Source organism: Streptomyces daliensis (assembly GCF_054782395.1).
On the sequence record NZ_BAAGSO010000098.1, the window covers coordinates 1 to 55,271 of the forward strand.

Below are 55,271 nucleotides of genomic sequence, written 5' to 3' on the forward strand. Positions count from 1 at the left end.
CCCGGAAGCTAAGCCTTTCAGCGCCGATGGTACTGCATGCGGGAGCGTGTGGGAGAGTAGGACGCCGCCGAACAATTTTTAGAGGCCCCTGGTCTCAGTGTTCAGACACTGAGGCCAGGGGCTTTTTGCATGCCCGAAAACAATGGCTCCCATTCCAGGGCACGTAGGCTGGCCGAATGCGTTATGACGTGGTCATCTTCGACAACGACGGAGTCCTGGTCGACAGCGAGCCGCTGTCCAACCGCATTCTCGCGGGCTACCTCACCGAACTGGGGCACCCCACCTCGTACGAGGACTCCCTCCGCGACTACATGGGCGCGGCCGTGCACCGCGTCCACGACCTCGTCAGGGAACGCTCCGGAAAGCAGCTCCCCGAGGACTTCGACGAGGTCTTCCACAGCCGGGTCTTCGACGCGTTCCGACGCGAGCTGGCACCCGTGCCGGGCATCGGCGACATCCTCGTAGAGCTGGCGTCCCAGGGCGTGCCGTACTGCGTCGCGTCGTCGGGGAGTCACGAGCGGATCCGCGTCGCGCTGCACACGACCGGGCTCTACGACCACTTCGGCGAGGAGCGCATCTTCAGCTCCCAGGACGTCGGCCGCGGCAAGCCGGCGCCCGATCTGTTCCTGCATGCCGCCGCGCGGATGGGAGTGCCGCCAGCGCGCTGCGCCGTCGTCGAGGACAGCGTGCTCGGGGTACGGGCCGCCGTCGCGGCCGGGATGGACGTGTACGGGTACGCGGCGATGACGCCGAAGGAGAAGCTGGCCGAGGCGACCGCGCTCTTCACGGATCCCGCGCAGTTGCCGGGGCTCATGGGGCTGCTGCCGCGCTGATCGAGGCCGGTACGGTGGCCTGCATGAGCGGCGGCGCACAGTTGATGTGGGACGAGGCAGTCACCGGCTACGACTTCGGTTCCGGGCATCCGATGGACCCGGTCCGGCTCGCGTTGACGATGCGGCTGGTGGAGGCCCTGGGCCTGGAGCGCGAGGCCGGGCTGAAGGTGGTCTCGGCGCGGGCCGCGGGCGACTCGACGCTGCGGCTCGTGCACCGGCAGGACTACATCGACGCCGTACGCCGCGTATCCGCCGACCCCGGCTCCGCCGACGGTTCCTACGGGCTCGGCACCACGGACGACCCCGCGTTCGCCGGGATGCACGAGGCGTCGGCGCTGATCGTCGGCCAGTCCGTCGGTGGCGCGGAAGCCGTGTGGCGGGGGGACGTGGCGCACGCGGTGAACTTCACCGGTGGGCTGCATCACGCGATGCCCGGCGCCGCCTCCGGTTTCTGCGTCTACAACGACGCGTCCCTCGCCATCGCGCGGCTCCTGGAGCTGGGCGTCGAGCGCGTCGCGTACGTCGACGTGGACGTGCACCACGGGGACGGCGTGCAGGCGGCGTTCTGGGACGACCCGCGCGTGCTGACGATCTCGCTGCACGAGCACCCCCGCGTCCTCTTCCCCGGCACGGGCTGGTCGGAGGAGACCGGGGGCGACGGCGCCGAGGGGAGCGCCGTCAACGTCGCGCTGCCGCCCGGCACCGGGGACGGGGGCTGGCTGCGGGCGCTGCACGCGGTCGTGCCCGAGCTGCTCGACGCGTTCGCGCCGCAGGTCCTGGTCACCCAGCACGGCGCCGACACCCACTTCGAGGACCCCCTCGCGCACCTCGCCGTCAGCGTCGACGCCCAGCGCGTCGCCGCCGCGGCCTGCCACGACTGGGCGCACCGGTACGCGGCCGGCCGGTGGGTGGCGCTGGGCGGCGGCGGTTACGCGGTGGTCGACGTCGTGCCGCGCACCTGGACCCATCTGGTGTCGATCGCGGCGGGCGCGCCCGTGGCACCGGAGACGGAGGTGCCGGAGGCGTGGCGGCGGATGGTGTACGCGCGGACGGGGAGCAACGTCGCGCCGATGCGGATGACGGACGGGCGGGAGCCCGAGTGGCGGGGCTGGGAGCGGGGGTACGACCCGGCCGACGCGCTGGACCAGGCCGTAAGGGCGGCCCGGAACGCGGTCTTTCCGGCACACGGGCTGCTGCCGTAGGCCCGGAACGGGCGCGGAGCAGGCGGGGAACGGGGCGGGGGCGGGTCCCGGACCGGCCTCGGGCAGGCGCGTCGGCCCGGCCGTGAGCCGTGGGTGTGCTTCCATGCGCCTCGAGCTGGCCGGTACCGTACGGCGTTTCTGTACAACGCCGCCGCGCGACGGTGCCGTTCGGCGGTTCCCGAGGGGCGGTCCCGACAAGGGTTCGGGGAGTGACAGCCGCCGCGTTGGCGCCGTCGCGGGGGCGTGCGGGGGCAACCATGGGCGGCGTGTTGAGTGTTGGCGCCCTGCGCGCGCATCTGCTGGCCGCGCGTCTCGCGGGGCCGATCGCGACGACCCGTGAGAAGAGCCTCCAGCGGTACCGGATGTTCGCGGCCCGGGACCCTCGTGCCCTGATCGGCCTGGAGCCCGAAGGGGAGTGGAGCGTCCCCGAGTTGGTCGCGCTCATGGCAAGTCAGTGCGGGGTCTCGGGTGATCCCGCTACTGTTTCCGGGCAGGACAGAATCGACCCCAACCGCACCATCGCGGCCCTCGACGCCTTCGCGGAACGGGTCAGGTGCGCTGCTGAGCGGCGGGTTCCGGTGCTGTTCGGGACCGGGCACCCTGATCGACTCCTGGGCTTCTACGCCACATTGGCCTCAGCGCTCTCGGCGGCGGGCTGTCCTGTTCTAGGACCCGCGCAGGGGCAACGTATCGACATAACGACCCGATTCGGGGTACGCGCGTACAACCTCTCTTACGTACGGGGAGTCGCGTTGGTCCACGAGGAGGGCGCTCGCCCGGACCTCGGTGCGCCGGGCGCACACACCCACTCCCCCCTCCCTCTTCGGGCGGCTCTGGCGGCTGCCGTAGTGGAGGGCAAGCCCCTGCCGGAGCTGGTCATCGGGGACCACGGTTGGGTCTGCGCGGCAGGTCAGCTCGGTATCGAGGCGATGGGGCTCGCGGATACGGACGATCCGGCGCTCTTCGTCGGACAGGCGGAGGGGCGGGTGTCCGTGGCCGTTCCGCTTGATGACGCTGTGCGGTCCGATTACTACCGCCCGCTTACTCGCTATGTACTCAATCGAGCGTGTCTGTCACAGTAGGAGGCCGATCGCTACTCCTCTTCCCCACTTGCATCACCCGCCCCTAATCTGGGGAGGAGCGCGCATGCGAGCAGGAGTCACCGGAGGGGAAGCCGGTGCCCGACATGTGCGGAAGGTTCAGGTGTGACATGGCTGCTGGCAAGGGACCTCTGAATGAGGTCAACTTTCTGACCGTGGCGGAAGTCGCCTCGGTGATGCGAGTGTCCAAGATGACCGTGTACCGGCTGGTGCACAGCGGTCATCTGCCGGCGATCCGGGTGGGGAGGTCCTTCCGGGTCCCAGAGCAGGCCGTCCATGAATATCTCCAAGAGTCCTATGTGGGGGTAGAGACCGCCTGATCGACCAGCACTCCGGTACTGGTCGTGCACGGTCCGACCGAGTATGAGCCCCGCGGCGACCCTCGGATTACGAGCTTCACCCGGTGACAGGTAGGCTGAACCCATGTAGGTCGTGTGGGCTCGGACGCCCCGCACCGAGTGATTCGAAATGAGTTCTCCCCGCGCCAGTGGGGTTGATCCGTTAGCGAGGGTTGTCGTGGGCTCTGTTATCAAGAAGCGGCGTAAGCGGATGGCTAAGAAGAAGCACCGTAAGCTCCTCAAGCGCACGCGAGTTCAGCGTCGCAACAAGAAGTGAGCGAGCGCCTCACACGCTGCTGACCGCCGCCTTTTCTCCGTATCGCGCACACCGCGCGGGCCGGGGGAAGGGCGGCGGTTCTGTTTGTGTGCGGCTTTTTGCGGGTGTGCGGCGACATCGCGAGTTGGGCAGTCGTCACAGCCCGCAGCGCGTGGTCATCACAGCGCAATCTCCACCGGATACGGTGACCCTGGGAACACGTGTTCCGGGGGCGGTCGCGGGCGTTCCCGGTTCGGACCCCGAGGGTGCATCCGTCAGGGAGGGATCTTGGGCAAGGTCGTGCTCGTCACCGGAGTGGCCCGGCAACTGGGCGGCCGTTTCGTGCGCCGTATCCAGCGGGAGCCCGACGTCGACCGGGTCATCGGCGTCGACGCGCTGCCGCCCGCGCACCATCTCGGCGGGGCCGACTTCGTCCGGGCCGACATCCGGCAGCCCGCCATCGCCAAGGTCCTCGGCGAGTACGCGGTGGACACCGTCGTCCATATGGACATCCACGGCACCCCGCTGGCGGCGCGGGGCGGCAGCCGTACGTCGGTCAAGGAGACCAACGTCATCGGCACGATGCAGTTGCTCGGCGCCTGCCAGAAGTCGCCCTCGGTGAGCCGCCTCGTGGTGCAGTCCACGACGAGCGTGTACGGCGGCGCGCCACGCGATCCGGCGATCTTCGACGAGAACACCCCGCCCAAGTCGCTGCCCAGCGGCGGTTTCGCGAAGGACGCGGTGGAGGCCGAGGGATATGTGCGGGGCTTCGCCCGGCGCCGCCCTGACGTGTCGGTGACGGTGCTGCGCTTTGCGCACATCCTGGGGTCCTCGGTTGACTCGCCCCTCGCGGGGTACTTCGCACTGCCCGTCCTGCCGACGGTGCTCGGCTACGACCCCCGGTTGCAGTTCGTCCACGAGGACGACGCGATCGAGGTGCTGCGGCTGGCGGCGGCGGAGCCGAGGCAGGGAACGCTGAACGCGGGTACCTTCAATGTCGCGGGGGACGGGGTGCTGCTGCTGTCCCAGTGTGCGCGCCGGCTGGGTCGGCCGACGCTGCCGCTGCTGTTGCCCGCGATCAGGTGGGGGAGGTCCGCTTTGCGTTCCGTGGGAGCTACGGATTTCTCGCCCGAGCAGATACGGCTGCTGACCCATGGCAGGGTCGTGCGGACGACACTGATGCGCGAAAGCCTGGGCTTCGAGCCGCGGTACACCACGGCGGAGACGCTCGCGGCCTTCGCCCAGAGCAGAGGAGCGGGGCTGCTGCCGCCCGCAGTGCTCGCCCGTACCGTCGACCGGTTCGCCTCGGCGCTGCCGCGGGCCGGTGGCGCGGAGCCGCACGAGAAGCCCGAGGAGGTCCGCCAGCATGGCTGATGCGAAGGTCATCCCCTTCGACGACGACCGGGACCGTGGTGAACGCGGCGACCGCCCGCGCGGCGGGCGGGGCAGCGGCAGCGGCAGGGCGACCGCTTCCCGCCGTCGCAAGGCCGCCGCTGCCAACGCCGCCGCTTCCGCAGCCGAGCAGTCGGCGCCGCTCGCCCCGCCCCTGTCGGCGGTGCCGGGGCAGCAGCAGGCGGAGGACCGGGTGGGGGACAACGGGCAGGCGGGCCACGCGGGTCGCGGCGGCCGGGAAGCGGCCGGGGGCGACGGGGGCGAAGAGGGCCATCCGCACCCGGCCGAGGACACGGGGACCGGCCCGTCCGGTTCCGGGTCCGCTTCCGCCGCGGACGACGCGCGGGAGGCGGCCGGGCCGCCGGGCCCCGGGCTCGTCGACAGGGTCCTCGGCGCAGGCTGGGACCGTAAGGCGGCGCAGGGGCTCGCGTTCCTGCGGCGGCGGATCACGGGCGAGTACGAGGTCGACGATTTCGGCTACGACCAGGATCTGACCGACCAGGTGCTGATGTCGGTGCTGCGGCCCGTCTACGAGAAATACTTCCGCGTCGAGGTCAGGGGCGTCGAGAACATACCCGACGAGGGCGGGGCGCTGATCGTCTCCAACCACTCGGGGACGCTGCCCCTCGACGGGCTGATGCTCCAGGTCGCCGTGCACGACAACCATCTGGCGAACCGGCATCTGCGGCTGCTGGCCGCGGATCTGGTGTTCATGCTGCCGGTGGTGAACGAGCTGGCCAGGAAGGCGGGCCACACGCTGGCCTGTGCCGAGGACGCGGAGAAGCTGCTGGAGCGGGGCGAGGTCGTGGGGGTGATGCCCGAGGGGTTCAAGGGCATCGGCAAGCCCTTCGCCGACCGCTACAAGCTCCAGCGCTTCGGGCGGGGCGGGTTCGTCTCGACGGCGCTGCGGACGAAGGCGCCGATCGTGCCGTGCTCGATCGTCGGGGCCGAGGAGATCTACCCCATGATCGGCAACGCGGGCACGCTGGCGCGGGTGCTGGGCTTCCCGTACTTCCCGATCACGCCGACCTTCCCGTGGCTGGGGCCGCTGGGCGCGCTGCCGCTGCCGACGAAGTGGACGATCCAGTTCGGCGAACCGATCGCGACGGACGACTATCCGCCGGGGTCTGCCGACGATCCGATGCTGATGTTCAACCTCACGGACCAGGTGAGAGAAACCATTCAGCACACGCTCTACAAGCTGCTGGTGCAGCGCCGCTCGGTCTTCTTCTGACGGGCCCGTATCCACGGCAGACGCGAAACGGCCGCGCGGCGGGTGCCGCGCGGCCGTTTCCCGTGTTCCGTGTTCCGTCGTGTGCGGGCTGCTGGGCTACTCCCCGCCCTTCGACAGGTCGTTGAGCCCGGGAAGCACCTCGGGAACGATGGGCGGGAGCGTGATGTCCGTGTCCGGGAGGCTGGGCTCCGAGGAGTCCTTCTTACCCGGCCGGGACGGCTCGTCCCGCTGCTGCGGCTTCTTCGACGGATCGAGGATGCCGCCTCCGCCGAGGAGCCCGTCGTCCCGCGACTCCGAGCCGGAGGGGGAGGGCTTCTCCTGGCCGCCGCCCGTGCGCCCGTCCGTGCCCTCCGAGGCGGAGGGGGTGGGGCGGGGCGAGGACCCGCCGTCCTCCGTGCGTTCCGGCGCTTCCGAGCGGCGCTCCTGGGGGGCGCCTTCGGGGGAGCCGCGGAACAGCCGCTCCAGCGGGCCGACGTCGCTGTCTATGGCGTCGAAGACCGAACTCACCTCATCGCCCACGTCCCTGAGCTGCACGGGGAGCCGGTCCCTGAGCTGGGACCACGTCGCGCGGTGGCTCTTGGAGAACGAGGAGAGCGACTGCATGGGGCCGATGTCGCCGTCCCGTTCGTACACGGCGCTGAGCAGCTTGTGGCCCTCCGTCGCGTCGTGCCGCATGCCCGCGAGGGCCTTGCGCACTTCGCCGAGCGATTCGTGGTCCAGCTCGCCCGAGCGGCCGCGCTCCAGGAGGCGCCGCGCCTCCTGCAACCGGGTCGAGGCGTGGTCCAGATAGACCTTGCCCCGGTCCGTGTCGCCGCCGGTGACATCGGTGACATCGAGCTTGAGGTCCTCCATGCCCCGTTTGAGGCCGTAGAGGGAATCACCGGGGAGGGCGTCCGAACTCGCCGCCGCGACCCCGCCGAGGGCGCCGGCCGCCACCCCGACTCCCAGGCCGCCCGCCGTGAGGCCCTTGGCGAGCCGTGACCTGGGGCGGAGCTTGCCCAGTGGACCGAGCCCCGTGGCACGGTGCGTGCCTTTTCCCGAGCGCGGTCCGCGCTGCTCGGGGAGCCGGCCGCTGCCCGCGGCCGAGCCGCCTTCGGCGAAGGCGGTCTCCATGGCGGCGATGAGCCGCGCACGCTGGACGGTCTTGACCTCTGGGTCCAACTCGGGTTGGGGCAGGGCCCCGAGCCCGTCCGCCAGGGCGAGCAGCAGCATGTCCTCGGGACTGCCGCCCGCCATGGCAACGCGCTCGGGCGGACGCTCGGGCGGAGCGGCCCCCGTGACTCCGTCGCCCGCCGTCTGGTCGGCCGCCGTGGCCTCGTCGAGCAACTGCTCGTCCAGGGCCTGGGCGAAGGCGTTTGCCCGTCGGCTCGCCGATACGGATCCGATCACGGGCGGCACCTCCTCTCGTCAGCACGGTCGACTCCCCACCGCACAGGAAAGGTTGCGTGACACACCCGGGTCCACCCGATCGAGTGAAGGAGACGGTGCGCGTCACGCCTGTGGGAAGTCTGCAATCCCCACAACGAGCGGAAAGCCAGTCGGGTTACGGAGTCACGATGATGTGACCGCGGGCGCACGTGCCGTCACCTGCGGTTATCGTGCGTCGTCCGGCAGAAGGCGGGCCAGGGTGCGCACGGCGCGGTACTGGAGGGTCTTGATCGCGCCCTCGTTCTTGCCCATCACGCGGGCCGTCTCCGCGACCGAGAGGCCCTGGAGAAATCGGAGCGTGACGCACTCCTGCTGTTGGGGGTTGAGTTTGCGTACGGCCTCCAGCAGGGCGGCGTTGGAGAGGGACTCCAGGACGGAGTCCTCGGGGCTGCGTTCGACCTCGTTCGCGTCGAGCATCTCCCCGGTGGTCACTTCGAGGCGGAAGCGGCTCGACTTGAAGTGGTCGGCGACGAGGTTGCGCGCGATGGTGACCAGCCAGGCGCCGAAATCGCGGCCCTGCCAGGTGAACGTGCCGATCCTGCGCAGGGCGCGCAGGAAGGTCTCGCTGGTGAGGTCCTCGGCGGTCGCCCGGCCGCCGACGCGGTAGTAGATGTAGCGGTAGACGGTGTCGCTGTACTGGTCGTAGAGGCGCCCGAAGGCTTCGGACTCGCCGTCCTGGGCGCGTTCGACGAGGTCCATCATGCGGCGGCTGTCGGTGTCCGAAGCCGCGGGACGGCGCGCTGTGGAGGTGCCGGAGGCTCCGCCGCGTGACCGTCTCCTGACGGTCGCGGTGGTGGTGGTCGCGGTGGAGTTCGCGGCGCCCGTGGCGGCGTTGGTGGCGCGGTCGGCCAAGGCGTAGCAGGGGGGTGCGGGGACAGGTGCGGCTGCGGCGAGGGCAGGGACGGCGTACGCGGTGGGGACGAATGTGCGCAACTGGCCGACGGCTGTGTCGACCGTGTTGCGCAGCGTAGCCAGGCCCGAGGCGTCAACCCCGACGTGTGGGTACACGGGACTCCCAGAGGCAGAGCTTCCATCACGTGCAGTGCGGGACCGTTCGCCCGGTGTAGGGACGTGAGGGTTCCGGATTGCGTCTGAGGAGAATAACGCTTCGTACAGGCAGCACTACACCTAGTTGCTGAAATCGTCGATTCGGTTTGGTCTGGTCCGTATTGGCAGTCGAGCGCAAATCGAACGAGAGCCTGGTTTTGATCGGTACTGAGCCCGGGCTTGTCGCCCGGCTGATCTTTTGTGCCCGAGCGGGCACCGGGCGACTGGCAGGCCCTGCGCGGGGGTAAGACTGCTGAATTGCCCGCTCGCGCAGGCGTGGCCCGGGTCGTGGCGGGGCCGCGAGGGGCTGTGCGGGGGCGCGGGAGCGCTGTCGCCGAGGGCGTCGGGCAGGTCGGGCCGACGGGCGCCGCGAGGGCGCGTCAAGGCCCACTCGTAAGCCGGTATGTGCGGCCGGTTACGGCACGGCGGGATCACGGGCGGTCACGGGGGATCAGCGACGGTCAGGAGGGAAACGGCCGTGGCTGGGGAGAGAGGGCGCGCGGCGCCGGGTCACGTGAGTCGAGCCGGTGACCCTCCCGCCGTGTCGCGGCCCCGGCTCAGCGGCCCCGGCTCAGCGGCCCCGGCTCAGCGGCGGCGGCGCTGGATCGCCACCGCCGCTGCGGCGCCGCCCGCCACCGCGCCGACCCCCGCGGCCGCGGGGATGCCGACCTTGGCCGCCTTGCGCCCCGTGCGGTAGTCGCGCAGCCGCCAGCCCTGCTCGCGGGCGTGCTCGTGCAGACGGCTGTCCGGGTTGATCGCGTACGGGTGGCCGACGAGCGAGAGCATCGGGATGTCGTTCGCCGAGTCGCTGTAGGCGGCGCAGCGCGTCAGGTCCAGGCCCTCGCCCGCCGCGAGGGCGCGTACGGCCTCCGCCTTGGCCGGGCCGTGCAGGGGTTCGCCGACGAGCCTGCCGGTGTAGACGCCGCCCACGGACTCGGCCACGGTACCGAGGGCTCCGGTGAGGCCGAGGCGGCGGGCGATGATCGTCGCGGTCTCGACGGGGGCCGCCGTGACGAGCCAGACCTTCTGGCCCGCGTCGAGGTGGGCCTGCGCGAGGGCGCGGGTGCCGGGCCAGATGCGGCTGGCCATGTACTCGTCGTAGATCTCCTCGCCGATGGCCATCAGCTCGGAGACGCGGTGGCCCTTGACGATGGAGAGGGCGCTGGAGCGGACGTCCTCCATGTGTCCCGCGTTCTCGGTGCCCGCCATCCGGAAGTACGCCTGCTGCCAGGCGAAGCGTGCGAGTTCGCGTTTGCGGAAGAATTTCCGCTTGTAGAGGCCGCGGCCGAAGTGGAAGAGCGCGGCGCCCTGCATGACGGTGTTGTCGAGGTCGAAGAAGGCCGCGGCGCGGGTGTCGCCCGCGACGGGGAACTCCGGCTCCGCCGGGCCTTCCGCCGTGCCCTCGTCCGCGCTGCGTACCGCCGCCTCGCGGGCCAGTTCCTTCTGCTGCTCCAGCTCCTGCTGGCGGGCCGCCTCGGCGGCGGCCTCGCCCGCGAGCACGCTCCGTGCGGTGGCGGCGCGACGGCGCCGGGTGAGCCAGGAGGGCAGGGGAAGGGACATGCGATCGAGCATAGTCAGTCCGCGCGTGGGGTCCGTTACGGGCGGATGTCCGGGACGTGCCGGGCGGCAGAATGGCCGTATGAAGACTGTCACGCTGATCGGAAAGCCCGGCTGCCATCTGTGCGACGTCGCGCGGGACGTCGTCGTGCGCGTCTGTGCGGAGACCGGGGCCTCCTGGGAAGAGAGGGACATCAACCAGGACCAGGAGCTGTACAGGAAGTATTGGGAGCAGATCCCGGTTGTCCTCGTGGACGGCGCGCAGCACGACTTCTGGCGGGTGGACCCCCAGCGGCTGCGGAAGGCGATCGAGGGCTGACCGAGGGTCGCGGCGACGGCTCCCGCGGGGCCCTTCGGGCGCCTGACGTGGCACGACGTGGTGGTGCGGGGCGTCGTCCGTGCGTTCAGGGCCCGGTCCGGATTCGACTACCATCGAGGTCGTTTTGCCGTCCGGGGGCGTATACGTGAGGAGTGTGGCCGCGTGTCCCCCTTGGTGCGTGTGGCGCCGGTCACGTTGACCGGACAAAGCGGACACCATCTTTGTGCACGCGTTCACAAAGGCATAGCCTGGGCGCGACGGAGCGGTCCGGGCGCGCGCCTCGCGCATGACCGCTCACCGCTTCGCGCAACCGGCAGGAGCACCGTGGCAACTGGCCGAAATCACCGACCGGCGACGACGAGTCGCAGCCGAGGCATCCCCGAGGCCACCGTCGCCCGTCTTCCGCTGTACCTGCGGGCGCTCACGGCGCTCTCCGAGCGTTCGGTGCCCACGGTCTCGTCCGAGGAACTGGCGACGGCGGCGGGGGTCAATTCGGCGAAGTTGCGCAAGGACTTCTCGTACCTGGGCTCCTACGGGACGCGTGGTGTCGGCTACGACGTCGAGTACCTCGTCTACCAGATCTCACGCGAGCTGGGCCTGACCCAGGACTGGCCCGTCGTCATCGTCGGTATCGGCAACCTCGGCGCAGCGCTGGCCAACTACGGGGGCTTCGCCTCCCGCGGGTTCCGGGTGGCCGCGCTGATAGACGCCGACCCCGGGCTGGCGGGCAAGCCGGTCGCGGGCATCGCGGTCCAGCACACGGACGAGCTGGAAAAGATCATCTCGGACAACGGCGTCTCCATCGGAGTGATCGCCACCCCGGCCGGTGCGGCCCAGCAGGTGTGCGACCGTCTCGTCGCAGCCGGGATCACCTCCATCCTCAACTTCGCGCCCACCGTGCTCTCCGTGCCCGAGGGCGTGGACGTGCGCAAGGTGGACCTCTCCATAGAGCTTCAGATCCTCGCCTTCCACGAGCAGCGCAAGGCGGGCGAGGAGGCCCCCGAGGAGGAGGAGACGGCGCCCCCCGCGGCACCGCCCGCCGCGGCCGTCACCAAGCGCGCCGAGAAGCGCGCCGAGGCCGCCGACGCAGACAAGCGTGCCGACAAGCGCACCGAGTCCGGTCCTGACGGGGACGTCCCCGCCGTGATGCCGGCATGAGCGAGCGGAGCGAGCGAATCGTGGAAGGGCGCGCCCCTGCCTCGGGCGAGGGCTGTCCCGCGCCGATCGGAGGCCGGGCATGAGTCTGCTCGTCGTCGGACTGAGCCACCGCAGCGCTCCCGTCAGCGTGCTGGAACGTGCCGCCTTGGCGCCGCAGACGCGCGGCAAGCTGCTCCAGGACGCCGTGAGCGCCGAGCCGGCGGCCGAGGCCGTCGTGCTGTCCACGTGCAACCGCATCGAGCTGTACGCCGACGTGGACAAGTTCCACGCCGGTGTCGCCGAGCTGTCCACGCTGCTGGCGCAGCACAGCGGCGTCGGCCTGGAGGAACTGACCCCGTACCTCTACGTCCACTACGAGGACCGGGCCGTCCACCACCTGTTCTCGGTGGCCTGCGGCCTGGACTCGATGGTCGTCGGCGAGGGGCAGATCCTCGGCCAGATCAAGGACGCGCTCGCCGTCGGCCAGGGCCGGCACACGGCGGGGCGGCTGCTCAACGAGCTGTTCCAGCAGGCGCTGCGCGTCGGGAAGCGCGCGCACGCCGAGACGGGCATCGACAAGGCGGGCCAGTCGCTGGTCACCTTCGGCCTGGAGCAGCTGGCAGCCGGGGCGCCCGTCGAGCAGTGGGTGCGCGGCAAGCGCGCGCTGGTCATCGGCGCGGGCTCCATGTCCTCCCTCGCGGCCACCACGCTCGCGCGGGCCGGTGTCGCCGAACTGGTGATCGCCAACCGGACCCTGGACAGGGCCCAGCGCCTCGCCGCGAGCCTCGGCGCCGGCGGCACGGGCGCGCTGTCGGAGTCGCGGGCCCTGCCGATCGACGGGGTCCTCGCCGAGCTGCCGCGCGCCGACATCGTCGTGTCCTGCACGGGCGCGACGGGCCTGGTGCTGACGGCCGACGACATCGGGACGGCGCTCGCCCAGCGGCAGCCGGACCCCGCGAAGGCCAGCGCCGGAGCCGGCGCCGGTACCGAGCGGATCGCGCTGCTCGACCTCGCGATGCCCCGGGACATCGACGCCGCGACGCACCGCGTCGAGGGCGCCCGGCTCGTCGACATCGAGTCGCTCGCCGAGGCGTCGGCCGACGCGCCCATGGCCGCCGACGTCGACGCGGTGCGCGGCATCGTCAGCGAGGAGGTCGCCGCCTTCGGCGCGGCCCAGCGTGCCGCGACGATCACCCCCACCGTGGTCGCCCTGCGCACAATGGCCGCCGATGTCGTCGCCAGCGAGATGGCCCGCCTGGAGGGGCGGCTCCACGGGCTGGACGACAAGCAGCGCGCCGAGATCACGCAGACCGTGCGCCGCGTCGTCGACAAGCTCCTCCACGCGCCGACCGTGCGCGTCAAGCAGCTCGCGGGGGAGCCCGGCGGCGCCGGGTACGCGGACGCGCTGCGCGAACTCTTCGACCTCGACCCGCAGGCGGTCGCCGCTGTCAGCAAGCCGGAACAGGAGCGGCAATGAGCAATACGCAAGTCCAGTCACTGAGGCTGGGCACCCGCCGCAGCAAACTCGCCATGGCCCAGTCGGGAATCGTGGCCGAGCAGGTGCGCCAGCTCACCGGGCGCCCCGTCGAGCTGGTCGAGATCACCACGTACGGGGACACCAGCAAGGAGCACCTCGCCCAGATCGGCGGTACCGGTGTCTTCGTGTCCGCGCTGCGCGACGCTCTGCTGAGTGGTGAGATCGACTTCGCGGTGCACTCCCTCAAGGACCTGCCCACCGCGCAGCCCGACGACCTGACCCTGGCCGCCGTGCCGGAGCGCGAGGACTCGCGCGACGCGCTGGTGGCACGCGACGGTCTGGATTTCGAAGGTCTGGCCCGCTCGTCGGAGCGCGTCGCGCGCGTCGGCACGGGCTCTCCGCGCCGCATGGCGCAGCTCAACGCCTGGGCGCGCTCGTTGGGCGTCGAGGTCGAGACGGTTCCGATCAGGGGGAATATAGACACGCGTATCGGGTACGTGCGCTCAGGCGAGCTCGACGCTGTCGTGCTCGCCGCAGCCGGGATGCGACGCATCGGCCGCCTCGACGAGGCCACCGAGCTGATGACCCCGGACGCGGTTCTTCCCGCCCCCGGCCAGGGGGCGCTGGCCGTCGAGTGTGCCGCGGCCAACACGCACCTGGCCGCCCAGCTCGCCGAGCTCGACGACCCGTACACGCGGGTCGCCGTCACGGCCGAGCGAACCCTGCTCTCCGCTTTGGAGGCCGGCTGCAGCGCCCCTGTGGGCGCGCTGGCCGACCTGCTTGTCGAGGGGCAGGTTGTCACCGAAATGCGCCTGCGTGGCGTCGTCGGCACGACCGACGGCTCGACGCTGGTGCAGCTGTCCACCACCGGTTCCGTACCGGCGTCCGCCGACGAGGCAGTGGCCCTGGGCCGCGAACTCGCCGACGAGATGCTCGCCAAGGGTGCGGCCGGTCTGATGGGGGAGCGAGCACTTTGAGCCCCACCGCCGCCCACAAGCCGAGCACGTCGAGAACGTCGAGCACGTCGAGAAAACAGCACCTCTACGGTGCGCATGGGCACGTCACCTTCCTGGGTGCCGGGCCAGGAGACCCGGGTCTGCTGACATTGCGCGCCGTCGAGGCGCTGTCGCAGGCCGAGGTGCTCGTCGCCGACCCACAGGTGTACGACGTGGTGCGTACCCACGCGCGGGCAGGCGTGGACACACCGCTCCAGGCGCATGCCGACGAAGGCCCAACTGGCCCTGTCGCCGCTGGCGTTGGGGGAGATCTTGCCATGGCCGCCGCGCGGTCGGGCAAGCGGGTCGTCCGTGCGGTACTGGGGGACCCTGGCCTGGACGCGGAGGCGGCCGGCGAGATGCTGAGCTGCGCCGCAGAGGGCATCACCTTCGAGGTCGTGCCGGGTGTCGCCGCCGCCGTCGGCGTGCCCGCGTACGCCGGTGTGCCGCTGCGGGACGCGCAGGGCACCGACGTGCGTTTCATCGACGCCGCTGGCGCTGACGAGCGGTGCTGGACCGAGGTCGGCGCCAGCGACGCGACCGTCGTGGTGTCCACCACGCTGGACGCGGTCGGCTCCGTCGCCGGTGAACTGGTGGCGGGGGGCCGCAAGCCGGACACCCCGCTGACGGTGACGGCGGCGGGCACCACCACCCGGCAGCGCACCTGGAGCGCCACGCTCGGCACCATCGCGCAGACGCTCAAGTCGGCGAAGGTGCTGCCGAGCGCCGACGGGGGCCAGCCCGTCATAGCCGTGGTCGGCGAGCGCAGCGCGCCGGCGCAGCGGGACCAGTTGGCCTGGTTCGAGTCCAAGCCGCTGTTCGGCTGGAACGTTTTGGTGCCGCGTACCAAGGAACAGGCCGCCTCGCTCTCCGACCAGCTCCGCTCCTACGGCGCCGTACCGGCCGAGGTGCCCACCATCGCCGTCGAGCCGCCGCGCACCCCGCAGCAGATGGAACGCGCGGTGAAGGGCCTGGTCACCGGGCGCTACGAGTGGATCGCCTTCACTTCCGTGAACGCGGTCAAGGCCGTGCGCGAGAAGTTCGAGGAGTACGGGCTCGACGCCCGCGCCTTCGCGGGGATCAAGGTCGCGGCCGTGGGCGAGCAGACCGCCAGGGCGCTGATCGCCTTCGGCGTGAAGCCGGACCTGGTGCCCAGCGGCGAGCAGTCGGCCGCGGGGCTGCTGGAGGACTGGCCGCCCTACGACCCGGTCTTCGACCCGATCGACCGCGTCTTCCTGCCGCGCGCCGACATCGCCACCGAGACGCTGGTGGCCGGGCTCATCGAGCTGGGCTGGGAGGTGGACGACGTGACGGCGTACCGTACGGTGCGCGCCTCGCCGCCGCCCGCCGAGACCCGCGAGGCCATCAAGGGCGGCGGCTTCGACGCGGTCCTGTTCACCTCGTCCTCGACGGTGCGGAACCTGGTCGGCATCGCGGGCAAGCCGCACAACGTGACGGTCATCGCCTGTATCGGCCCCGCCACCGCCAAGACGGCCGAGGAGCACGGGCTGCGCGTCGACGTCATGTCGCCCGAGCCTTCCGTGCACAAGCTCGCCGAGGCGCTGGCGGACTACGGCGCCCAGCGCCGTGCCGATGCCGTGGAGGCGGGTGACCCGGTGAAGCGGCCGAGCGAGAAGCGCCCGGCCAGGAGGAGGGCACGGACATCGTGAGCACGTACGGCAGCTTCCCGGGGGCGCGCCCGCGCCGCCTCCGCACCACCCCGGCCATGCGCCGGATGGTCGCGGAGAGCCGGGTGCATCCGGCGGACCTGATCCTGCCCGCTTTCGTGCGGGACGGGATCGTCGAGCCGGTGGAGATCTCGTCCATGCCGGGGGTCGTCCAGCACACCCGCGAGACGCTGAAGAAGGCCGCGGCGGAGGCCGTCGCGGCCGGGGTCGGCGGGATCATGCTGTTCGGCGTCCCGAGGGACGAGGACAAGGATGCGACGGGGACCTGCGGCACGGACCCGGACGGCATCCTCCAGGTGGCGCTGCGCGACGTGCGCGCCGAGGTCGGCGACGATCTGGTGGTCATGTCCGACCTGTGCCTCGACGAGTTCACCGACCACGGCCACTGCGGTGTCCTGGACGCCTCGGGCCGCGTCGACAACGACGCGACGCTGGAGCGGTACGCCGACATGGCCCGCGCCCAGGCCGAGGCGGGCGCCCACGTGCTGGGCCCCAGCGGCATGATGGACGGCCAGATCGGCCACGTACGCCGCGCGCTGGACGCCTCCGGGCACGTGGACGTGTCGCTGTTCGCGTACACCGCGAAGTACAGCTCGGCGTTCTACGGGCCGTTCCGCGAGGCCGTCGGCTCGTCGCTCCAGGGCGACCGCAAGACGTACCAGCAGGACCCGGCCAACGGCCGCGAGGCCCTGCGCGAACTGGCCCTCGACTTGGAAGAGGGCGCCGACATGGTCATGGTCAAGCCGGGCCTTCCCTACCTGGACGTGCTGCGGGACGTGGCGGAGGCGGCGGACGTGCCGGTGGGCGCGTACCAGATCTCCGGCGAGTACGCGATGATCGAGGCCGCCGCCGAGAAGGGCTGGATCGACCGCGACGCCGCGATCATGGAGGCGCTCACGGGCTTCAAGCGGGCCGGGGCGAGCATGATCCTCACCTACTGGGCGACGGAGGCCGCGCGCCGCCTCTGACACCTCGCGCCGTGTCGTGACGATCCGCCCCCGTCCGGGGCCCGGGATGCCGGGTCCGGGCGGGGGCGGTTTCGCGTTCGCCCGGGTCCGCGAGGGGCCTTCCGTGCCCTGCGGACCCGGCATCGCGGCCGTCGTCGAACCCCACTGGCGGAACTGGCTGTCAGTCGGGCGCGGGTGAGGGTGACGCCGCGTCCGACGGCGCCTGCGACGACGGTGGCGACGGCGACGGTGCCGGCGACGACGGCCGGGTGGTCCTCTCGTGCGGGTGCGCCGGTTCGACGGGGGCTTCCCCTCCCTGGCGTTCGACCCAGCCCACAGCCAGCAGGACGCCGGCCAGGGCCGCCGCGAGCGCGAGCAGGGTCAGTGCGGTCGCACGGATGGGGAAACGCCTGCCCACCTGCTCGGACGGCGGGGTCGCGCGCCGCAGGGAATCAGGGCCGACCATGCGCGCCCGTGCGTCCAGCGCGTCGCGCAGCCGTTCTTCGAGCAGTTCCTGCCGGGGACCGGGATCGGGGCCGGGGCCGGGACCGTGCCCGTCCTTCGGGGTCATCGGGAACCTCCCAACTGTCTGCTCAGTGCGTCCAGCGCCCGGCTGGCGGTGGACTTGACCGCGCCGCGCGAGAGATCAAGGGTGGTGGCGATCTGGGCCTCGGTGAGGTGGGACCAGTAGCGCAGCACGAGCACCTCGCGCTGGCGCCGGGTGAGCCGCCTGAGCGCTTCGAGCACTTCGCGGTGCTCCTCGCGCAGCAGGACGTGCTCGTCGACGGGCGGGACGTGGCCCTCGCGCTCGGGTATGTGCGCGCGGGCCGTTCTGCGGCGGCGCAGCACGGAACGGGAGCGGTTCACCACGCTCGTCCGCAGGTACGCCTCCGGGTCGTCCACGCCTCTCATTTGGGCGCCGTGTCTGCGGAAGAGCGCCGCGAAGGCGTCCTGCACGACGTCCTCGGCGGTCGGCAGATCGTCGACGAGGAACAGCGCGAGACGGACGAGGTCCAGGCGGCGGTGGTGGTACAGGTCGTCGATCGCGGGGTGGGGCTCGCCCGGCGTGGAGAGGGGCGCGGTCGGCACGGGGACGACCGGCTGCCGGACCCCGGGCGGCGGCTGCCCCGTACGGGCCAGGAGCCCGCGCAGCAGGCGCTCCCAGCCACGGCGCAGTGCGCCGGTGGCGGGGAAGGCGGGGACGACCGGGTACGTCGCTGTCCTCATGGCTCTCCTGGACGCGGGGCGTGAGGGCCGCCGGGTGATCAGCCCGGCGGCCTTCCTGCGGCTTGCGGCTACTGCCTGCGCTGCGGCATCACTTCGCAGCCGGGCGAGCGGTGTCCGGGACCGGGGCCGGGGTCGGTGCTTCGTGTTCGCCCTTCTCGGGTGCCGGGGCCGGGGTCGGTGCTTCGTGCTCGCCCTTGGCGGGTGCGGGGGTCGAGGTCTCCTGCTTGCCCTTGGGGGGAGCGGGGGTCGGGGCTTCGCGCTCGCCCTTGCCGGGGGCCGGGGCCGGGCCCTTGTCGGGCGCCGTCTGCTCGGCCTGAGCGGAATCGGACTTGGCCGGGGCCGGGGCCGGGGTGGGCTCTGTGGTGGCGGCGTGTGCCAACGTGCCACCGCCCAGGGCGAGAGCCGCGATGGCCGCCACCGCGGCCAGGGCCTTGCGGGGGGAGACATGACGCAGGGACATGTGGTTCTCGATTCGTGGTCGTGGTCGGGGTCGGGCTCGGCTGGGTCGAACGAAGGCGCCTTCACCCCGACAGACGTCCGGGCCCCGGGGAGGTTGCGGGTCGCCGCGATGTTTTCACGGGCACCTTCACTCAGGTCGGCGCCGTCGCTCCTCCGGCCCGGGACCCGTGCGGCCGGGAGCCTGACTCCGGCAGCGCGGGCAGCGGCAGGGCGGATAGCCGATGCTCAGGGGGAGCGGGGTCGTGTTGCGGGGGCCGATGACCGTGATGTCGCGCAGGAGGCGGGTGCGGGTGCCGTCTTCACGGACGCGGTAGACCTTGATCGTCAGCATCACCGACCGCCTCCCACGGGCACGCCGTGGATGAGCCACGGGCCCACGTCCACCCCGTCGAGCGCGAGAGCCAGCGCGGTACGGCGTTCGCGCTGCGCCTGCGCCGTCTCGTACGCGACGTAGTACGGGCGGACGAGCGCCGAGGCGCGGCCGTCGAGCGGCGGGCCCCAGCGTGGGTTGCGACGCAGGTGCGGGGGCGGGTGCGGAGGCTCGAAGGCGCACAGGACGAGGCGCCGTCGTACGGGGCGGGGATGACTCGGTGGGTGGGCCCGTACGCGGCTCCATAGCGCCCGAAGTGTGCGTCGCACGAATGATGTTGGCATGGCGAACGCCCTCGCTTCTCCCGAAACCCCCTGCGACAAGGGGTGATGACCTGGTGTACTCAGAGCCTCACCGTGTGCGAGTGCGGCGCGCCAGGGGGATGGCGTTGTCTGCGCGAGAGACAACAGGAGGGCGTGATGGGGGAGGAACTCGTCGGAGACGAGGAGTCGGCGCGGGGCACGCTGGCGCGGACGTTGCGGATGCTGCGGGAGCGCGCCGGGAAGTCGCTGGGCCAGCTCGCGGAGGACGCCTCGTACGACAAGAGCTACCTGAGCCGCCTGGAGTCCGGGGAACGGCTGTCGAAGCGGCAGGTGATGGTCGATCTTGACGCGTATTACGAGACGGGTGAGTTGCTTCGCGACCTGTGGCGGTTGGCGCAGCACGACGTCTTCCGGGCGGTGTACAAGGACTTCATCGCGTACGAGGCCGTGGCCACATCCATGTACAAGTACGCGCAAGCGATTCCGGGGTTGTTGCAGACGGAGGACTATGCGCGCTCTCTGTTCTCCATGGAGCCCAGCCTGAGAGGCCAGGTAGAAGAACAGGTAACGGCTCGGATGAGTCGAAAGGGAGTATTCGACCGTGAGTCCCCGCCGTACGTCCGAGTGATCCTTGACGAGGGCTTGCTACGACGCCCCGTCGCCGATCCGGATGTCTGGCGCGGCCAGTTGGCCTACTTCATCGAGTTGGCGGAGACAGACGTGGTGGTGCAAGTCCTGCCTTTCACGGCAGGTACGCACGACCTCTTGGGCGGATCGCTGTCACTGCTCTGGCTGCCGGACGGTAAAGCCGTTGCCTATCTAGAGGGCAACAAATTCGGGACTCTTGAGGAGGAAATCGAGAGTGTCAACCTGCATCGTGTCTCCTACGATCGGCTGCGCGACAGAGCGCTCTCGCCACCCGACTCGCTGCTGTTCATCGAGCGCGTCTTGAAGGAGTTCACAGCGTGATGCACAACCTTGGAAGCAAGGTGACCTGGCGCAAGTCCAGCTACAGCCACGGTGGCGACGGCAACTGCGTCGAGGTCGCCGACGGCTTCCCCGGCGTCGTCCCCGTGCGGGACAGCAAGCGCCCCGAGGGGCCCGCCCTCGTCGTATCCGCCGCCGCGTGGTCCGCGTTCGTCGGAGCCGTGCGGCGCGAGGCGTGACCCCATCCGTATCGCAGGAGGGCCCGCTCCCCAAGCAGGGGGAGCGGGTCCTTCGCGCGTGCGGCGGTCGAACCCGTGGGGCCGTTGCCTGGGCGCCAGGCAACACCCGTACGGGTTACCCCAGCGCGCCGGAGCCGTTCGCTTCGCGGGGAGCGGGAGCCTCGCCAGGGCCGAACTCGACTACTACGTCGGCCCGTTCGCGGCCCGGTGCCACCAGTCGCGCGTTCGCCTCGTCGGAGCGCAGGACCCAGCGTTCGGCCTCCGACGCGCCCTTGCCGAACTCCACATGGCGGGCGATGAGGCGCCGGACGCGTTCGGCATCGTCCAGGGCGACCCACCAGCAGGCGTCGAGCAGGGCGCGGGCCGCGTGCCAGGGGCCGTCTTCGCCGTCGTCCAGGAGGAGGTAGTTGCCCTCGGTCACGACGAGGGGGACCTCGGGCGGCACGGGGATGCTGCCCGCGACGGGCTGTTCCAGGTCGCGCTCGAACGCGGGCGCGTACACCGTCTCGTCGGGCCGCCGCTCCCGGAGCCGACGCAGCAGCGCGGCGTAGCCGTACGGGTCGAAGGTGTCGGGGGCGCCCTTGCGGTCGGCGCGGCCGAGGCGGCGCAGTTCGGTGTCGGCGAGGTGGAAGCCGTCCATGGGGACGAGGACGGCGCGGTCCGGGCCGAGCGCGTCCACCAGGTGGGCGGCGAGGGTGGACTTGCCCGCGCCGGGCGGTCCGGCGATGCCGAGGATGCGCCGGGGGCCGCCGGGGACGGCCAGGCGCCCGGCGTGGGCCAGAAGTTCCTGCGGGGTCATGGTGGGGTGCCTTCGGTTCGGACCGCGTGAAGCTGTCAGTGGGCGTGCCACCGTACGAGTACGGTGGCACGCCCACTTCACGGTGCCTGACGGCTCAGTCGCGGCCGGACACCGGGGGCAGCTCGATCGTGCCGGGTCCTGGCTTCAGCTTCGCCGTGTTCCCCTTCGTGTAGACGTCGAGGTAGGGGGCGCGGTCGCCGCCGGTGCGGGTGTCGGCGGACGGGTCGTCCAGGGGCAGGCTGAGCCGGGCGTCCTGGATCGTGACCTTCTGCTTGGACGGGGTGTCGATCCACTCGCCGGTCTGGACGGAGCCGATCTCCACGGCGAGCCGGTGTCCGGCCTTCAGGGTCCAGTCGGCGGGCTTCAGATCGAGGTCCAGGCGGTCCCGGTCCAGGCGGGAGACCTGCTCGTCGAACATGACGGCCTTACCGTTCGCGTCCACGTCGTACAGCTTCACCATCACGTTGCCCTCTCCCTCGGCCGTCATGGAGACCTTGGGGGTGCCCGTGACCCGTGTGGCCCTCTCCAGGGGCTTTGACCAGACGAAGAAGCTGGCCGTGCTGTCGGCGCCCTCACCCGGACCCGTCGCGTCCGAGCCCGCGCCCTTGTCCACGTACGAGCCGTCGCCGAGCCGGAGCGCCGCGGTGCGGTCGGCGGCGGGCCAGGACTTCTCGGCGCGCCACTTGCCGGTGTTGTCCTGGACGGCGAAGTCCGGGTACCGCTTCTCGGGCTCGGCGCCCTTCAGGTGCTCGTCGTAGAAGGCCAGCGTCTCCTTGAACCAGCCCTCGCGGCCCATGGCGAGGCGCCCGTCCGCCGTCTTCTCGTTGCCGCGCACGTGGTCCCACGGGCCGAGCCAGCCGCGCTCCTCGCCGCTGTGGTTGTCGAGGAACTTCCGCATGCCCAAGGGCTTGGTGTTGTGCTCCAGGAGCCCCTGGGTGAAGAGCAGCGGGGTGTCGGTGCCCTTGGCGTTCCCGGCCGGGCTGCGGTCGGTCCAGTACGTGTCGTCCGGGTCGCCGATGGCGGGGAGGACGGCGTTGGCGGCTGCGCACTCCGGGTGCTTGTCCTCGTAGCGGGAGTTCTTCCGGTACCGCTCGTCGTCGGTGGGCAGTTGCGGGAGCGTCGCTATCTGGCTGTAGGTGTTGGGCGCGAGGACGCCGTGCGGCCGGGGTATGCCGTGGGAGTGGAAGTGCTCGTACAGGTCCCAGATCGGTTCCTGGGCGACGACGGCCTTGAGCGCGCCGTGCTTCGTGTTGTTGCCGAGCAGCCCTGTCCAGGCGTCGAAGGACTTGCCGTACATGCCCACCGAGCCGGAGGACCACGGCTGCTTCGCGCTCCAGTCGATCGCGGCCTTGACGTCGGCCTGGTCGCCGGGCCCGCCGAGGTCGAAGCACCCTGTGGAGCCGCCAAAGCCGCGGGTGTCCACCATGACGAAGGCGTAGCCCTTCTTGAACAGGTCGGTGCCCTCGATGAAGTCCTGGAAGCGCTTTGAGGGTCCTGGCTGCTTCCAGCCCTCGTCCTTCGTCTCGCCGGAGTGCCCGAAGTAGGCGCTCGCGGCCATGATGACCGGCACCTTCTTGCCCTCGGGGAGCTTCTCCGGCAGCAGGACGTCGGCGTGCAGCTCGGTCTTGGAGCCGTCGGAGGACGGGAAGTAGTGCTGCGTCCAGCGCGCGCCCTCGGGGACGCGCTCGTTCTCCCCGTGCGTGACGGCGTCGGTGGCGGTGGCCACCGCCTGGTCCGCGGAGCCGGAGCCCTCGTCGGACGTCGCCACGGCGACGGTGGCGAGCGTGCCGGTCAGCGCGATCGTGGTGATCAACGCGAGGGCGGCGCGAGTGGCCGTGGGGCCTTTCCTCATCTGCATCTCCAGGGCTCTGGCACGACGGAGGTCTGGACGGCACAGCACGGCACGGCATGGCACGGCGCGCGGACTTCCGTGGTGGCTGTCTCTGAACGTCAGAGTGTCATTAAGTGACAGCACAAGCAAGTGCTGTCGCCCCGCCCGGACCCGCGCAGCCGGAAAACAGGCAGAAAACCGCCGCGGCGGCCCGGACGGAGGTGTCCGGGCCGCCACGGCGGCGGAGCGTACGGGAGCGCGCCCCGTGCGTCAGAGGCGCTCAGGCGTCCTGATGCCCAGCAGCGCCATGCCCTGGTGGAGGGTGCGCGCGGTCAGGTCGGTCAGGAAGAGGCGGTTCTCGACGGTGGCCGCGTCCGGCGCCTTCAGCACCGGGCACTGGTCGTAGAAGCCGGTGAACAGCGTCGCCAGGCCGTAGAGGTAGGCGGCCAGCTTGTGCGGCTCGTACGTCTCGGCGACCTGGGAGAGGGTCTCGCCGAACTCGTCCAGGTGCAGCCCGAGCGCCCGCTCGGCCGGTGCCAGCGCCAGCTCGGGGTGCGGCACCGGGCCGCCCGCGCCCTGCTCGGCCGCTTTGCGGAGAATCGAGCGCGTCCGGGCGTAGGCGTACTGGAGATAGACGCTGGTGTCGCCCTGGAGGGAGACCATGCGGTCGAGGTCGAAGACGTAGTCCCGGGTCATCGAGTTCGACAGGTCCGCGTACTTCACGGCCCCGATGCCGACCTGCTCGCCGTTGGCGGTGATCTCCTCCTCGGAGAGGCCGAGCTTCTCGCTCTTCTCCCGCACCACCGCCGTCGCGCGGCCGATCGCCTCGTCCAGCAGGTCCACCAGCCGGACCGTCTCGCCCTCACGGGTCTTGAACGGCTTGCCGTCCTTGCCCAGCACCGTGCCGAACGGGAGCTGCCGTGCCGCGCCCTCCGGGAGCCACCCGGCCCGCTGCGCCGTCTCGAAGACCATCCGGAAGTGCAGCGCCTGCCGCGCGTCCACCACGTAGAGCAGCTTGTCCGCGTGCAGCGTGCCCACGCGGTCCCGGATGGCGGCGAGGTCCGTGGCCGCGTAGCCGAAGCCGCCGTTGGACTTCTGGACGATCAGCGGGGTCGGGGTGCCGTCCTGGCCCTTGACGTCGTCGAAGAAGACGCACAGCGCGCCGTCCGAGCGGACGGCGACGCCGGACTCCTCCAGCTCCTTGACGACATTCATGAGGTCGTCGTTGTAGGCGCTCTCGCCGACGACGTCCTCGTCCCGGATCTCGACGTCCAGCTTTTCGTAGACCCCCTGGAAGTAGGTCTTCGACTCGTCGACGATCTTGTGCCAGAGGGCGAGCGTCTCCTCGTCACCGGCCTGGAGCCGCACCACCCGGTCCCGGGCGCGGGACTTGAACTCCTCGTCGGAGTCGAAGACCGCGCGCGAGGACTTGTAGAGCCGGTTCAGCCGGGCCATCGCGGCCTCGCCCTCGTCCTTCGCGCCCTCGGAGTCCGACGCGTGGTCCAGCTCGTGCGGGTGCTCGATCAGGTACTGGATGAGCATGCCGAAGTTGGTGCCCCAGTCGCCGATGTGGTGGCGCCGGATCACGGTCTCGCCCTGGTGCTCCAGGATCTGCACGATCGCGTCGCCGATCACCGTGGACCGCAGGTGCCCGACGTGCATCTCCTTGGCCACGTTCGGCTGGGAGTAGTCGATCACCGTCCTGCCCGGGTTCTCCGCGACGGGCACGCCGAGCCGCTCGTCCTCGTAGCGCGCGGCGAGGGTGCGCAGGATCGCCGCGTCGGCCACGGTGATGTTCAGGAAGCCGGGGCCGGAGACCTCGATCTCCGCGATCTCGCCGTTCTCCCCGCCCGACGGCAGCGCGCCGACGACCTGGGAGGCCAGCTCGCGCGGGTTGCCCTTGAGCTTCTTGGCGAGGGCCAGCAGACCGTTCGCCTGGAAGTCGGCCCTGTCACTGCGTCGCAGCAACGGATCCGCACCGGCGGCCTCCGGCAGGGCAGCCGAGAGGGCGTCCACGACGCGCTGGTGGACCGTGGCGGCGAGAGAAGGGACCGAGGCCATGGAGAGCTAACCGTTCCGTAGGGGCGTCTTGGGATGCCGCCAGTATCCCACGGCACCGCCACCGGTTTACGGGATGGGAGAATGGGGCCGCCTTATCAGGAGCGTAGAGAGAAGGAAGTGCCGGACGTGGTTCAGACCACCCCCGAGGCCGACTGGGTCTCCCGTATCGCCGATGACGTCATCGCCGAGGCGGAGCGTCGCGCCCCGGGCAAAGCGGTCGTCTGCGCCTCCGGGCTCTCCCCCTCGGGCCCCATCCACCTGGGCAACCTCCGCGAGGTGATGGTCCCGCACCTGGTCGCCGACGAGATCAAGCGGCGCGGCATCCCCTGTGTGCACCTGCTCTCCTGGGACGACTACGACCGCTTCCGCAAGGTCCCCGCCGGGGTCGAGGGCGTCGACGAGTCCTGGAACGAGCACATCGGCAAGCCCCTCACCTCCGTCCCCGCGCCGCGCGGCAGCGCGCACGGGAACTGGGCCGAGCACTTCAGGGCTGCCATGGCCGCCTCGCTGGACGAGCTGGGCGTGGAGTACCAGGGCATCAGCCAGACGGAGCAGTACACCTCGGGCACCTACCGCGAGCAGATCCTCTTCGCGATGCGCGAGCGCGCCCGTATCGACGAGGTCCTGGGCCGGTACCGCACCAAGGACAAGGCCGCGGGCAAGAAGCCTCAGCAGAAGCAGCAGAAGCCGCTGGACGAGGCTGAGATCGAGGCCGCCGAGGGCTCCGGCGCGGCGGGCGAGGAAGACGGCGCGGGCGCGGCGGGCGGCGAGTACTACCCGTACAAGCCGTACTGCACCGTCTGCGAGCGCGACGTCACCACCGTCACCTCGTACGACGACGAGACCACCGAGCTGTCCTACACCTGCCAGTGCGGCCACGGCGAGACCGTGCTGCTCGACTCCTTCGACCACGGCAAGCTCGTGTGGAAGGTCGACTGGCCGATGCGCTGGGCGTACGAGGGCGTCGTCTTCGAGCCCTCAGGCGTCGACCACCAGTCGCCAGGATCGTCCTTCGTGGTCGGCGGCCAGCTCGTGAAGGAGATCTTCGGCGGGCTCCAGCCCATCGGCCCGATGTACGCCTTCGTCGGCATCAGCGGCATGGCCAAGATGTCCTCCTCCAAGGGCGGCGTGCCCACCCCGGCCGACGCCCTCCAGATCATGGAGGCACCGCTGCTGCGCTGGCTCTACGCGCGCCGCAAGCCGAACCAGTCCTTCAAGGTCGCCTTCGACCAGGAGATCCAGCGCACCTACGACGAGTGGGACGCCCTCCACAAGAAGATCGACGACGGCAAGGCCCAGCCCGCCGACGTCGCCGCGCACCTGCGCGCCTCCACCACGGCCGCGGGGCCGCTGCCGACGACGCCGCGCCCGCTCCCGTACCGCACCCTCGCCTCCGTCGCTGACATCACCGCGGGGAACGACGAACAGACGCTGCGCATCCTGAGCGAGCTGGACCCGGAGCACCCGGTCGGCTCGCTGGAGGAGGTCAGGCCGCGGCTCGACCGCGCGCAGCGCTGGATCGCCACCCAGGTGCCCGAGGAGCAGCGCACGCGGGTGCGCGAGGAGCCGGACGCCGAGCTGCTGGGCTCGCTCGACGAGGAGCAGCGCGAGTCGCTGCGGCTGCTCCTGGAGGGCCTGGACGAGCACTGGTCGCTGGACGGCCTGACCCAGCTCGTCTACGGAGTGCCGAAGGTACGCGCCGGGTTCGACCCGGACGCCAAGCCCACCCCGGAGCTGAAGACGGCGCAGCGCTCCTTCTTCGCGCTGCTCTACAAGCTGCTGGTCGGCGGCGACACCGGGCCCAGGCTGCCCACGCTGCTGTTGGCCGTCGGCGCGGACCGGGTGCGGAAGCTGCTCGGGGGCTGAGGACGGACGGGGGCTGAGGGGGCCTCGCGGGTCAGCCCGCGAGGCCCATCTCGGTGTTGTAGCGCTCCCTGAACTCGCGCATGTAGCCGCGCAGGTACTGCTCGCTCAGGAGGCTGCCGTCCGAGTTGCAGACGCCGTGGCTGTCGTAGAGGACGCGCGAGAGCTGCCGGGACGTCGGGAAGCTGCCCTGTGCGGCGACGAACTCGCGGTAGACGGCGAAGTAGAAGTCCTCGCGGGGCATGCCGTCGGGGATGCCGACCGGGTCGGCGTCCGGCTCGACGTACGGCTCCGGCTCCGGAGTGGGTGCGGGAGCGGGTGCGGGGGCCTGTGTGGCCGAGGGCGGCTCGGGTTCCGGTACGGCTCCCGGCTCCTGGGACTGCGCGCGCTGGGGCGGTACGTACGCGGTGGCGCCGGAACCGCCGTTGACGGGTGCGCTGGCGTTGCCGAGCGCGCGGCGCCTGCCGGGGCCGACGGGGACGGTGACCTGGGCGCCGCCCGGACCGCCGTCGGCCGCCGCGTACACCGGAGCTGGCGCGTCCTCGGCGGGCTCCTGGTCCTGCGTCAGGCGCGGGTCCTGGGGGTGGGGTTGGGCCTGCGGCTGGCCCTGGAACCGGTCCTGGTCTTGGGCCTGCGCCTCGAACCGGCCCTGATCCTGGCCCTGGTCCTTCGTCAGATCTGGGCCCTGGCTCTGGCCCTGGCCCGGTATGTGCTCCGGCACGCCCCCCGCAGGGCCCGCCTCCGTGTCCGGTTCGACGTCAGCACCCCGCGCGGACCCGGCCAGCTCCGGCCTGGACCCGCTCCCGTAGCCGCCCCGCACCGCCCGCTGTTCGACGGTGATCCCCGCAGCGGCCAGCCCGGAGTGCGCCGTCTCCGCGAGCGGTATCCCGTAGCGGGCCAGCTTCAGCGGCATCAGCGACTCCACCGGGGCCTTGCGCCGCCAGGTCCGCCCGTAACGGGCGCGCAGCCGTGCCTCGTAGACGAGGCGGTCCTGCTCCATGCGGATGACCTCGTCGTAGCTGCGCAGCTCCCACAGCTTCATGCGCCGCCACAGCCGGAAGGTGGAGGGGAAGGCGAGCAGCCAGCGCGAGACGCGGACGCCCTCCATGTGGCGGTCGGCCGTGATGTCGGCGATGCGGCCGATCGCGTGCCGTGCCGCCTCGACGGCGACGACGAACAGGACCGGGATCACCGCGTGCATCCCGACGCCCAGCGGGTCGGGCCACGCGGCGGCGCCGTTGAAGGCGATGGTGGCAGCCGTCAGCAGCCAGGCCGTCTGGCGCAGCAGCGGGAAGGGGATGCGGATCCAGGTCAGCAGCAGATCCAGCGCTAGCAGGACGACGATGCCCGCGTCGATCCCGATGGGGAAGAAGGGCGCGAAGTTCCCGAAGCCCTTCTTCTCGGCCAGATCGCGCACCGCTGCGTACGACCCGGCGAAGCCGATCGCGGCGATGACCACGGCACCGGCGACGACCACCCCGATGAGTATGCGGTGTGTTCGTGTGAGCTGTACGGCCTGCACTGGGTTTGTCCCCCACCCTCGGAAACTGGCGGCGCACCAGACTCGCACACGCGTCAAGCCGCCACGCGCCCGGAGCCCGGCTCCCCTCCCGGAAGAGGGGGCGCCGGGCTCCGGTCCGTACGGATCAGGCGGGGGTCGGACGGTCCGTCACTTGATGGACTTGATGACTTCCTTGGCCGCCTTCTCCGCCTTCTTCTTCAGGTCGTCGGCGCTGGGCGTCTTGCCGTCTTCAAAACCGGCGCCCTCGTAGTCCACGACCACGACGACGTTCGCGGTGCGCGCGACCAGCCGCTCCTCGCGGAACTCCTCGGACTTGCCCTTGTCGTCCTTCTTCTTCAGCTCGTAGGTGAGGGACGTGGCGGCATCGCCGACGCCGTCGACGTTGGCCGACTTGACGCCCTTGTTGTCCTTGTTTTCCTTCACCTCGTCGATCTGCTGCTGCATGTGACCCTCGGCGAGCTTGTTGCCCGTGCCGCGCGCCGTGTCCGAGTCGAACCGCTTCATCGAGACCGTGAGCTGCCGGTAGTCGTACTTGTCCAGCCCGCTCCACAGGCAACTGCCCGAGTCGCTGGTGTCACCGGTGCCGATCCGCTTGCCCGCCTCGTTGTCGGTCTTGGGCGTCAGCTCCTTGACCGTGTCCTTGGAGAGGGTCTTGCACGCGTCCGGCAGCTCCTTGTACTTCGCGGGGGCCGCGCTGGGCGCCTCGCTCTTGGAGGCCGACGGACTGGCCGACTCCTCGCCGCTGTCGGAGTCCGAGGAGCAGCCGGCGACCAGCAGGACGGGGAGAGCCACTGCTGCGCAGGCGAGCGTCCGTGCGAGACGCGGCGCGCTTCGCGGGGATTTTCGGTGCATGGTTCCTTCGACGTGCATGGTTCCTTCGCTTCCAGGCTGTCGGCAGAGCTTCGTGCGGCTCTGAGTGCTCGGTGCTCTCTGCTCTGTGCTCGGTGTTCGTGAGTGTGGGGGGGGGCGGGATCCTCCCGGACGGCACGGTACGTGCACGCTACGCGGCCGATGGCCCATTGCGGGCGATTCGTGGCGCCCCCCACAGTGTGTGTCAGTTGTCGCTGAAGTGCTCGGCAAGCTCTCGTGCGACACTCTGGGCCTTTTCCTGAAGCTCGGCGCTGTCGGGCAGGCGGCGCTTGTCGGTCACCCACTGGTCGTACTCGACGGTGGCGATCACGTTCGCCGTGCGGAAGACGAGCGTGATGTCCCGGTGCACGCCCGAGTCCGCCGTGTCGAGCTTGTCGTCGATGTAGGCGGTGTCGCCGATGCCGGTGAGGACGCGCGGGGAGAGGTCGTCGCCGGGGGAGGGGGAGCCCGCGTCCTCGTCGCCCTCGGCGGTCTGCTCCTCGTCGCCGCCCTTGTCGGCTTCCGCGTCCGGGTCCGCGCTCTTGTGGGAGGAGGACGAGGAGGGGGAGGCCGATCCGCTGTCGGGCTTCTCACTGTCCGCGCCGGAGTCCTCCCCGGAGCCGTCGCTGTCGCTGTCGGCGTCCGACTCGGCCGAGGGGGAGCCGGAGGCCGGGATGTCGGCCTTGGCCGCCTTCTCGTCGTAGAGCACCTCGGCCTGCTCGTCGTCGCTTATGGCCGGGTCGTAGGAGACCACGCGCTCCATGTTGACGGTGAGGTGCCGGGTGCCCAGCGTCGTCGCGCTCTTCCAGCGGCAGCCGACGCGGCGGTCGGTGTCGTACGTCACCGTCGGCTCGCCCTCGTACGGGGAGGCGCTGGGGTTCGCGTCGCCGCTGCCGGTCTCCTCGCCCTCGGCGCCGGGCAGCAGCTTCTTCAGCGTGCCCGTGTCGACGGCGCCGCAGGGCTCGGGGAGGGTGCGGTACTTGCCCGGGGGCGCGGCGGCGGTGGAGGTGCTGGCTCCGCCGGGCTTGGTGTCGTCGCCGCCGTCCTCACCGGAGGAGCCCGTGCAGGCCGTGAGCCCCCCGGCCAGGGTGAGGGCCAACGCGGCGCTGGTGACACATGTCCTTGCCCTCCGCTGCACTGCCCGGCCTCCGGCTCCAGTCGAAAACGTGTTGTCGCCGCCAGGGGGCGACGGAACACAATGTCTACCGCACGCACCACGCGGCCGTCCGGTCCGCCGGTGCCTATGTTGCGCGAAGTCCGTCTTTTCCGTTTGCCGGTGAACGGCGTGGCTTCTTGCGCTTTGTTCACGGTTGACGGGGGAGATGAGCGAGTATGGCGTACACGGAGGTAGCGGGGGCCCGGGTCCCGATCCGGATGTGGGCGGACCCGTCCACGGTCGAGGACGGCGCCATGCAGCAGCTCCGCAACGTCACCACGCTGCCCTGGATCAAGGGCCTCGCGGTGATGCCGGACGTGCACTACGGCAAGGGGGCGACGGTCGGCTCGGTCATCGCGATGCGGGGCGCGGTCTGTCCCGCCGCCGTCGGGGTGGACATCGGCTGCGGCATGTCGGCGGTGAAGACCTCCCTCACGGCGAACGACCTCCCCGGCGATCTGTCCAGGCTCCGCTCGAAGATCGAGCAGGCCATCCCGGTGGGCCGCGGCATGCACGACGAGCCCGTCGATCCGGGCCGTCTGCACGGCTTCCCGACCGCGAACTGGGACGGCTTCTGGGCGCGCTTCCAGGGCGTGGCCGAGGCGGTCAAATTCCGCGAGGAGCGGGCGGCGAAGCAGATGGGGTCCCTGGGCTCGGGGAATCACTTTATTGAAGTTTGTACGGATTCTGAGGGTGCCGTCTGGCTGATGCTCCACTCCGGTTCCCGGAACATCGGCAAGGAACTGGCCGAGTTCCACATCGGCGAGGCGCGCAAGCTGCCGCACAACCAGGGCCTGGTCGACCGCGATCTCGCCGTCTTCGTCGCGGACACCCCGCAGATGGCGGCCTACCGGCACGACCTGTTCTGGGCGCAGGAGTACGCGAAGCACAACCGCGCCGTGATGATGGGGCTGCTCCAGGACGTCGTACGCAAGGAGTTCAAGAAGGCGAAGCCGGCCTTCGACGAAGTCATCTCCTGCCACCACAACTACGTGGCGGAGGAGCGTTACGAGGGAATGGACATGCTCGTCACCCGCAAGGGCGCGATCCGCGCGGGCAGCGGCGAGTTCGGCATCATCCCCGGCTCGATGGGCACCGGCTCGTACATCGTGAAGGGCCTCGGCAACGCCGACTCCTTCCAGTCCGCCTCGCACGGCGCGGGCCGGAAGATGAGCCGCAACGCCGCGAAGAAGCGCTTCTCCGCGCGCGATCTGGAGGAGCAGACGCGCGGGGTGGAGTGCCGCAAGGACGCGGGTGTCGTGGACGAGATCCCGGGCGCGTACAAGCCGATCGAGAAGGTGATCGACCAGCAGCGCGATCTGGTGGAGGTCGTGGCGAAGCTGAAGCAGGTCGTCTGTGTGAAGGGCTGAGGCAGGCCCTGTACGTGAGCGACGGGCCCCGGACCCGCCAGGCGGGTCCGGGGCCCGTCGTCCGGGTGTCGGCGGGTGCGGCGGCGCCCCGTCGGCGGGCGGCTGGGGAGCCGCCCGCCGACGCTTCACCCCGGCCCGCCGTTCCTTCCGGGGGCCTGACCCAGATACGGCAGAAACCCGCCACGGGATGATCTTGAGGTGGTGGGTGGCTCGTTAAGACTCGGCGTCCGGCGTGAGGATGTGGGCTCGGCGGGGGCGCGGGATGTCGTCGGCGTCCTGGAGCTCGGCGAAGTCGGCGTGCGCTTGCTCGACGGCTTCGGGGTACGCCTCCTTCTTCGCGTGCTCGGCGAGCGCCCGGTAGATACTCGCCACCGAGGGGCTGTGCCCCTTCCTTTTGCCGGTGGGGATGATCAGATCCGGCTGGATCTGCTCGACCGACTCGCCGTTCGCCCGGCGCCGCAGCACGGTGTGGAGCATGTCGTCGGTGACGACGGGCGGCCGGCCGCCGTGCTTGCCCTTGCGGGCCGCGGTGCCTCCTCGAACTGGGGGCGGACCCGTACGCGGGTGCTGATCTTCTCGGAGAACACCTTGTCCCGGGGGATGCCGTGCTTCGCGAGGGCGTCGAGCTGGGAGTCGAGTTCCTGGCCGAGGGTCGAGCAGCGGGCGTAGCCGATGCGGATGTCCGCGCTGGGCAGGTCGGGGTCGATCGGCGCGGGCGGCGTGGTGCCGGGCCGCCACGGCTGGCCGGGCCTGCGGTCGGCGGGGGTGGGCACCCGCAGCAGCTTCGCCAGCCGGGGCACCTTGGTGAACCGGCGGGTGTGGTATGCGGAGGTGACCGCGCCGCCGCGCGAGCGGCACGGCGAGCCGGGCTGTGCGTCGCACTTCGGGCAGGCGTGCTGCTCGACGTCGTCGGCGTCGGTGCGCGGGGTGTGAGGGCCCGTCATGAGCCCGGATCCTCGCACAATGCAACTCTCAGAAGGGGGTCCGTTCTTCTTTCGTGTGAGAACGGGTTGTGAGAACCGATCGGTGGTCAACGGGCCGTGGGCACCCCTTTGTTGACCTTGCTGCCACAAAGGACTGTTTGCGAGAGTCCATAGCAAGATTTCGGCTGGATGTTGATGCCTCGCATTGGAGTACTCCCGGACGCGTTTCCTGAGCGGGCAGCTCTATCAGGTTTCCGATTCCAAGGCATTTAGTTGGGTTTCTACTTTTTCGAGGAATTCTTTTACTTGACTATTGACCTCTCTGCGATGTGTTGGCGTGACCGTCAAGCCCGGGGCGCGGAGCAGCCAGAACTCTGGTTTTTGGTGGAGAGGGAAGTGGACGGCACCCCAGATAAGTTGCTTTCGCTGCATGCTGCGCTCTTGTACGGCAGGGGGAAGAGGGAGCCCCGGTGGGTGTAGAGCGGGCTTTTGCCCATCGAATTCTTTTGCCCGCGTGGAGAAGGCTGGTCCTACGGCGTGGCGGAATTTGAGATAATTCCTCGGCTTGCCGTATATCAGAATGATCAGGCGGGAGAGGGGGAGGAGCCGGACGACCTCAGTGAATTCCCACAGTGTTCCTTCGGTGTCGCCGGCGACGAGCACGACTAGTCGGGCATCACGTATGAGGTCGCTGACAACTGGCTTCCAGTTATCCTTGGGAAGATAGAGCCTTTCGGCCCCAGAGAAGGGAATCCGTTCATCGGGGTGACCAACGGCAATGACACGTCCCAAGCGTTCGAACTGTGTGACGAGCAACTCTTCTTCAGTCTTTTTATTGTCGGGGGCCATTGGCTGCCCAGCCCAAACATTCTCGATGTAAGGGCGATCCATTGTGTACGCACTGAGGTCTTCGTGGAATGGCCTTAGATACAGCACGTAGGTCTGCTCGGTGCGGTTGGTGCGGGAGATCACGGAGGCGAGGTGTCGGCGCCCCCGGCGGGCGAACCGGCGCCCAACGAGGAATATCAGCATGCCACCCCCAAGGAATATGAGTGTGAGCTGAAATGTTCCCTGCCTGACAGAGTCGCTCTCCCAGACCTTGGGATTCACGAAGCCGCAAGCAATATATGCGCCCTGCGCGAAGAGCGCACCCCCCAGTGCCGTAAGAAGAGTTCCAGTTCTCTTCAGGGCCTTGCCGAGTTTAGAGTGCTGTTGTCGAGGAGTCTCCGGTCCTGGTCGGGGAAACAGGTCGTTTACTCGTTGGCGTACCATCGGGGCAGAAAGCCGCCAGACCGTCTTCAGCGGCGTCAACAGCAATGCTGTGACGATGGCTACGGTTCCCCCGTCAACTTTGATTCCGGGATTCGAGAAGGGGCTGCCCAGACGCCCTAAGATCACTGCCCAGATCGCGCCATGCCGACAGAGCTCCAGGCAGATAGCAGTCCTTCGTCGCATATGAGTCCCCGATCGCGCGTTGGTGGGTCGCATAGCCAACTCGTCCGGATCATGGATTTCGGGTTGCGCGTCGGTCTCGTGCGGCGGAGTGGATGGCCTGGACGTACGGCAGATCCTGACTCTGTGCGGACGTGTCCAGCGACTCGAACGGAACGAGGGCCGGATGTCCCAGGTTCCGGGTCGCCATCCAGGCCGCCCAGGCGTCATGTACGTCGACCTCCGTGACGTGCTCACCTTTTGCCCGCATGAGGACCGCGTACAGGAGGAACAGCGCGTCCGAGTCCTCCGGAGGACGGGCCTGGGAGGACAGATGGGATCTGATGAGCCGGGCGTCGTCATGCAGGTAGGTCATGCGAGCAGTCTGCCCAGGCACAGCAGTCCGTGCACGAGGGCGAAGACCCACGGGATCATCCGCTCGCTGAAGCCGAGCTCTGCATATCGGGTGCGCCACGAGGGTGCCGGTGTCTGGGTCAGATGCCTCCACTCGTCGGTGAAGACTTTGGCCGGCAACTGCTTCTCGATGGCGTTGATCACCTTGAACTTTGCCCGGTTGAGGTCCCGGTAGCTGCGTAGCTGCAGCCACCAGGTGATCGAGATCGTCACTCCCGCAAGGGCGATGACCGGCGCGGTCCACGCGGGCTCCTGCCGGAGATTGACCAAGGAGATGCCGATCGTACCGACGAAGGCTGTCTGGACGGAGAGGAAGAATGCGTTGGCAAGCCCCCGTCGTGCGGAGACCCGGTCGGCCATCTCCACTGCCAGCTTGTACAACTCCAGCACCGATGACGAGGGCTCTCGATCTGGCCTGGGGACGTCCGCAGCCGGGGCGGGCGTCGATGCGTTGCGAGAATTCGGCAACATACCCGCCATGATGACGTCCACACCCGCCAGGCACAGCCCGTTTCGCGTAACAGGAACCTGCTGCCACTTCGTGAGTGATCACGCCGGAAGGGTCCTCCGGGTTCCTCCGGCAGGCCGCTGCCAGACCGGGTAGCCGTCACTTCTTGCAGAGGGTGATCAGGCCGCCGTGCTGAAGCCCTCGGTGGGCTGGTCCTGGTCGCGGAGCTGGGTGAAGTCGACGTCCAGGTGCGGGTCGTATGCCTCAGGCTGGATGCCGAGTTCGTGGGTGGAGTACTCGCCGAAGCGGCGGATGTGCTCGGTCAGGTACGGCGAGATGTGGGCCAGGTCCTCGGGGTCGATCTCCCATCCCTCCTCCTGGAGCTGGCGGACGATCTCGGCGATGTCCAGGGCGTTGTGGAAGATGACCGCGTTGGTGAGCAGCGCATTGAATTTCGCGGTCTTCTCCTGCTCGACGGGGTCGTTGTCGGTGATGACGCCGCCGTTGCCGAAGCCGATCCACTGGGAGAAGCCGTTGAACGCCTCGACCTTGTTCGTGGCGGCGGTCACCCGTCGGCGCAGCGGCGCGTCCGAGAGGTAGCGCAGCAGCTGAACGGTGCGGATCACGCGGCCGACCTCGCGGAAGGCGGTGTACGTGGCGTTCTTGCGGGAGCCGGAGCGCAGGCGCCGCAGCAGCAGGGTGGAGGAGATGGCGCCCTCGCGCACCGAGACAGCCACCCGCATCAGGTGGCGGAACTGGGACTCGGTCAGGTCGAAGTCGATGACGTTGCGGCCGCTCTCCCCGAACAGGGCGTCGATGTGCACGTACTCGGCTTGCTTGGTGGGCCGGTAGAAGGTGAGGTCCTTCCAGTTCCTGATCCTGGGCATCAGATCGAAACCGAGCAGGCGCGCGAACGCGAAGACCGGGAAGCTCTGGCCCTGCGTGTCCGCGTGCACAGTGGTGGGTGTCAGCTCGCTCGTGTTCTTGAGGAGGCCCTCGATGATGTAGACGGCCTCCCACACCCCGCACGGGATGAAGTGCGTGAACAGCGCGATGTAGGCGTCGGAGATGTGGTGGTAGGCGATGCCGCCCGGCTTGCCGTAGCGCACGGACGTCTCGGACAGCAGGTTGTTGAGGTAGGTGTCCATGTGGGTGCCGTCCGCGGCGACAGTGGAGCCGTCGCCCCACGCCTGGGAGATGTCCAGGCGGGCGTGCGTGTCGACCAGGTCGGCGATCGCCTCGTTCAGCGTGGGGATGGAGGGTTCGCGGCCAGCGACAGCTCGTGCCCGCTCACGCCGGGGATGTGCCGGGCGGCCTCGTAGGGGCCCATGTTGGTGCCCTTGACGAAGGTGGTGATCACGTACCGGCCGAAGAGGTCCTTCAGCTTCGGCTCGTTGCCGGACGCGGGGCCGAAACGGCGCCACCACTCCACCCAGTACGCGGTGCGGGAGACGATGCCGAGCAGCGAGCGTTCCGGCATCCGGGCCTTAATCTCCTGCTCCAGGGCCTTCGCCGAGGCCCGCTGGCCTTCGGAGCGGTGGGCCTTGAGGGAGGGGATGCCGGTGGCGGGGTCGATGACCAGGCCCTCGTTGTCCGGGTACCCGGCATCGGCCGCCGCGGCGGCCGCGGTGAGCTTGTCCTGCAGCTGCCGGCGGAACGACACGGCGTCATACGGGGCATTGTCGCCGGGCTCGGCGAGGCCGACCTCCACCAGGTAGTCACCCAGCTTCGCCTCGACGTCCTGCCAGGGGAGCAACTGCTCGCTCCAGTCGGCGTACTCCTCGGACCCGGCCACCGCGACGTCACCGGTGCGCAGTTCCTCGGCGAGCGCGGTGAACACCATCGCCTCGAAGTGCTTGCGCACGAAGGCGCCGGGCCGGTTCTTGTCGCGGATCGCCTTCTGCCAGTTCAGCGTGGCGAACGAGGTGTCGACCGGGCGGCCGTCCTCGTGCCGCTCGGGGATGTAGTCGCGCAGGTTCTTGTGGCGTCGGGCGTGCGCAAGCGCGTCCAGGACCCGGTTGTCCTCGGAGGTGGCCGTCAGTTCCAGACGGCCGGTCAGGTCGTACATCGTGGAGCGGTCCTTGAGCAGGTGCCCGTACAGCAGCACCTCCCAGTAATTGCCGTGGTGGGCGGCGACCTTCTCGATTCTCTCGTACTGGCCCTCGAACCCGCCGAAGCCGTCCACCGCCGCCGCGGGCACTCCCAGCGCGCCGCCCTGCACCCGCAGGGCGTTCGCCATCGTGTGCAGGGCGGGCGCGAGCTGCGCCGAGTAGCGTGGCCACGGCTCCAGGTTCGGCGTCCGGGTCGAGGCCCCCGACCGCCGCCAGCACCTCGGCGGTCATACCGGCCGCCTTCTCCCGCGCAGCCTGGACGGGGCCGTCGGCATCGATGTGCTGGAGCACGGTGCGGTAGTTCCCGATCAACACCTCGACGATGGCCTGCTGTTGCTCCCGGATACTCTCCAGCTCCGCCTTGGCCCGCTTGACCTGCAACGCAATCCGCTTGGTGAACATCGTGGTCAGGTCGTCCCGGGCCCGCATACGGGCCTTGTGCACGAGACACACCAGCAGCGCGAGCCGCTTCACCAGGTTGTAGTCCCGAAGCCCCGGCGCGTCCGCGGCGTCCGCCTCCCCCGCGAAGTCCGTGATCTTCCCCGAGGCGACACCCTCCAGCCACACCCCGGTCTCGCCCAGCTCATCCACCCACCCCAGGTGCTCGGCTTGGGCGCGGAAGTGCGACCACGTCGGAGCCTTGGCCGACTGCTTCAGCCTGTTGCACTTCGTGGTACCGGACTCGTCCTTCTCCGACAGCAGGGCCAGCAGCCGCTCCCGGTGGGCCTCGCTCAGCTGGTCGTAGACGCTCACGCAGATCGACGCGTTCACCTCCATGCGGACCTTCGCCGCGAGCGCGTCCAGCGTGGTGAAGCCCGGCAATTCCAGCCCGGCCTCCACCACCTTCTCCAGCGCAACGTTGATCAGATCCGCCGGGCGGTTCTTCGACACCGCCTCGCTCCGCATCACCGCCTTGGCGATCTTCCGAGCCTTCGCCTTGTCATACGACAAGCCGGTGCGCTGGCGAACGGCGGTGCGCTGCCGCTCCGCCGTACGGTTCGCAGCCCGCGGCATCGTGTCTTCCGGCAGGTCCACCGCGCGGCGGACGAAGTCGACGACCATGTCCGGGATCTCGTCCAGCTTCGGGAAACACCCCATGCGCTGGTACGACTTCAGTGCGAGCAGCAGGGCCAGCAGGTGCTCGTCGCAGTCGGTACGGGTCGCGGCCCACTCGACCTCGTCACGGCTCGGCGCGAAGAACAGATGCAGTTCGTGCGCGGTGATCAGCCGCTTGAACCGCGGATACGCGGTCCTCTCGATCGAGGTCACAGCCCACCCCGCCCCAGACGAAACTCAACATCACCACCAACGACACTGGGCCGAACGGGTGATGGGGCAGGCTGCTCATCACTCCAAGATCATCCCGTGGCGGGTTTCTGCCGTATCTGGGTCAGGCCCCTTCCGTGAGCGAGCAGTTCGGCGAACGCCGTGGCCATCGGCAAGCCGGTCTCCCGCGCCAGCCAGCCCCACTGGCCGTTCGGGTTCAGCTCCAGCCAGTACGGTTCGCCGTCCCTGCCGAGTGCGAGGTCGAAGGAACCGGACGCGAGGCCGAAGTGGCCGAGGCAGTCCCGCAGGGCCTTGCTGAGGTCGTCCGACAGGTCCGTCACGCGGTAGGAGAGCGCCGAGTAATCCTTGCGCCAGTCCAGGAGGCCGGAGTCGATCCGTACCGCGAACTCCTTCTCTCCCGCCACCAGCACCCTGAGATCGGCGGTCTTGTCCACCCGGGCCTGGAACAGGTGAGGGGCCGAGCCCACGGTCTCGTCCAGATCGTCGGCCGTCACCGGCTCGGCCCACGTCGTCATCCCGACCCCCTCCCGCTCGTAGGGGGTCCACCGGAGCGTCTTGAAGATCACGTCCCGGTGGGACCTGATGAACTCCCGCGCCTCCGTCACGTCGTTGGTCACCAGCGTGGGTGGCACCCGGAGTCCGAGACGCGCCGCAGCGGCGAGTTGAGCGGGCTTGTACTCGGCCGCGGCGACGCGCAAGGGGTGATTCACCCACACGGGGCCGTCGAGGGCGTACAGGGCGCCGCCCAGGCCGTATCGCACCTGGGCGGCGGCGAACCGCGCGTCGGACTCGTCCAGGTGCCCGAAGTCGGGCCAGCGGGGGCGGCGCCAGTACACCGATCGCACCGCACCGAGATCGGTGGTCCTCGACGGGGTGCGCAGTTGCCCCGCGACAGGGGCACCGGGTCCCCCGAAGCGGGCCGAGACCGTCAGACCGTCGCCGATGTCGGCGGGGTCGAACCGGGTGACGGGGCAGCCGAGCCGGTTCAGCTCGGATATCACCATGTCGGCGGTGACGTCGGCCGCCTCGGTGGCGACGAGCACCGGACGCTCGTCAGGCCCGGACATCAGTCGTTATGGCTGTCCGAGTCGGTGGAGTCGTCGCTGTGGCCGTCACCGTAGTTGGTGGACTGGGACGTATGCGTGCTGGAGTGGGTGCGGCCCTCGTCCATCCTCACCACCCGGCCCGACGCGTCACGGAAGACGCCCATCTGGGTGGCGGGGTCGATGTCCACCGCGGTGAACGGCATCTTCACCGTGGTCGGGTAGGGCCCCATCCTGGTGGCTCCCCAGGGGCGTCCAGCCGGTCCCGTGGTTCCGTTGGCCATTTCGTGGTGCTCCTCTCAGTCGACGTGAGCGGTGCAGCCCCGGAATGATGACCTATCGGCGCACTCGTGGGAAGGGCGCCTGGAGCCGGTCCCGGGCCGCCCCGCGCTCGGCTTCCGCCCTCAACTTCCGCGCGGTGCGTACATGATGAGGGCCACGCCCGCGAGGCAGACCAGTGCTCCCGTCACGTCCCAGCGGTCCGGACGGAAGCCGTCGACCGCCATCGCCCAGGCCAGGGAACCGGCGACGAAGACGCCGCCGTACGCCGCGAGGATGCGGCCGAAGTGGGCGTCGGGCTGGAGGGTGGCGACGAAGCCGTAGGCGCCGAGGGCCAGGACGCCCGCGCCGATCCAGGCCCAGCCGCGATGTTCCCGTACGCCCTGCCAGACGAGCCAGGCGCCGCCGATCTCCAGCAGGGCCGCGAGCAGGAACAGGGTGGCGGACCTGGCGAACAGCATGACCGCAGGTTACGCGGCCGTGCCCGCCCAGGTGGCGAGCGCCTGGCGCAGCCCGCCCTGCTCGGGGTGGTCGGCGGCCCAGGCGACATGGCCGTCGGGGCGGATGAGCAGGGTGCGACCGGTGTTGCGGGGCGAGGCGGCGCGCAGCGTCGTCCGCAGGACGCGGTCGCCGTAGCCGTCCGCCGCTCCGGAGTCCGCCGCTCCGGAGTCCGCCGCTCCGGTGTCCGCGTCCGGCGCCCGTTCCGGGGTGACCAGGACGAACCGGCCGCCGCGCAGCAGCTCGTACAGGCGCCCGTCGGCCAGCGCGAGGTCGGGCACGCGCCTGCCGGTCAGGGGGTGGGCGCCGCGCGGCGCCGGGTAGTCGATGCCGATGCCGGAGACGGTGCGGATGCCACGGTCGGCGAGCGGGCGCACGCGGTTGACCAGCCCGGCCACCGTCGAGCGGACCGCACGGCCCGGGCCCGAGCCCGCCAGGGCGAGCCGGAGAACGGCGCCGCTGGTGCGCAGGACCAGGGCGCCGACGGGGTGGCGCTCGCCCTCGTACGTGTCCAGCAGCGCGTCCCCGGCGTGCCCGCCGAGCACGGCCGACAGCTTCCAGCCGAGGTTGGCGGCGTCCTGGAGCCCCGTGTTCATGCCCATGCCGCCCGCGGGGGAGTGGACGTGCGCCGCGTCGCCCGCGAGGAAGACGCGTCCCACGCGGTACGCGGGTGCCTGCCGTTCGTCGCTGTGGAAGCGGGACATCCAGCGCGCGTCGTGCATGCCGTAGTCCGTGCCGAAGGCGCCACGGGCGATGGCGCGCACCTCCTCCATGCCGACGGGCGCGCTGTCGGGGAACTGGCGGTCGCGGCTCCAGCCGATGACGCGGTGCCAGCCGTCGCCGAAGGTGCCGATGACGGCGAAGGCGTCCCTGGAGGCGTTGACGGCGAACGGGGAGTCAGGGGTCTGGGCGAGCCTGACGTCGGCGAGGACGATGGAGCGCAGCGCCGACCTGCCGGGGAAGGGGAGGCCGATGGCCTCGCGGACGGAGCTGTGGACCCCGTCGGTGCCGACGAGATAGCGGGCGCGCAGCACGCCGTTACCGGTACCGGCGTCGTCGGTACCGGTACCGGTACCGGTGAGGACGTCCACCTCGACGCCTTCGCCGTTCTGCCGCAGTCCGCGCATCCGCGTCCCGTACAGGAAGGTGACGCCCGCCTTGCGGGCCCGGCGCTCCAGGAGCTGTTCCACCTCGTACTGCGGGGTGACCAGCACATAGGGGAAGCGCGAGTGCAGGCGCGTCGGGTCGAGCGTGGCGTGGCCGAAGAGCCGCAGCTTCTCGATGGGGTGGCCCCGCTCGGCCAGTTCGTCGGCGAGGCCGCGCGCGTCGAGCTGCTCCATGGTGCGGGCGTGCACGACGAGGGCGCGGGAGAGGTTGCTGGTGGTGTCCGTACGCCGCTCGACGAGGCCGACGGCGTGCCCCGCCTCCGCCAGGTCACCGGCGAGCAGCAGGCCGGTCGGCCCCGCGCCGACGACGAGCACGTCGTACGTGTCGCGCGTGCTGTGTGAGCTGCGCGAGCCGTCGTGCCGCTCGGGCTCAGGGGTGCGGTTCATGGCTGCCTCCTCGGATCGGCCGCGCCGCCTGGTGGGCCGCGGGGTCGAGGTCGGGATCAGGAACAGGATCGGGTCAACAAGTGTTGGTCAACGCTTGTTGGCAAGAGTAGGAGCGCGTGCATGGCGCGTCAACAGGTGTTGGCCTACTGTTGTTGGCATGGATCCAGATCCGGCCACCCCCACCCCGACCCCCGCTGCCACCCCACCTCGTCGCTCCGACGCCACCCGCGCCGCGATCCTCGACGCGGCCCGCGACCGCTTCGCCGCCGACGGCTACGACCGCGCCACCATCCGCGCCATCGCCCGCGACGCGGGCATCGACCCGTCGATGGTGATGCGCTACTACGGCAACAAGGAGGGCCTCTTCGCCGCCGCCTCCGCCGTCGAGCTGGGCCTGCCCGACGCCTCCACGGTGGCGCGCGAGGAGGCGGGCGAGCGGGTGGTGCGGCACTTCCTGAGCCGCTGGGAGGTCGACGAGACGCTGAACGCGATGCTCCGCGTCGGCGTCACCAACGACGCGGGCAGGGAGCGGCTGCGGTCCGTCTTCCAGGACCAGGTGGAGCCACTGTTCGTGGCGCTCTCCCCGGAACGGGACAAGGAGGCCGCCGTGCGCCGCGCCGCGCTGGCCGCCTCGCAGATCCTGGGCCTGGCGCTGGTCCGCTACGTGATGCGGCTGCCGCCCGCCGTGGCGCTGACCCACGACGAGGTCGTGGCCTGGCTGGCGCCGACGATCCAGCGCTATCTGACGGCGGAGGGGCCGGAAACGGAACTCTGACGAGGGGGGCGCGAGCCTCCTCCGCCCATGCGAAAGGCCCCTCCCGGGCGGGAGGGGCCCGTCACGTCGCGCCCTCTCAGCAGTCGTCGGGCGCGGTCTTGCCCGCGAAGCGGTCGCCGAGCCAGGCGACGACGTCGTTCACGGCCTGGTTGTCGGCCAGCAGATGTTCGCCCGGGTAGAGCTTCCACGTGGTGGGGATCTTCGCCTGGCAGTACGCGGCCCGCGTCGCGTCCTCCGTCTCGGTGGGGATCACCTCGTCGGCCAGGCCCCGGTACTGGAGGACGGGGAAGCCGATCTCGTGCTTCGCGCCCGAGCCCGCAGGGCCGACGCCGACGCCGAGCTTCTGCGCGTCGACGACCTCGCCCCACGTCTTCCCGTCGGTCCCCTTGAGCGCGTAGATCTCGTCCAGGGTGTAGCCCTCGGTCGTGAAGTTCTCCAGCTTCTGGAACGGGAACCCGGTCAGCGTGCCCACAAGGCAGACCGACTTGGCCTTCTCCACCGCGTCCCTGCCCTGCTGGTTCAGCAGGCCGTCGAAGGGCATGGCCGGATACGCGGCGGCGAGCCCGATCACCGCGTCGGCCAGGAAGCCCGCGAACGCCTGGCCGTTGAGCGCCTTCGCGACCACCTTCAGATCTCCGGGCACGCCGCCGGACGCGTCGCCGACGATGTTCAGCTCGGGCGCGTACGCCTTGGCGAGCTGCGCCGCCCACAGGCTGGCCGAGCCGCCCTCCGAGTAGCCCCAGAGGCCGACCTTGGTCTTCTTGTCCAGCCCGCTCCCGGGGACGTTGGGCGCGGCCCGCGCGATGTCGAGCAGTGCGTGGCCCGCGTCGGTGCCCGCGACGTACGGGTGCGTCCTGCCCTTGAGGTACCCGGCGCCGTCGGTGGCGGCCACCGCGTAACCGGCCTTGAGGGAGGCGGCGATGTTGTCGCCCTCGTACATGTCCTGGAACTCGCCCGCGAGCTGCTTGGAGAACGCGCACTGCTGGCCCAGGCCCAGGGTGCCGGGGTTGAAGGCCACGACGGGACGGGTGCCGGGCCCCTTCCAGGCCGCCTTGGGCACGGCGACGGTGCCGGAGACGGCGACCGGCCTGCCCGCGTTGTCCTTCGAGGCGTACTGGACCTTCCAGGCCGTCATGTCGATGTTGCCGGGCACGTGGGGCAGCGTGACCTGGCGGCAGGAGATGACCTCACCGGGCGTGCCGGGGACGTTCTGGGGCGGCGTGTAGATCTGGTCGTCGCTCGCCTCGCAGCTCTGCGCCGCGGTCGCCGCGCCCGTCGCATCCGCCGCGCCCGTCGCGTCCGAGGCCTTCGCCCGCGGGGCCTCCTGGGCGTTCGCGGTCACTCCCGTCGCGCTCAGCCCGCCGCCCAGCACGGCTGCCGCGCCGAGCGCCGCCAGCCATTTCCCTCTTCTGCTCCTCGCCCTCACCAATGCTCATCCCTTCGCGATCGGTGCGCTTACGCCGGCCAATGACGGCGGTGACGCTACGGACGGGGCGAGGGAGCCGATAGTTATTCAACTGAGTGTCAACAAGGCGGGAGTTGTGGCGGGTGAGCAGGCCACGGGGCCGGACCTCGTCGGCGTCCCGCGCGTTCCACGCACAGAGGACAGGGTGAGGTGCGCTCATCACCTCGGTCTTCACCCATACGGAGGAAATGACATGCGGTGTTATGTGCTGAATCGTCTCTGCGCTGGGGTCGTCAGCGCAGGTCCCGTAGCCTGCCAAACCTCAGGCCCCAGCCCCCGGCCGTCTGCGCGCCGCACCGTGACCACGTTCGGCATTCAGGCCAGGAGCCTCGCCATGACCGCCATCCTCCATCACGCCGGTCCCCACCACGATGCGTACTGGCTGGTGAAAGCCGCCGGTGAACTCGACATCGCCACTCTCCCCCTGCTGGAGCACGATCTCCACGCGGCCCTGGTGCGTCCCGCCGTGCCGCGACTGATCATCGATCTGCGCCCCGTCACCTTCCTGGACTGCGCGGGCCTCGGCCTGTTGTGCCGCGTCAGGGGCCGGGTGCGGCGGCGCGAGGGCTGGCTGCGGCTGGTCTACGCGGCACCGGTGACCGTCCGGCTCTTCGGCTACGCCGGTCTCACGGACGCCTTCCCCGCCCACGCCTCGGTCGACGACGCGCTCCAGGGCATCCCCTCGGCGGCCCGCGACGCGGATCAGGCGGGCGGAACGGGCGGACGGGGCGGGCGCGGCGGCCCGGGAGGCATGGGCGGCGCGTGGGGCGGCTGGAGCGGGGCGGGCGGCGAGGGCCGCTGAGCCGGAGCGGCGGGGCGCGGCGGTTACGGGCGCGGGCCCGCGAAGCGGATCACGTCGCGCACATCGCGTACGCGGATCGCGTCGCGCACGCGAGCCGCGCCGGTCACACGACCCGCGCCGGTCACACGGCTCACGGCCACACCAGGCAGTACGGCTGGTGGCCCGCCTGGTGGAGGCGGTCGGAGAAGTCCTGCCACTCGTGCAGCAGTTGGTAGACGTTGAACGCGTCCTGCGGCCCCGCACGGTCCGGGACCGTGGACCATATGAACGCCGCCGCGCCCACCGTCTCGTCGCCGACGCCGCGCAGCGGATCGACGACCGTCATGGGGAGCTTCACCACGGCGTAGTCCGGGTGCAGCACGACGAGTTCGAGCGGCGGGACGCGGTACAGGGGTATGCCCTCGATCCCCGTGAGGACCATCGCCGCCATCGTCTCGGGCTTGATCTTGGTGAACATGCCCTGCCCCAGCTCGTCACCGCCGAGCTCCTCGGGGCGCATCGAAATCGGGACCCGAGCGGCTGTCGCGCCGTCCGGCGCGCCGAAGTACTTGTAGGTCACCCCCACTCGGCCGCCACCCTTGCTGCTCCCGCTCTCCGCCGCGTTCCTTCGGTGACGCCCGCGCGCGTGCTCCGGTCCGAGGTCCCCGGTACCCTCGCCGACTCCGCCACCGCGATGCATGTCACCACCCGACCACTCGCGGCTCGCGCCGCGCAACCCGATCATCGTGTCAGAGACCTCCCCGCCACACGGCCCGTGAAACGCCGGGCCGTACAAGCGCACGAGGCTCTGACACCATGGCTTACGTGACTTACTCGTACGACGCCCCAGTATCGCAGTCGCTCTTCGACCGTGCCGCCGCCGTGACCCCCGGAGGCGTGAACTCTCCGGTCCGCGCCTTCCGTGCCGTGGGCGGTACGCCCCGGTTCATGGTCTCAGGTGAGGGTCCGTACCTCACGGACGCGGACGGCCGCGACTACGTCGACCTCGTCTGCTCGTGGGGGCCGATGATCCTCGGCCATTCCCACCCCGCCGTCATCGCCGCCGTCCAGGAGGCCGTGGGCCGCGGCACCTCCTTCGGTACGCCCGGCGCCGGCGAGGTGGAGCTGGCCGAGGAGATCGTCGCCCGTATCGCCCCCGTCGAGCAGGTCAGGCTGGTCTCCTCGGGGACCGAGGCCACCATGTCGGCGATCCGGCTGGCGCGCGGGTTCACGGGCCGGGGCAAGGTCATCAAGTTCGCGGGCTGCTACCACGGGCACGTGGACGCGCTGCTCGCAGCGGCCGGGTCCGGTGTGGCCACGTTCGGGCTGCCGGACACCCCCGGCGTCACGGGCGCGCAGGCGGGCGAGACGATCGTGCTGCCGTACAACGATCTGGACGCGGTCCGCGCCGCCTTCGCCGCGAACCCCGGTGAGATCGCCTGCGTGATCACCGAGGCGTCCCCCGGCAACATGGGCGCCGTCCCGCCGCTGCCCGGCTTCAACCAAGGGCTGCGCGAGCTGTGCACCGAGAACGGCGCGCTGTACGTGTCCGACGAGGTGATGACGGGCTTCCGCGTGAGCCGCACCGGCTGGTACGGCATCGACGGCGTCACGCCTGACCTGATGACCTTCGGCAAGGTGATGGGCGGCGGCTTCCCCGCCGCCGCCTTCGGCGGTCGCCGGGACGTGATGGAGCACCTCGCGCCCGTCGGTCCCGTCTACCAGGCGGGCACCCTCTCCGGTAACCCCGTCGCCACCGCCGCCGGTGTCGCCCAGTTGCGGCTGCTGGACGAGGGCGCGTACGCGAAGCTGGACGCCACCTCGCTGGAGCTGCGCACGATGGTCACCGAGGCGCTGGCCAAGGCGGGCGTGGCACACCAGGTGCAGGTCGCGGGCAACATGTTCTCCGTCTTCTTCAGCGAGGCGCCCGTCACCGACTACGAGGGGGCCAGGGCGCAGGAGTCCTTCCGCTTCACGCCCTTCTTCCACGCCATGCTGGAGGCGGGCGTGTATCTGCCGCCCTCCGCCTTCGAGTGCTGGTTCGTCTCCACGGCGCTCGACGGGCGCGCGCTGGAACGCGTCGCGGCGGCGCTGCCCGGCGCTGCCCGCGCGGCGGCGGAGGCCACGGCATGAGCGAGGCGAAGCGGCGGGAGGGCGCGGACGAGTCCGAGTCCGAGTCGGCAGCCGGAACGGCCGGCGGGACGGTGAGCGGAACGGCCGGCGGGACGGTGAGCGGAACGGCCGGCGGGACGGTGAGCGGAACGGCCGGCGGGACGGTGAACGGGGCGGTGGACGACAAGACCGTTACCGTCGTGCACGTGATGCGGCACGGCGAGGTCGAGAACCCCGAGGGCATCCTCTACGGGCGGCTGCCCGGCTACCACCTCTCCGAGCTGGGCCGTCAGATGGCGGACCGGGTCGCCGAGCACCTGGCCGAGCGTGACATCACCCACGTCGCGGCCTCGCCGCTGGAGCGGGCCCAGGAGACGGCGGCGCCCATCGCGAAGACGCACGGGCTGGACATCGCGTCCGACGAGCGGCTCATCGAGGCGGGCAACATCTTCCAGGGCAAGACCTTCGGGGTGGGCGACGGCGCCCTGCGCAAGCCGGGGAACTGGCGGCACCTGACCAACCCGTTCCGGCCCTCCTGGGGCGAGCCGTACGTGCACCAGGTCGTCCGGATGATGGGCGCGCTCGAAGCGGCCAGGGACGCGGCGCGCGGGCACGAGGCCGTCGTCGTCAGCCATCAGCTCCCCATCTGGACCCTGCGCAGCTTCGTCGAGCGCCGCAGGCTCTGGCACGACCCGCGCAGACGGCAGTGCACGCTCGCCTCGCTGACGCGGTTCACCTTCCTAGGGAACCGGATCGTGGCCGTCGGCTATACGGAACCCGCGCGCGATCTGGTGCCCCCGCATCTGCTCGCGGGTGCGAAGCAGGTCAAGGGCGCCAAGGGGTTCGGCGCCTGAGCACGCGTCTCCCGGCGGGCGACCAGGGCTGAGCAGCCTTTACGGGCCTTTACGGAAGGGACGAGGGGGGCGCGGAAGATCCCTCGGACGCCCATGCGAAACTTTTCACATGAGCCAGACCCGCGCCTCCCGACGCCGCGCGACCCTGCTGACCGCGGGGGCGGTGGCCAGCGCTCTCGTCCTGGCCGGATGCGGCAAGGGGGAGACCGGCACGTCCTCGGGCGACACCAAGTTCGTCCAGGGCACCGGCCAGATCACCAAGGTCGCCCAGGGCAAGCGGCAGACCGCACCGGACATTTCAGGCAAGGGCGTCGACGGCGGTGACCTGAAGCTCTCCGACTACAAGGGCAAGGTCGTCGTCCTCAACGTCTGGGGCTCCTGGTGCGCGCCGTGCCGTGCCGAGGCACCCAACCTCGCCGCGGTCGCCAAGGACACCGAGGGCAAGGACGTCCAGTTCCTCGGGATCAACACCCGCGACCTGGACAAGGCCAACGCCAAGGCGTTCGAGCGCAACTACGGGGTGGAATACCCCAGCTTCTACGATCCCAGCGGCAAGCTGATCCTGAAGTTCCCGCGCGACAGCCTCTCCCCCCAGGCCATCCCGTCCACGCTCATCCTGGACGGGAACGGGAAGATCGCCGTACGTGCGCTCAAGGAACTCAGCGAGAAGGAACTGCGCTCCGCGCTGGACCCGCTCATCGCCGAGAACGCGAAGAAGTGACCGAAGAAGTGACCTCCGCATGAGCGCCTTCGCCGTCGAACTCGCCTCGGCCCCGGTCTCGGTCGCGGCCGGCACAGGGATGAACCAGACCGTCCTCTCCGGGGCGCTGCTGCTGGCGCTGCCCGTGGCGCTCCTCGGCGGGCTCGTCTCGTTCTTCTCACCGTGCGTGCTGCCGCTGGTACCCGGCTACCTCTCGTACGTGACGGGCGTCAGCGGCACCGACCTGGCCGAGGCCAGACGCGGGCGGATGTTCGCGGGCGCCGGGCTGTTCGTGCTCGGCTTCACCGCGGTCTTCGTCTCCGGCGGCGCGCTCTTCGGCGGTTTCGGCGCCCAGCTCCAGGAGCACAAGGAGATCATCTCCCGGGTGCTGGGCGTCCTCACGATCCTGCTGGGGCTCGCCTTCATGGGGGCGATGGGGCCGCTGTCCCGCTTCACGTCCCGCGAATTCCGCATCCACCGCAGGCCCGCCATCGGGCTCGCGGGCGCGCCCATGCTCGGGGTGCTGTTCGGCATCGGCTGGACCCCCTGCATCGGGCCCACACTGGCCGCCGTGCAGACCCTCGCCATCAGCGAGGGGAGCGCCGGACGGGGCGCGCTGCTGACGACGGCGTACTGCCTCGGTCTTGGCGTCCCCTTCATCGTCGCAGCCCTCGCCTTCCGCCGCGCGCTCGGCGCCTTCGGCTGGGTGAAGCGGCACTACGCGTGGGTGATGCGGATCGGCGGCGGCATGCTGGTCGCCGTGGGCGTCCTGCTCGTCACCGGGATCTGGGACCTGATCGTGTACGACCTTCAGGTCTGGTCGTCCGACTTCACCGTGGGGATCTGATCAATGAGTAACACCGGCGCGGGTCCTCCTCAGGAGACTCAGGAGACCCGGGAACGCCCCGCCGAGGAGGCCGCCGACCTCGGCGAAGCCGGGTCGCAGTTGTCCACGGCGCCCCAGGAGGACCAGGGCACCGCACGCCCCGGCTCCTTCGGCGGCGTCCGCGCGCCGGGCGCGAGAGGCGGCGCTGTCTGGTGGGGTCGCGAGGCGCTCGGCTGGTTCCGCTGGTTCTGGCGGCAGCTCACCTCGATGCGTGTCGCGCTGCTCCTGCTGTTCCTGCTCTCCCTCGCGGCGATCCCCGGCTCGATCATTCCGCAGACGTCCGTGGACAGCGTCAAGGTCGAGAACTTCCACGAGAAGCACGACGTCCTGGCGCCCGTCTACGACAAGCTCCAGCTCTTCGACGTCTACACCTCGGTGTGGTTCTCCGCGATCTACATCCTGCTGTTCGTCTCGCTGGTCGGCTGCATCGTGCCGCGCACCTGGCAGTTCGTCGGCCAACTGCGCAGCCGCCCCCCGCGCGCCCCGAGCCGCCTGGACCGGATGCCCGCGTACACCACGTGGCGCACCGAGGCGTCCCCCGAGGACGTGCTCGGCGCGGCCCGCACACTGCTGCGCCGCAAACGGTTCCGGGTGCACGCCGACGGTGACGCCGTCGCCTCCGAGAAGGGCTATCTGCGCGAGACGGGCAACCTGCTCTTCCACATCGCGCTGATCGTGCTGCTCCTGGCGTTCGCGGCCGGGCAGTTGTGGAAGTCCGAGGGCAACAAGCTGATCATCCAGGGCGACGGCTTCGCGAACACGCTCACGCAGTACGACGACTTCAAGTCCGGGTCCCTGTTCACCGCCGACGACCTCGACTCCTTCGGTTTCACGCTCAAGGACTTCCACGCCACCTACGAGAAGAGCGGCCCCAACAAGGGCACAGCGCGCTCGTACCGCGCCGACATCTCCTACTGGGAGGGCGCGGACGGCAAGGAGAAGAAGACCTCGATCGAGGTGAACCACCCGCTCAACGTGGGCGAGTCCAAGGTCTATCTCATGGCCAACGGCTTCGCGCCCGTCGTCTCCGTCAAGGACGGGCAGGGCAAGACGGCCTACCGGGGCCCGGTCGCCTTCCTCCAGCAGGACAACAACCTCACCTCGTCCGGCGTCGTCAAGGTCACCGACTACCGGGACGCGAAGAACCGCAAGGACCAGCTCGGCTTCCAGGGCTTCTTCGTGCCGACGTTCGCGCCCGACTCGGGCACGATGTTCTCCCAGTCCCCGACCCTGTCCAACCCGGTGCTCTTCCTCACCGCCTACCACGGTGACCTGGGGCTCGACTACGGCGCGGCGCAGAACGTCTACCAGCTCGACACCAAGAACCTGAAGCAGTTCAAGAACAAGGACGGGTCGCCGCTCGCCAAGAAGATGCAGCCCGGCGACTCGATGAAGCTGCCGGACGGCGCGGGCACCCTCAAGTTCGAGGGCGTCAAGAAGTGGGCCAACTTCCAGGTCTCCCACCAGGTCGGCAACGGCTGGGCACTGGGCGGCGCGCTCGCCGCCATCGGCGGCCTCGCCGGGTCGCTCTTCATCCAGCGCCGCCGGGTGTGGGTGCGCGCCGTGGCCGGTGCTGACGGGCGTACGGTCGTGGAGATGGCGGGGCTCGGCCGGAGCGAGTCCGCCGCGCTGCCCGAGGAACTCGGCGATCTCGCCGTCGACATGCAGGCCGAGGCGCCTGCGGTAGCAGAAGCAGAAGCCGAAGCGGAAGCTGCTGGATCTGCCGGAACCGCCGGGTCCGGCGGGTCTGCCGGATCTGCTGACGAAGGAGCAGGCAAGTGACAATCCTCGCCGCTGAAACGAACGAGAGTCTCGCTCAGATCAGCAACTATCTGATCTATTCGGCGATGGCCGTCTACGTCCTCGCCTTCTTCGCCTACATCGCGGAGTGGGTGTTCGGCAGCCGCAGCAAGGTGGCCCGCACGGCCGCCGCGCTGAAGCCGAGGTCCGCCCCGGCGGAAGGCGCCGAGGGAGCGGCCGTGCCCGGCCAGGGCGCCAAGGCCGGGGAGGGCGGCGGCACGGCCGTCCTGGAGCGGCCCAAGGTCGTCACCCGGTCCGCTGCGGGCCGCCGCGGCGACCTGCCCGACGGTCCCGGCGCCGCCGCCGGAGACGAGCAGGGCGACCTCTACGGGCGCGTCGCGGTCTCCCTGACCGTGCTCGCGTTCCTGTTCCACGCGGCCGGTGTGCTCACCCGCTCGCTGTCGGTGCAGCGCGCCCCGTGGGGCAACATGTACGAGTTCTCGACGGCCTTCTCCATGGTCGCCGTCGCCGGATACCTCGGCTTCCTCCTCGCGAAGAAGAAGGTCCGCTGGATCGGGCTGCCGCTGGTCACCACCGTCCTGCTCGACCTCGGGCTCGCCGTGACGGTCCTCTACACCGAGAGCGACCAGCTCGTGCCCGCGCTCCACTCGTACTGGCTGTGGATCCACGTCTCGCTGGCCATCATCTGCGGCGCGCTCTTCTACCTCGGCTTCGTCTCGACGATCCTCTACCTCTTCCGCGACGCCTACGAGGTCAAGCTGATGCGCGGCGGCTCGCCCGGCAGCTTCGCCGTCTCGGTCATGGAGCGGCTGCCCTCGGCGAACTCGCTGGACAAGTTCGCCTACCGGATCAACGCGGCCGTCTTCCCCTTCTGGACCTTCACCATCGTCGCGGGCGCGATCTGGGCGGGCGACGCGTGGGGCCGCTACTGGGGCTGGGACCCCAAGGAGGTCTGGTCCTTCATCACCTGGGTCGCCTACGCCTGCTACCTCCACGCGCGCGCCACGGCGGGCTGGAAGGGCCGCAAGGCGGCGACCCTGGCGCTGCTCGCGTTCGCCTGCTTCCTGTTCAACTACTACGGCGTCAACTTCATGTTCGGCGGCAAGCACTCGTACGCGGGCGTGTGACGGCGACGACCTGAGCGGTTCGGAGGGTTCGGAGGGGGAGGGCACGCGCCCTCCCCCTCCGGCGTGTCCGGGTCCGCTCCGGGGCCGGGGTGACCCCCGGCGCGCGGGGTGGGGGCGGGCGCGCGAAGGTGGAGGGCATGGACGCACAGAGCTTCATCCCGTACGGCACCTCCGCCAGCCGCGGAGAGGCCCACACGCTCCATTACGAGCTGCGCTATCCCCACCCTGTGGACGCCGTGTGGCGCGCGGTCGCCACGCCCGGCGGGCTGCGGTCGTGGCTGGCGGCGACGGGGCAGTTCGAGCCCGGGCCCGGCGGCGCGGTGGCGCTGCGCTGGCTGGGGGACGACGACGGGGGCGCCGTGCTCGCGCCCGGGAGGATCACCGCCTGGAAGAAGGGGCGGCTCGTGGAGTACACCGTGGACGTGTACGGGACGGTCCGCTTCGCGCTTCGCGCCTCTGGCGGGGAGGCCGACACGCTGGTGCGGTTCAGCAACGACTTCACCGGGTCGGGGGAGAGGCGGCTCGACGCGCTGGTGGGCTGGCACCGCCGCTTCGAGACCCTGGCCCACACCCTCGCGGGCACCCCGGCCCACCCGGCGGACCCCGCCCACGCGACGGCGCTGCGTGCTGCGTACGCGGAGAGAACGTGACGGCCCCTTCGCGGGGTGCGGAAGGAAACACAGGGTTGTCCCTTCACCGGGCTGTGCTCCTTCACGGGGTGCGGGGTGAAGGTCACACGGGGTGCCCCGCCTCATCAGGGGTGCGCCCTGCCGGTGCCCCTTGGGGGTTCGTCGGCGATGCTCGGGCCGGTGGCACGGGTTGTGCCCACCCGTCCCGCCAGCGGGACGATTGCCCACAACATTTTTGGCGCCGTCGCCCGGCGGGGGCGTCGCTGGGTGCGGCTTCTTCGCCGGGTGCGGGCCGGTGGCTACGGCGCGGCGTGTGGTGCGGGTGCGATGCGGCTGGCGCCGCGTGATTCCGGGTTTCCACCGTGGATATGGGGCCCGTGTGTGGTGGGGGTCGGCGCCGCGCCGGGGTGTCTCCTCGGGCGAAACCCTTTCGTTTACGGCTCTCCGCCCGGTGACTCGCTGCCCTGCGGGGACACCCCGCCACACCACCTCCCACCCGGTGGCCATCCTCCGGCCCGCTCCAACTGTTGTGGGCAAGCGTCCCGCTCGGCGAGCGGGGCACCTCCCAGCGGTAGCTGGGGGAGGGTGGGCACAACCCGTGTCACCGGGCCGCAGTCGCGCAACGAAACCTCAAGGGGCACCGGGCTGGGCCCGGTGAGAGATGGCCGTCAGGGGAGGGTGATGGAGGTGAGCTTGGTGCGGAGGTAGGTGTGGGAGTCGACCGGAGCGTAGCGCGTGTGGCCCACGGGCGCGGGGAGTGGCTCCACACACGTACCCGGGTCGCACTCGTAGAAGTAGACGAGTGACATCAGCTCCTCCTCGGGCGCGTCCCCGGGCGGCGGAAGGACCCGGTGCCGCCCGGACCGCCACCGGTCCCCCGTCCAGCGGGCCATGAGGTCGCCGATGTTGACCGTGAACGCGTCGGGATCGTAGGGCGCGTCCTCCCAGCCGTCCTCGTCCGTGAAGATCTGGAGGCCGCCCTTGCCGTGCTGCCGGTCCAGCACGGTGACCGTGCCGAAGTCCGTGTGCGGCCCGATGCGGAACTGCCCCGGCGCGGGCGCGCCGACCCGCTCCGTGCCCGGATACCAGTTGATGTTGAAGCCCCACGTGGGATGCCCGGTGTGCCGGGTGAAGAAGTCCCGTTCCTGGCCGAGTGCGACCCCGAGCAGTTCCAGCAGCGCGTCGGACAGCGCCCGCATCCGCGCGACGTACTCCTCCACCGGCCCGCGCAGCCCGGGCACCTCGTCGGGCCAGACGTTCGGCAGGAACCACTCCGCGTCGACCTCGGGGTCGCCCGAGGCCGTGTCGGCGGCCAGCGACCAGGACTCCTTGAGGTCGGGCGGGGTCTCGGTGCCCTCCGCGTAGCCGTTGGCCTCGGCGCCGGGGCCGAGCCAGCCGCGCCCGCCGACGCGCACGGCGTACGGCCGCTTCGTCTCCTCCGGCAGCGTGAAGAACTCCCGCGCGGCGGCGCGGATGTCCGCGCGCAGCCCCGGATCCACCCCGTGCCCCGTCACCAGCAGGAACCCGGCGGTGCGCAGGGCCTCGTCCACGGTGCGGGCGGTCGTGGCGCGTGCCTCGTCGTCGCCGGAGAGCCAGGGCCGCAGGTCGATCGTCGGCACACGCGGGCTGCTCGGGCTGCTCGGGCTGCTCGGGTCGCTCATCGGCCGATGTCCTCGTTCCACAGCTCGGGCCTGTCGCGGATGAAGCCGGTCATCAGCTCCGCGCACGCGTCGTCGTCCAGCAGCATGATCTCCACGCCCAGCCCGGCCAGCCAGTCGTGCCCGCCCTGGAAGGTCCGCGCCTCCCCGATGACCACTCGTGGGATGCCGAACTGGCGCACAAGGCCGCAGCAGTACCAGCAGGGTGAGAGCGTGGTGACCATCGTCGTGTCCGCGTACGTGCGCCGGCGTCCGGCGGCGCGGAAGGCCGCCGTCTCCGCGTGCGCCGACGGGTCGCCGTCCTGGACGCGGCGGTTGTGGCCGCGGCCCAGGAGCGTGCCGTCGGCCCCGTAGAGCGCGGCGCCGATGGGGACGCCGCCCTCGGCCAGCCCGGCCCGCGCCTCCGCGACGGCCGTCTCCAGCAGTTCCCTCGCAGTGCCCCGCTCCATGTGCGCCACCACACCACTCTCCGTGCCGGGCGGCACGGTGGCAATGTGCGGGCTGTTCCGTTCGCGCGTCGGCTGACACACTCCCCGATCATGGCGAACGACGGGCTGTGGGTCGGCATCCTCACCGCTTCGACCGCGCTCGGAGCCAGCTACGTCACCGCGCGGTCGGCCCTGCGCGCGGCGCTGGCACAGGCCAGGACC

The 55,271-nt window shown here is 70.6% G+C and carries 57 protein-coding genes and 1 rRNA gene (1 of these 58 running past the window's edge); 28 read left to right on the forward strand and 30 right to left on the reverse strand.

What is annotated here, in order from left to right; genetic code table 11:
* The 8 genes from rrf to ACYVOO_RS26055 all read left to right on the forward strand — a co-directional run.
* Positions 1-73, forward strand: a 5S ribosomal RNA gene (gene rrf, locus ACYVOO_RS26020); the annotation flags it as partial.
* 103 nt (positions 74-176) lie between these two features.
* Positions 177-833 carry an HAD family hydrolase gene (locus tag ACYVOO_RS26025; protein ID WP_461018136.1) on the forward strand — a complete coding sequence of 219 codons (657 nt, stop codon included), beginning with the start codon at positions 177-179 and terminating at the stop codon, positions 831-833.
* Positions 834-856: 23 nt separating this feature from the next.
* Entirely contained in the window at positions 857-2,035 is a 1,179-nt protein-coding gene (locus ACYVOO_RS26030) for an acetoin utilization protein AcuC (protein WP_461018137.1), read from the forward strand.
* Positions 2,036-2,301: 266 nt separating this feature from the next.
* Positions 2,302-3,117: a phosphatase gene (locus tag ACYVOO_RS26035; protein ID WP_461018138.1), complete on the forward strand. Its 816-nt coding sequence runs from the start codon at positions 2,302-2,304 to the stop codon at positions 3,115-3,117.
* Positions 3,118-3,245: 128 nt separating this feature from the next.
* On the forward strand, positions 3,246-3,455 hold the full coding sequence (locus tag ACYVOO_RS26040) for a helix-turn-helix domain-containing protein (protein WP_158677109.1): 210 nt from the start codon (positions 3,246-3,248) through the stop codon (positions 3,453-3,455).
* 148 nt (positions 3,456-3,603) lie between these two features.
* Positions 3,604-3,750 carry a 30S ribosomal protein bS22 gene (locus ACYVOO_RS26045; RefSeq protein ID WP_453351007.1) on the forward strand — a complete coding sequence of 49 codons (147 nt, stop codon included), beginning with the start codon at positions 3,604-3,606 and terminating at the stop codon, positions 3,748-3,750.
* A 267-nt stretch (positions 3,751-4,017) separates the two neighbouring features.
* Positions 4,018-5,103 carry an NAD-dependent epimerase/dehydratase family protein gene (locus ACYVOO_RS26050; RefSeq protein ID WP_461018139.1) on the forward strand — a complete coding sequence of 362 codons (1,086 nt, stop codon included), beginning with the start codon at positions 4,018-4,020 and terminating at the stop codon, positions 5,101-5,103.
* The gene (locus tag ACYVOO_RS26055; protein ID WP_461018140.1) at positions 5,096-6,355 is read left to right on the forward strand and encodes a lysophospholipid acyltransferase family protein; all 1,260 of its coding nucleotides are present in this window, start codon (positions 5,096-5,098) and stop codon (positions 6,353-6,355) included. Before ACYVOO_RS26050 ends, ACYVOO_RS26055 begins: the two co-directional genes overlap by 8 nt.
* A 96-nt stretch (positions 6,356-6,451) precedes the next feature.
* Here ACYVOO_RS26055 and ACYVOO_RS26060 read toward each other — a convergent pair whose 3' ends face one another.
* The 3 genes from ACYVOO_RS26060 to ACYVOO_RS26070 form a co-directional block, all read right to left on the reverse strand.
* Positions 6,452-7,744, reverse strand: a complete 1,293-nt coding sequence (locus ACYVOO_RS26060) for a DUF5667 domain-containing protein (protein ID WP_461018141.1) — start codon at positions 7,742-7,744, stop codon at positions 6,452-6,454.
* Positions 7,745-7,948: 204 nt separating this feature from the next.
* Positions 7,949-8,791, reverse strand: a complete 843-nt coding sequence (locus ACYVOO_RS26065; RefSeq protein WP_461018142.1) for an ECF subfamily RNA polymerase sigma factor, BldN family — start codon at positions 8,789-8,791, stop codon at positions 7,949-7,951.
* 624 nt (positions 8,792-9,415) lie between these two features.
* A complete protein-coding gene (locus ACYVOO_RS26070) occupies positions 9,416-10,390 on the reverse strand; it encodes an HAD family hydrolase (protein ID WP_461018143.1) in 975 nt (324 codons plus the stop codon).
* 79 nt (positions 10,391-10,469) lie between these two features.
* Here ACYVOO_RS26070 and ACYVOO_RS26075 point away from each other — a divergent pair, with 79 nt between their 5' ends.
* The 6 genes from ACYVOO_RS26075 (at position 10,470) to hemB (ending at position 16,971) form a co-directional block, all read left to right on the forward strand.
* The gene (locus ACYVOO_RS26075; RefSeq protein ID WP_453351001.1) at positions 10,470-10,706 is read left to right on the forward strand and encodes a glutaredoxin family protein; all 237 of its coding nucleotides are present in this window, start codon (positions 10,470-10,472) and stop codon (positions 10,704-10,706) included.
* A 324-nt stretch (positions 10,707-11,030) separates the two neighbouring features.
* A complete protein-coding gene (locus ACYVOO_RS26080; protein ID WP_461018144.1) occupies positions 11,031-11,864 on the forward strand; it encodes a redox-sensing transcriptional repressor Rex in 834 nt (277 codons plus the stop codon).
* Between the two features lie 79 nt (positions 11,865-11,943).
* Positions 11,944-13,320, forward strand: a complete 1,377-nt coding sequence (locus ACYVOO_RS26085) for a glutamyl-tRNA reductase (protein WP_461018145.1) — start codon at positions 11,944-11,946, stop codon at positions 13,318-13,320.
* On the forward strand, positions 13,317-14,297 hold the full coding sequence (gene hemC / locus ACYVOO_RS26090; protein WP_461018146.1) for a hydroxymethylbilane synthase: 981 nt from the start codon (positions 13,317-13,319) through the stop codon (positions 14,295-14,297). The genes ACYVOO_RS26085 and hemC overlap by 4 nt, the downstream gene beginning before the upstream one ends.
* Positions 14,294-15,985 carry a bifunctional uroporphyrinogen-III C-methyltransferase/uroporphyrinogen-III synthase gene (locus ACYVOO_RS26095; RefSeq protein WP_461018147.1) on the forward strand — a complete coding sequence of 564 codons (1,692 nt, stop codon included), beginning with the start codon at positions 14,294-14,296 and terminating at the stop codon, positions 15,983-15,985. The genes hemC and ACYVOO_RS26095 overlap by 4 nt, the downstream gene beginning before the upstream one ends.
* On the forward strand, positions 15,982-16,971 hold the full coding sequence (gene hemB / locus ACYVOO_RS26100; protein WP_461018148.1) for a porphobilinogen synthase: 990 nt from the start codon (positions 15,982-15,984) through the stop codon (positions 16,969-16,971). The genes ACYVOO_RS26095 and hemB overlap by 4 nt, the downstream gene beginning before the upstream one ends.
* Positions 16,972-17,131: 160 nt before the next feature.
* Here the strand turns inward: hemB and ACYVOO_RS26105 are convergent, their stop codons facing one another.
* From ACYVOO_RS26105 to ACYVOO_RS26125, 5 genes are all read right to left on the reverse strand, one after another.
* The gene (locus ACYVOO_RS26105) at positions 17,132-17,521 is read right to left on the reverse strand and encodes a hypothetical protein (protein WP_461018149.1); all 390 of its coding nucleotides are present in this window, start codon (positions 17,519-17,521) and stop codon (positions 17,132-17,134) included.
* Positions 17,518-18,177: an RNA polymerase sigma factor gene (locus ACYVOO_RS26110; RefSeq protein WP_461018150.1), complete on the reverse strand. Its 660-nt coding sequence runs from the start codon at positions 18,175-18,177 to the stop codon at positions 17,518-17,520. Before ACYVOO_RS26110 ends, ACYVOO_RS26105 begins: the two co-directional genes overlap by 4 nt.
* A gap of 88 nt (positions 18,178-18,265) precedes the next feature.
* Positions 18,266-18,637 carry a hypothetical protein gene (locus ACYVOO_RS26115; protein ID WP_461018151.1) on the reverse strand — a complete coding sequence of 124 codons (372 nt, stop codon included), beginning with the start codon at positions 18,635-18,637 and terminating at the stop codon, positions 18,266-18,268.
* 126 nt (positions 18,638-18,763) lie between these two features.
* Complete coding sequence (locus ACYVOO_RS26120) at positions 18,764-18,967, reverse strand: hypothetical protein (protein ID WP_461018152.1); 204 nt, start codon at positions 18,965-18,967, stop codon at positions 18,764-18,766.
* Entirely contained in the window at positions 18,967-19,275 is a 309-nt protein-coding gene (locus tag ACYVOO_RS26125) for a hypothetical protein (protein ID WP_461018153.1), read from the reverse strand. The genes ACYVOO_RS26120 and ACYVOO_RS26125 overlap by 1 nt, the downstream gene beginning before the upstream one ends.
* A gap of 150 nt (positions 19,276-19,425) precedes the next feature.
* Here ACYVOO_RS26125 and ACYVOO_RS26130 point away from each other — a divergent pair, with 150 nt between their 5' ends.
* Together ACYVOO_RS26130 and ACYVOO_RS26135 are read left to right on the forward strand one after the other, a co-directional pair.
* Entirely contained in the window at positions 19,426-20,238 is an 813-nt protein-coding gene (locus tag ACYVOO_RS26130) for a helix-turn-helix domain-containing protein (protein WP_461018154.1), read from the forward strand.
* Positions 20,238-20,435 carry a DUF397 domain-containing protein gene (locus ACYVOO_RS26135; protein ID WP_461018155.1) on the forward strand — a complete coding sequence of 66 codons (198 nt, stop codon included), beginning with the start codon at positions 20,238-20,240 and terminating at the stop codon, positions 20,433-20,435. The genes ACYVOO_RS26130 and ACYVOO_RS26135 overlap by 1 nt, the downstream gene beginning before the upstream one ends.
* 115 nt (positions 20,436-20,550) lie before the next feature.
* On the opposite strand, the gene ACYVOO_RS26140 is transcribed toward ACYVOO_RS26135, so the two are convergent.
* The 3 genes from ACYVOO_RS26140 to argS form a co-directional block, all read right to left on the reverse strand.
* A complete protein-coding gene (locus ACYVOO_RS26140; RefSeq protein ID WP_461018156.1) occupies positions 20,551-21,234 on the reverse strand; it encodes a nucleoside/nucleotide kinase family protein in 684 nt (227 codons plus the stop codon).
* A 94-nt stretch (positions 21,235-21,328) separates the two neighbouring features.
* On the reverse strand, positions 21,329-23,086 hold the full coding sequence (locus ACYVOO_RS26145; RefSeq protein ID WP_461018157.1) for a CocE/NonD family hydrolase: 1,758 nt from the start codon (positions 23,084-23,086) through the stop codon (positions 21,329-21,331).
* Between the two features lie 249 nt (positions 23,087-23,335).
* Positions 23,336-25,126 carry an arginine--tRNA ligase gene (argS, locus tag ACYVOO_RS26150; protein WP_461018158.1) on the reverse strand — a complete coding sequence of 597 codons (1,791 nt, stop codon included), beginning with the start codon at positions 25,124-25,126 and terminating at the stop codon, positions 23,336-23,338.
* 81 nt (positions 25,127-25,207) lie between these two features.
* On the opposite strand from argS, the gene lysS reads away from it, so the two are divergent.
* The gene (gene lysS / locus ACYVOO_RS26155) at positions 25,208-26,992 is read left to right on the forward strand and encodes a lysine--tRNA ligase (protein WP_461018159.1); all 1,785 of its coding nucleotides are present in this window, start codon (positions 25,208-25,210) and stop codon (positions 26,990-26,992) included.
* Between the two features lie 31 nt (positions 26,993-27,023).
* Here the strand turns inward: lysS and ACYVOO_RS26160 are convergent, their stop codons facing one another.
* From ACYVOO_RS26160 to ACYVOO_RS26170, 3 genes are all read right to left on the reverse strand, one after another.
* Entirely contained in the window at positions 27,024-28,511 is a 1,488-nt protein-coding gene (locus ACYVOO_RS26160; RefSeq protein ID WP_461018160.1) for a DUF2637 domain-containing protein, read from the reverse strand.
* Between the two features lie 147 nt (positions 28,512-28,658).
* Positions 28,659-29,303 (reverse strand): DUF3558 family protein, encoded by a 645-nt coding sequence (locus ACYVOO_RS26165; RefSeq protein ID WP_461018161.1) that lies wholly within the window; start codon positions 29,301-29,303, stop codon positions 28,659-28,661.
* 262 nt (positions 29,304-29,565) lie between these two features.
* Complete coding sequence (locus ACYVOO_RS26170) at positions 29,566-30,459, reverse strand: hypothetical protein (RefSeq protein ID WP_461018162.1); 894 nt, start codon at positions 30,457-30,459, stop codon at positions 29,566-29,568.
* A gap of 233 nt (positions 30,460-30,692) precedes the next feature.
* Between ACYVOO_RS26170 and ACYVOO_RS26175 the strand changes: the two genes are divergently transcribed.
* Positions 30,693-31,886 (forward strand): RtcB family protein, encoded by a 1,194-nt coding sequence (locus tag ACYVOO_RS26175; protein ID WP_461018163.1) that lies wholly within the window; start codon positions 30,693-30,695, stop codon positions 31,884-31,886.
* Positions 31,887-32,099: 213 nt separating this feature from the next.
* Here ACYVOO_RS26175 and ACYVOO_RS26180 read toward each other — a convergent pair whose 3' ends face one another.
* The 12 genes from ACYVOO_RS26180 to ACYVOO_RS26235 all read right to left on the reverse strand — a co-directional run bounded on the left by ACYVOO_RS26180 (position 32,100) and on the right by ACYVOO_RS26235 (position 41,873).
* Positions 32,100-32,351 (reverse strand): hypothetical protein, encoded by a 252-nt coding sequence (locus tag ACYVOO_RS26180; RefSeq protein ID WP_461018164.1) that lies wholly within the window; start codon positions 32,349-32,351, stop codon positions 32,100-32,102.
* The gene (locus ACYVOO_RS26185; RefSeq protein ID WP_461018165.1) at positions 32,297-32,830 is read right to left on the reverse strand and encodes a zinc finger domain-containing protein; all 534 of its coding nucleotides are present in this window, start codon (positions 32,828-32,830) and stop codon (positions 32,297-32,299) included. The genes ACYVOO_RS26180 and ACYVOO_RS26185 overlap by 55 nt, the downstream gene beginning before the upstream one ends.
* Positions 32,831-33,055: 225 nt before the next feature.
* Entirely contained in the window at positions 33,056-34,207 is a 1,152-nt protein-coding gene (locus ACYVOO_RS26190) for a hypothetical protein (RefSeq protein WP_461018166.1), read from the reverse strand.
* 106 nt (positions 34,208-34,313) lie between these two features.
* Entirely contained in the window at positions 34,314-34,616 is a 303-nt protein-coding gene (locus ACYVOO_RS26195) for a DUF7701 domain-containing protein (protein WP_461018167.1), read from the reverse strand.
* A complete protein-coding gene (locus ACYVOO_RS26200) occupies positions 34,613-35,146 on the reverse strand; it encodes a RipA family octameric membrane protein (RefSeq protein ID WP_461018168.1) in 534 nt (177 codons plus the stop codon). The genes ACYVOO_RS26195 and ACYVOO_RS26200 overlap by 4 nt, the downstream gene beginning before the upstream one ends.
* 135 nt (positions 35,147-35,281) lie before the next feature.
* Positions 35,282-36,358, reverse strand: a complete 1,077-nt coding sequence (locus ACYVOO_RS26205) for a transposase (RefSeq protein ID WP_461018193.1) — start codon at positions 36,356-36,358, stop codon at positions 35,282-35,284.
* Entirely contained in the window at positions 36,346-36,966 is a 621-nt protein-coding gene (locus ACYVOO_RS26210; RefSeq protein ID WP_461018169.1) for a Tn3 family transposase, read from the reverse strand. The genes ACYVOO_RS26205 and ACYVOO_RS26210 overlap by 13 nt, the downstream gene beginning before the upstream one ends.
* Positions 36,905-38,482: a DUF4158 domain-containing protein gene (locus ACYVOO_RS26215; protein ID WP_461018170.1), complete on the reverse strand. Its 1,578-nt coding sequence runs from the start codon at positions 38,480-38,482 to the stop codon at positions 36,905-36,907. Before ACYVOO_RS26215 ends, ACYVOO_RS26210 begins: the two co-directional genes overlap by 62 nt.
* An 89-nt stretch (positions 38,483-38,571) precedes the next feature.
* Positions 38,572-39,567 (reverse strand): ATP-grasp ribosomal peptide maturase, encoded by a 996-nt coding sequence (tgmB, locus tag ACYVOO_RS26220; protein ID WP_461018171.1) that lies wholly within the window; start codon positions 39,565-39,567, stop codon positions 38,572-38,574.
* Positions 39,567-39,827 (reverse strand): putative ATP-grasp-modified RiPP, encoded by a 261-nt coding sequence (gene tgmA, locus ACYVOO_RS26225; protein ID WP_461018172.1) that lies wholly within the window; start codon positions 39,825-39,827, stop codon positions 39,567-39,569. The genes tgmB and tgmA overlap by 1 nt, the downstream gene beginning before the upstream one ends.
* Before the next feature lie 120 nt (positions 39,828-39,947).
* Complete coding sequence (locus tag ACYVOO_RS26230; protein WP_453349952.1) at positions 39,948-40,283, reverse strand: YnfA family protein; 336 nt, start codon at positions 40,281-40,283, stop codon at positions 39,948-39,950.
* A 9-nt stretch (positions 40,284-40,292) separates the two neighbouring features.
* A complete protein-coding gene (locus ACYVOO_RS26235) occupies positions 40,293-41,873 on the reverse strand; it encodes an FAD-dependent monooxygenase (RefSeq protein ID WP_461018173.1) in 1,581 nt (526 codons plus the stop codon).
* Positions 41,874-42,030: 157 nt separating this feature from the next.
* On the opposite strand from ACYVOO_RS26235, the gene ACYVOO_RS26240 reads away from it, so the two are divergent.
* On the forward strand, positions 42,031-42,648 hold the full coding sequence (locus ACYVOO_RS26240) for a TetR/AcrR family transcriptional regulator (RefSeq protein ID WP_461018174.1): 618 nt from the start codon (positions 42,031-42,033) through the stop codon (positions 42,646-42,648).
* A 76-nt stretch (positions 42,649-42,724) separates the two neighbouring features.
* Here ACYVOO_RS26240 and ACYVOO_RS26245 read toward each other — a convergent pair whose 3' ends face one another.
* The gene (locus ACYVOO_RS26245) at positions 42,725-43,990 is read right to left on the reverse strand and encodes a lipase family protein (RefSeq protein ID WP_461018194.1); all 1,266 of its coding nucleotides are present in this window, start codon (positions 43,988-43,990) and stop codon (positions 42,725-42,727) included.
* Between the two features lie 457 nt (positions 43,991-44,447).
* On the opposite strand from ACYVOO_RS26245, the gene ACYVOO_RS26250 reads away from it, so the two are divergent.
* On the forward strand, positions 44,448-44,915 hold the full coding sequence (locus tag ACYVOO_RS26250; protein ID WP_461018175.1) for an anti-sigma factor antagonist: 468 nt from the start codon (positions 44,448-44,450) through the stop codon (positions 44,913-44,915).
* A gap of 130 nt (positions 44,916-45,045) precedes the next feature.
* Here the strand turns inward: ACYVOO_RS26250 and ACYVOO_RS26255 are convergent, their stop codons facing one another.
* Complete coding sequence (locus tag ACYVOO_RS26255) at positions 45,046-45,594, reverse strand: hypothetical protein (protein WP_453349985.1); 549 nt, start codon at positions 45,592-45,594, stop codon at positions 45,046-45,048.
* A 116-nt stretch (positions 45,595-45,710) separates the two neighbouring features.
* On the opposite strand from ACYVOO_RS26255, the gene hemL reads away from it, so the two are divergent.
* The 7 genes from hemL (at position 45,711) to ACYVOO_RS26290 (ending at position 52,984) form a co-directional block, all read left to right on the forward strand.
* A complete protein-coding gene (gene hemL / locus ACYVOO_RS26260; RefSeq protein WP_461018176.1) occupies positions 45,711-47,027 on the forward strand; it encodes a glutamate-1-semialdehyde 2,1-aminomutase in 1,317 nt (438 codons plus the stop codon).
* Between the two features lie 188 nt (positions 47,028-47,215).
* Positions 47,216-47,860: a histidine phosphatase family protein gene (locus ACYVOO_RS26265; RefSeq protein ID WP_453349986.1), complete on the forward strand. Its 645-nt coding sequence runs from the start codon at positions 47,216-47,218 to the stop codon at positions 47,858-47,860.
* Positions 47,861-47,969: 109 nt separating this feature from the next.
* Complete coding sequence (locus ACYVOO_RS26270; protein WP_453349957.1) at positions 47,970-48,581, forward strand: TlpA family protein disulfide reductase; 612 nt, start codon at positions 47,970-47,972, stop codon at positions 48,579-48,581.
* A gap of 79 nt (positions 48,582-48,660) precedes the next feature.
* Complete coding sequence (locus tag ACYVOO_RS26275; RefSeq protein WP_461018195.1) at positions 48,661-49,407, forward strand: cytochrome c biogenesis CcdA family protein; 747 nt, start codon at positions 48,661-48,663, stop codon at positions 49,405-49,407.
* A gap of 3 nt (positions 49,408-49,410) precedes the next feature.
* Positions 49,411-51,228, forward strand: a complete 1,818-nt coding sequence (gene resB, locus ACYVOO_RS26280) for a cytochrome c biogenesis protein ResB (protein ID WP_461018177.1) — start codon at positions 49,411-49,413, stop codon at positions 51,226-51,228.
* A gap of 65 nt (positions 51,229-51,293) precedes the next feature.
* Entirely contained in the window at positions 51,294-52,334 is a 1,041-nt protein-coding gene (gene ccsB, locus ACYVOO_RS26285; protein ID WP_461018196.1) for a c-type cytochrome biogenesis protein CcsB, read from the forward strand.
* Positions 52,335-52,471: 137 nt separating this feature from the next.
* The gene (locus ACYVOO_RS26290; protein WP_461018178.1) at positions 52,472-52,984 is read left to right on the forward strand and encodes an SRPBCC domain-containing protein; all 513 of its coding nucleotides are present in this window, start codon (positions 52,472-52,474) and stop codon (positions 52,982-52,984) included.
* Between the two features lie 647 nt (positions 52,985-53,631).
* On the opposite strand, the gene ACYVOO_RS26295 is transcribed toward ACYVOO_RS26290, so the two are convergent.
* Positions 53,632-54,624 (reverse strand): isopenicillin N synthase family dioxygenase, encoded by a 993-nt coding sequence (locus ACYVOO_RS26295; RefSeq protein WP_461018179.1) that lies wholly within the window; start codon positions 54,622-54,624, stop codon positions 53,632-53,634.
* A complete protein-coding gene (locus ACYVOO_RS26300; RefSeq protein WP_461018180.1) occupies positions 54,621-55,070 on the reverse strand; it encodes a nucleoside deaminase in 450 nt (149 codons plus the stop codon). Before ACYVOO_RS26300 ends, ACYVOO_RS26295 begins: the two co-directional genes overlap by 4 nt.
* Positions 55,071-55,160: 90 nt before the next feature.
* Here ACYVOO_RS26300 and ACYVOO_RS26305 point away from each other — a divergent pair, with 90 nt between their 5' ends.
* A protein-coding gene (locus ACYVOO_RS26305) for a hypothetical protein (protein WP_461018181.1) crosses the window boundary here: on the forward strand, positions 55,161-55,271 show its 5' portion. It continues 432 nt past the right edge of the window; only the first 111 of its 543 coding nucleotides appear in the window; its start codon is at positions 55,161-55,163; its stop codon lies beyond the right edge, outside the window.

Bases quoted from the DNA above. Each gene is read 5' to 3' on its own strand.
- ACYVOO_RS26055 (WP_461018140.1), top strand. From the start codon at position 5,096: ATGGCTGATGCGAAGGTCATCCCCTTCGACGACGACCGGGACCGTGGT.
- ACYVOO_RS26250 (WP_461018175.1), top strand. From the start codon at position 44,448: ATGACCGCCATCCTCCATCACGCCGGTCCCCACCACGATGCGTACTGG.
- ACYVOO_RS26235 (WP_461018173.1), bottom strand. From the start codon at position 41,873: ATGAACCGCACCCCTGAGCCCGAGCGGCACGACGGCTCGCGCAGCTCA.
- ACYVOO_RS26040 (WP_158677109.1), top strand. From the start codon at position 3,246: ATGGCTGCTGGCAAGGGACCTCTGAATGAGGTCAACTTTCTGACCGTG.
- ACYVOO_RS26120 (WP_461018152.1), bottom strand. From the start codon at position 18,967: ATGCTGACGATCAAGGTCTACCGCGTCCGTGAAGACGGCACCCGCACC.
- ACYVOO_RS26230 (WP_453349952.1), bottom strand. From the start codon at position 40,283: ATGCTGTTCGCCAGGTCCGCCACCCTGTTCCTGCTCGCGGCCCTGCTG.
- ACYVOO_RS26025 (WP_461018136.1), top strand. From the start codon at position 177: ATGCGTTATGACGTGGTCATCTTCGACAACGACGGAGTCCTGGTCGAC.
- tgmA (WP_461018172.1), bottom strand. From the start codon at position 39,827: ATGGCCAACGGAACCACGGGACCGGCTGGACGCCCCTGGGGAGCCACC.
- lysS (WP_461018159.1), top strand. From the start codon at position 25,208: ATGGGGCCGCCTTATCAGGAGCGTAGAGAGAAGGAAGTGCCGGACGTG.
- ACYVOO_RS26140 (WP_461018156.1), bottom strand. From the start codon at position 21,234: ATGACCCCGCAGGAACTTCTGGCCCACGCCGGGCGCCTGGCCGTCCCC.
- ACYVOO_RS26300 (WP_461018180.1), bottom strand. From the start codon at position 55,070: ATGGAGCGGGGCACTGCGAGGGAACTGCTGGAGACGGCCGTCGCGGAG.
- ACYVOO_RS26110 (WP_461018150.1), bottom strand. From the start codon at position 18,177: ATGAGGACAGCGACGTACCCGGTCGTCCCCGCCTTCCCCGCCACCGGC.
- hemL (WP_461018176.1), top strand. From the start codon at position 45,711: ATGGCTTACGTGACTTACTCGTACGACGCCCCAGTATCGCAGTCGCTC.
- ACYVOO_RS26175 (WP_461018163.1), top strand. From the start codon at position 30,693: ATGGCGTACACGGAGGTAGCGGGGGCCCGGGTCCCGATCCGGATGTGG.
- ACYVOO_RS26195 (WP_461018167.1), bottom strand. From the start codon at position 34,616: ATGACCTACCTGCATGACGACGCCCGGCTCATCAGATCCCATCTGTCC.
- ACYVOO_RS26270 (WP_453349957.1), top strand. From the start codon at position 47,970: ATGAGCCAGACCCGCGCCTCCCGACGCCGCGCGACCCTGCTGACCGCG.
- ACYVOO_RS26185 (WP_461018165.1), bottom strand. From the start codon at position 32,830: ATGACGGGCCCTCACACCCCGCGCACCGACGCCGACGACGTCGAGCAG.
- ACYVOO_RS26105 (WP_461018149.1), bottom strand. From the start codon at position 17,521: ATGACCCCGAAGGACGGGCACGGTCCCGGCCCCGGCCCCGATCCCGGT.
- resB (WP_461018177.1), top strand. From the start codon at position 49,411: ATGAGTAACACCGGCGCGGGTCCTCCTCAGGAGACTCAGGAGACCCGG.
- ACYVOO_RS26075 (WP_453351001.1), top strand. From the start codon at position 10,470: ATGAAGACTGTCACGCTGATCGGAAAGCCCGGCTGCCATCTGTGCGAC.
- ACYVOO_RS26295 (WP_461018179.1), bottom strand. From the start codon at position 54,624: ATGAGCGACCCGAGCAGCCCGAGCAGCCCGAGCAGCCCGCGTGTGCCG.
- ACYVOO_RS26130 (WP_461018154.1), top strand. From the start codon at position 19,426: ATGGGGGAGGAACTCGTCGGAGACGAGGAGTCGGCGCGGGGCACGCTG.
- argS (WP_461018158.1), bottom strand. From the start codon at position 25,126: ATGGCCTCGGTCCCTTCTCTCGCCGCCACGGTCCACCAGCGCGTCGTG.
- ACYVOO_RS26135 (WP_461018155.1), top strand. From the start codon at position 20,238: ATGCACAACCTTGGAAGCAAGGTGACCTGGCGCAAGTCCAGCTACAGC.
- ACYVOO_RS26085 (WP_461018145.1), top strand. From the start codon at position 11,944: ATGAGTCTGCTCGTCGTCGGACTGAGCCACCGCAGCGCTCCCGTCAGC.
- ACYVOO_RS26265 (WP_453349986.1), top strand. From the start codon at position 47,216: ATGCGGCACGGCGAGGTCGAGAACCCCGAGGGCATCCTCTACGGGCGG.
- ccsB (WP_461018196.1), top strand. From the start codon at position 51,294: ATGGCCGTCTACGTCCTCGCCTTCTTCGCCTACATCGCGGAGTGGGTG.
- ACYVOO_RS26275 (WP_461018195.1), top strand. From the start codon at position 48,661: ATGAACCAGACCGTCCTCTCCGGGGCGCTGCTGCTGGCGCTGCCCGTG.
- ACYVOO_RS26070 (WP_461018143.1), bottom strand. From the start codon at position 10,390: ATGTCCCTTCCCCTGCCCTCCTGGCTCACCCGGCGCCGTCGCGCCGCC.
- tgmB (WP_461018171.1), bottom strand. From the start codon at position 39,567: ATGTCCGGGCCTGACGAGCGTCCGGTGCTCGTCGCCACCGAGGCGGCC.
- ACYVOO_RS26255 (WP_453349985.1), bottom strand. From the start codon at position 45,594: ATGCATCGCGGTGGCGGAGTCGGCGAGGGTACCGGGGACCTCGGACCG.
- ACYVOO_RS26145 (WP_461018157.1), bottom strand. From the start codon at position 23,086: ATGAGGAAAGGCCCCACGGCCACTCGCGCCGCCCTCGCGTTGATCACC.
- hemC (WP_461018146.1), top strand. From the start codon at position 13,317: ATGAGCAATACGCAAGTCCAGTCACTGAGGCTGGGCACCCGCCGCAGC.
- ACYVOO_RS26115 (WP_461018151.1), bottom strand. From the start codon at position 18,637: ATGTCCCTGCGTCATGTCTCCCCCCGCAAGGCCCTGGCCGCGGTGGCG.
- ACYVOO_RS26290 (WP_461018178.1), top strand. From the start codon at position 52,472: ATGGACGCACAGAGCTTCATCCCGTACGGCACCTCCGCCAGCCGCGGA.
- ACYVOO_RS26030 (WP_461018137.1), top strand. From the start codon at position 857: ATGAGCGGCGGCGCACAGTTGATGTGGGACGAGGCAGTCACCGGCTAC.
- ACYVOO_RS26045 (WP_453351007.1), top strand. From the start codon at position 3,604: ATGAGTTCTCCCCGCGCCAGTGGGGTTGATCCGTTAGCGAGGGTTGTC.
- ACYVOO_RS26240 (WP_461018174.1), top strand. From the start codon at position 42,031: ATGGATCCAGATCCGGCCACCCCCACCCCGACCCCCGCTGCCACCCCA.